56 protein-coding genes and 2 pseudogenes (2 of these 58 running past the window's edge) are annotated in these 57671 nt (G+C 26.2%); 19 read left to right on the top strand and 39 right to left on the bottom strand.

Features of this window, described 5'->3' with window-relative positions:
* A protein-coding gene (locus BINT_RS06585; protein ID WP_014487776.1) for a TraB/GumN family protein crosses the window boundary here: on the top strand, nt 1-1607 show its 3' portion. Its footprint begins 292 nt before the window's first position; only the last 1607 of its 1899 coding nucleotides appear in the window; the start codon falls outside the window, past its left edge; its stop codon occupies nt 1605-1607.
* Nucleotides 1608-1828: 221 nt separating this feature from the next.
* Here the strand turns inward: BINT_RS06585 and BINT_RS06580 are convergent, their stop codons facing one another.
* From BINT_RS06580 to BINT_RS06555, 6 genes are all read right to left on the bottom strand, one after another.
* Nucleotides 1829-2557, bottom strand: a complete 729-nt coding sequence (locus tag BINT_RS06580) for an outer membrane beta-barrel protein (RefSeq protein WP_041177311.1) — start codon at nt 2555-2557, stop codon at nt 1829-1831.
* Between the two features lie 146 nt (nt 2558-2703).
* Nucleotides 2704-4098, bottom strand: coding sequence for a tRNA uridine-5-carboxymethylaminomethyl(34) synthesis GTPase MnmE (gene mnmE / locus BINT_RS06575; RefSeq protein ID WP_014487774.1), 1395 nt, complete (start codon nt 4096-4098; stop codon nt 2704-2706).
* Between the two features lie 9 nt (nt 4099-4107).
* Entirely contained in the window at nt 4108-5112 is a 1005-nt protein-coding gene (locus BINT_RS06570; protein WP_014487773.1) for a hypothetical protein, read from the bottom strand.
* A 22-nt stretch (nt 5113-5134) separates the two neighbouring features.
* On the bottom strand, nt 5135-5584 hold the full coding sequence (tsaE, locus tag BINT_RS06565) for a tRNA (adenosine(37)-N6)-threonylcarbamoyltransferase complex ATPase subunit type 1 TsaE (RefSeq protein ID WP_014487772.1): 450 nt from the start codon (nt 5582-5584) through the stop codon (nt 5135-5137).
* Nucleotides 5585-5637: 53 nt separating this feature from the next.
* Nucleotides 5638-6618 carry a WESB_1763 family membrane protein gene (locus BINT_RS06560; RefSeq protein ID WP_041177310.1) on the bottom strand — a complete coding sequence of 327 codons (981 nt, stop codon included), beginning with the start codon at nt 6616-6618 and terminating at the stop codon, nt 5638-5640.
* A gap of 64 nt (nt 6619-6682) precedes the next feature.
* Nucleotides 6683-7387, bottom strand: coding sequence for a L,D-transpeptidase family protein (locus BINT_RS06555; RefSeq protein WP_014487770.1), 705 nt, complete (start codon nt 7385-7387; stop codon nt 6683-6685).
* Nucleotides 7388-7532: 145 nt separating this feature from the next.
* Here BINT_RS06555 and BINT_RS06550 point away from each other — a divergent pair, with 145 nt between their 5' ends.
* The 3 genes from BINT_RS06550 (at nt 7533) to BINT_RS06540 (ending at nt 9410) form a co-directional block, all read left to right on the top strand.
* Nucleotides 7533-7892 carry a hypothetical protein gene (locus BINT_RS06550; protein WP_014487769.1) on the top strand — a complete coding sequence of 120 codons (360 nt, stop codon included), beginning with the start codon at nt 7533-7535 and terminating at the stop codon, nt 7890-7892.
* An 8-nt stretch (nt 7893-7900) separates the two neighbouring features.
* Nucleotides 7901-8350, top strand: coding sequence for a GNAT family N-acetyltransferase (locus tag BINT_RS06545; protein WP_014487768.1), 450 nt, complete (start codon nt 7901-7903; stop codon nt 8348-8350).
* Between the two features lie 100 nt (nt 8351-8450).
* The gene (locus BINT_RS06540) at nt 8451-9410 is read left to right on the top strand and encodes an ABC transporter ATP-binding protein (RefSeq protein WP_014487767.1); all 960 of its coding nucleotides are present in this window, start codon (nt 8451-8453) and stop codon (nt 9408-9410) included.
* On the opposite strand, the gene BINT_RS06535 is transcribed toward BINT_RS06540, so the two are convergent.
* A complete protein-coding gene (locus BINT_RS06535; RefSeq protein WP_148258783.1) occupies nt 9403-10923 on the bottom strand; it encodes a hypothetical protein in 1521 nt (506 codons plus the stop codon). The genes BINT_RS06540 and BINT_RS06535 overlap by 8 nt on opposite strands.
* Nucleotides 10913-11182, bottom strand: coding sequence for a hypothetical protein (locus BINT_RS06530; RefSeq protein WP_041177308.1), 270 nt, complete (start codon nt 11180-11182; stop codon nt 10913-10915). The genes BINT_RS06535 and BINT_RS06530 overlap by 11 nt, the downstream gene beginning before the upstream one ends.
* 169 nt (nt 11183-11351) lie before the next feature.
* On the opposite strand from BINT_RS06530, the gene BINT_RS06525 reads away from it, so the two are divergent.
* The 3 genes and pseudogenes from BINT_RS06525 to hflX all read left to right on the top strand — a co-directional run bounded on the left by BINT_RS06525 (nt 11352) and on the right by hflX (nt 14121).
* Nucleotides 11352-12347: an ABC transporter ATP-binding protein gene (locus BINT_RS06525; protein ID WP_014487765.1), complete on the top strand. Its 996-nt coding sequence runs from the start codon at nt 11352-11354 to the stop codon at nt 12345-12347.
* 110 nt (nt 12348-12457) lie between these two features.
* Nucleotides 12458-12985, top strand: coding sequence for a bis(5'-nucleosyl)-tetraphosphatase (symmetrical) YqeK (gene yqeK, locus BINT_RS06520; RefSeq protein WP_083818243.1), 528 nt, complete (start codon nt 12458-12460; stop codon nt 12983-12985).
* 18 nt (nt 12986-13003) lie between these two features.
* Nucleotides 13004-14121: pseudogene (hflX, locus tag BINT_RS06515) on the top strand (GTPase HflX).
* Here the strand turns inward: hflX and BINT_RS06510 are convergent.
* From BINT_RS06510 to BINT_RS06500, 3 genes are all read right to left on the bottom strand, one after another.
* Nucleotides 14108-14575 carry a CAP domain-containing protein gene (locus BINT_RS06510; RefSeq protein ID WP_041177307.1) on the bottom strand — a complete coding sequence of 156 codons (468 nt, stop codon included), beginning with the start codon at nt 14573-14575 and terminating at the stop codon, nt 14108-14110. The pseudogene hflX and the gene BINT_RS06510 sit on opposite strands and share 14 nt — an antisense overlap.
* A gap of 78 nt (nt 14576-14653) precedes the next feature.
* Entirely contained in the window at nt 14654-16366 is a 1713-nt protein-coding gene (locus BINT_RS06505; RefSeq protein WP_014487761.1) for a DNA adenine methylase, read from the bottom strand.
* A gap of 501 nt (nt 16367-16867) precedes the next feature.
* Nucleotides 16868-17890 carry an ABC transporter substrate-binding protein gene (locus BINT_RS06500; protein ID WP_014487760.1) on the bottom strand — a complete coding sequence of 341 codons (1023 nt, stop codon included), beginning with the start codon at nt 17888-17890 and terminating at the stop codon, nt 16868-16870.
* Between the two features lie 558 nt (nt 17891-18448).
* On the opposite strand from BINT_RS06500, the gene BINT_RS06495 reads away from it, so the two are divergent.
* Nucleotides 18449-19378, top strand: a complete 930-nt coding sequence (locus BINT_RS06495; protein ID WP_014487759.1) for a tyrosine-type recombinase/integrase — start codon at nt 18449-18451, stop codon at nt 19376-19378.
* Between the two features lie 88 nt (nt 19379-19466).
* On the opposite strand, the gene BINT_RS06490 is transcribed toward BINT_RS06495, so the two are convergent.
* Nucleotides 19467-20135 (bottom strand): helix-turn-helix domain-containing protein, encoded by a 669-nt coding sequence (locus BINT_RS06490; protein ID WP_041177596.1) that lies wholly within the window; start codon nt 20133-20135, stop codon nt 19467-19469.
* Nucleotides 20136-20272: 137 nt separating this feature from the next.
* Between BINT_RS06490 and BINT_RS06485 the strand changes: the two genes are divergently transcribed.
* Nucleotides 20273-21691: an HD-GYP domain-containing protein gene (locus tag BINT_RS06485; protein WP_014487757.1), complete on the top strand. Its 1419-nt coding sequence runs from the start codon at nt 20273-20275 to the stop codon at nt 21689-21691.
* 35 nt (nt 21692-21726) lie between these two features.
* Nucleotides 21727-22227 carry a hypothetical protein gene (locus BINT_RS06480; protein WP_014487756.1) on the top strand — a complete coding sequence of 167 codons (501 nt, stop codon included), beginning with the start codon at nt 21727-21729 and terminating at the stop codon, nt 22225-22227.
* Between the two features lie 57 nt (nt 22228-22284).
* Here the strand turns inward: BINT_RS06480 and BINT_RS06475 are convergent, their stop codons facing one another.
* The 5 genes from BINT_RS06475 to BINT_RS06455 form a co-directional block, all read right to left on the bottom strand.
* Complete coding sequence (locus BINT_RS06475; protein ID WP_041177306.1) at nt 22285-23211, bottom strand: UDP-N-acetylmuramate dehydrogenase; 927 nt, start codon at nt 23209-23211, stop codon at nt 22285-22287.
* The gene (gene murC / locus BINT_RS06470) at nt 23180-24568 is read right to left on the bottom strand and encodes a UDP-N-acetylmuramate--L-alanine ligase (RefSeq protein ID WP_014487754.1); all 1389 of its coding nucleotides are present in this window, start codon (nt 24566-24568) and stop codon (nt 23180-23182) included. The genes BINT_RS06475 and murC overlap by 32 nt, the downstream gene beginning before the upstream one ends.
* A gap of 114 nt (nt 24569-24682) precedes the next feature.
* The gene (locus BINT_RS06465) at nt 24683-25672 is read right to left on the bottom strand and encodes a UDP-N-acetylglucosamine--N-acetylmuramyl-(pentapeptide) pyrophosphoryl-undecaprenol N-acetylglucosamine transferase (protein WP_014487753.1); all 990 of its coding nucleotides are present in this window, start codon (nt 25670-25672) and stop codon (nt 24683-24685) included.
* A complete protein-coding gene (locus BINT_RS06460; protein ID WP_014487752.1) occupies nt 25669-26763 on the bottom strand; it encodes an FtsW/RodA/SpoVE family cell cycle protein in 1095 nt (364 codons plus the stop codon). Before BINT_RS06460 ends, BINT_RS06465 begins: the two co-directional genes overlap by 4 nt.
* A 15-nt stretch (nt 26764-26778) precedes the next feature.
* The gene (locus tag BINT_RS06455) at nt 26779-27663 is read right to left on the bottom strand and encodes a hypothetical protein (RefSeq protein WP_014487751.1); all 885 of its coding nucleotides are present in this window, start codon (nt 27661-27663) and stop codon (nt 26779-26781) included.
* Nucleotides 27664-27843: 180 nt separating this feature from the next.
* Here BINT_RS06455 and BINT_RS06450 point away from each other — a divergent pair, with 180 nt between their 5' ends.
* A complete protein-coding gene (locus BINT_RS06450; RefSeq protein ID WP_041177305.1) occupies nt 27844-28866 on the top strand; it encodes a diguanylate cyclase in 1023 nt (340 codons plus the stop codon).
* A 235-nt stretch (nt 28867-29101) separates the two neighbouring features.
* On the opposite strand, the gene pta is transcribed toward BINT_RS06450, so the two are convergent.
* The 7 genes from pta to BINT_RS06415 form a co-directional block, all read right to left on the bottom strand.
* Nucleotides 29102-30109: a phosphate acetyltransferase gene (gene pta / locus BINT_RS06445; protein ID WP_014487749.1), complete on the bottom strand. Its 1008-nt coding sequence runs from the start codon at nt 30107-30109 to the stop codon at nt 29102-29104.
* 365 nt (nt 30110-30474) lie between these two features.
* On the bottom strand, nt 30475-31350 hold the full coding sequence (locus BINT_RS06440) for a DMT family transporter (protein WP_014487748.1): 876 nt from the start codon (nt 31348-31350) through the stop codon (nt 30475-30477).
* Between the two features lie 81 nt (nt 31351-31431).
* Nucleotides 31432-33069, bottom strand: a complete 1638-nt coding sequence (locus BINT_RS06435) for an ankyrin repeat domain-containing protein (RefSeq protein ID WP_014487747.1) — start codon at nt 33067-33069, stop codon at nt 31432-31434.
* 115 nt (nt 33070-33184) lie between these two features.
* On the bottom strand, nt 33185-34543 hold the full coding sequence (mgtE, locus tag BINT_RS06430; RefSeq protein ID WP_014487746.1) for a magnesium transporter: 1359 nt from the start codon (nt 34541-34543) through the stop codon (nt 33185-33187).
* A gap of 51 nt (nt 34544-34594) precedes the next feature.
* Nucleotides 34595-35263, bottom strand: a complete 669-nt coding sequence (locus tag BINT_RS06425) for a hypothetical protein (RefSeq protein WP_014487745.1) — start codon at nt 35261-35263, stop codon at nt 34595-34597.
* A 62-nt stretch (nt 35264-35325) separates the two neighbouring features.
* Nucleotides 35326-36084 (bottom strand): MBL fold metallo-hydrolase, encoded by a 759-nt coding sequence (locus tag BINT_RS06420; protein ID WP_014487744.1) that lies wholly within the window; start codon nt 36082-36084, stop codon nt 35326-35328.
* Nucleotides 36085-36131: 47 nt separating this feature from the next.
* Nucleotides 36132-37175, bottom strand: a complete 1044-nt coding sequence (locus BINT_RS06415) for a glycosyltransferase family 9 protein (RefSeq protein ID WP_014487743.1) — start codon at nt 37173-37175, stop codon at nt 36132-36134.
* Nucleotides 37176-37357: 182 nt separating this feature from the next.
* Between BINT_RS06415 and BINT_RS06410 the strand changes: the two genes are divergently transcribed.
* The gene (locus BINT_RS06410; RefSeq protein WP_014487742.1) at nt 37358-38341 is read left to right on the top strand and encodes an ABC transporter substrate-binding protein; all 984 of its coding nucleotides are present in this window, start codon (nt 37358-37360) and stop codon (nt 38339-38341) included.
* Between the two features lie 107 nt (nt 38342-38448).
* Here BINT_RS06410 and BINT_RS06405 read toward each other — a convergent pair whose 3' ends face one another.
* From BINT_RS06405 to BINT_RS06345, 13 genes are all read right to left on the bottom strand, one after another.
* Nucleotides 38449-39075, bottom strand: a complete 627-nt coding sequence (locus tag BINT_RS06405; protein ID WP_014487741.1) for a D-sedoheptulose-7-phosphate isomerase — start codon at nt 39073-39075, stop codon at nt 38449-38451.
* 61 nt (nt 39076-39136) lie between these two features.
* Nucleotides 39137-39805, bottom strand: coding sequence for an ankyrin repeat domain-containing protein (locus tag BINT_RS06400; RefSeq protein ID WP_014487740.1), 669 nt, complete (start codon nt 39803-39805; stop codon nt 39137-39139).
* Nucleotides 39806-39894: 89 nt separating this feature from the next.
* Nucleotides 39895-40623 carry a 3-oxoacyl-ACP reductase FabG gene (gene fabG / locus BINT_RS06395; RefSeq protein WP_014487739.1) on the bottom strand — a complete coding sequence of 243 codons (729 nt, stop codon included), beginning with the start codon at nt 40621-40623 and terminating at the stop codon, nt 39895-39897.
* A 25-nt stretch (nt 40624-40648) separates the two neighbouring features.
* Nucleotides 40649-41137, bottom strand: a complete 489-nt coding sequence (locus BINT_RS06390; protein ID WP_014487738.1) for a hotdog family protein — start codon at nt 41135-41137, stop codon at nt 40649-40651.
* A gap of 18 nt (nt 41138-41155) precedes the next feature.
* A complete protein-coding gene (locus BINT_RS06385; RefSeq protein ID WP_041177304.1) occupies nt 41156-42328 on the bottom strand; it encodes a beta-ketoacyl synthase N-terminal-like domain-containing protein in 1173 nt (390 codons plus the stop codon).
* 51 nt (nt 42329-42379) lie between these two features.
* On the bottom strand, nt 42380-44686 hold the full coding sequence (locus tag BINT_RS06380) for an MMPL family transporter (RefSeq protein WP_049783495.1): 2307 nt from the start codon (nt 44684-44686) through the stop codon (nt 42380-42382).
* Nucleotides 44679-45248, bottom strand: coding sequence for a LolA family protein (locus BINT_RS06375; RefSeq protein WP_014487735.1), 570 nt, complete (start codon nt 45246-45248; stop codon nt 44679-44681). Before BINT_RS06375 ends, BINT_RS06380 begins: the two co-directional genes overlap by 8 nt.
* Before the next feature lie 195 nt (nt 45249-45443).
* On the bottom strand, nt 45444-45869 hold the full coding sequence (locus BINT_RS06370; protein WP_014487734.1) for an acyl-CoA thioesterase: 426 nt from the start codon (nt 45867-45869) through the stop codon (nt 45444-45446).
* Nucleotides 45870-45872: 3 nt separating this feature from the next.
* Complete coding sequence (locus tag BINT_RS06365; protein WP_014487733.1) at nt 45873-46835, bottom strand: LpxL/LpxP family acyltransferase; 963 nt, start codon at nt 46833-46835, stop codon at nt 45873-45875.
* A gap of 12 nt (nt 46836-46847) precedes the next feature.
* Nucleotides 46848-47180, bottom strand: a complete 333-nt coding sequence (locus BINT_RS06360) for a hypothetical protein (RefSeq protein ID WP_014487732.1) — start codon at nt 47178-47180, stop codon at nt 46848-46850.
* Nucleotide 47181: 1 nt separating this feature from the next.
* Nucleotides 47182-48528 carry an AMP-binding protein gene (locus tag BINT_RS06355; RefSeq protein ID WP_014487731.1) on the bottom strand — a complete coding sequence of 449 codons (1347 nt, stop codon included), beginning with the start codon at nt 48526-48528 and terminating at the stop codon, nt 47182-47184.
* Between the two features lie 100 nt (nt 48529-48628).
* The gene (locus tag BINT_RS15095) at nt 48629-48796 is read right to left on the bottom strand and encodes a phosphopantetheine-binding protein (RefSeq protein ID WP_014487730.1); all 168 of its coding nucleotides are present in this window, start codon (nt 48794-48796) and stop codon (nt 48629-48631) included.
* Between the two features lie 36 nt (nt 48797-48832).
* Entirely contained in the window at nt 48833-49549 is a 717-nt protein-coding gene (locus tag BINT_RS06345) for a beta-ketoacyl synthase chain length factor (RefSeq protein ID WP_014487729.1), read from the bottom strand.
* Between the two features lie 261 nt (nt 49550-49810).
* Here BINT_RS06345 and BINT_RS06340 point away from each other — a divergent pair, with 261 nt between their 5' ends.
* From BINT_RS06340 to BINT_RS06310, 7 genes and pseudogenes are all read left to right on the top strand, one after another.
* Nucleotides 49811-50191 (top strand): MerR family transcriptional regulator, encoded by a 381-nt coding sequence (locus BINT_RS06340; RefSeq protein ID WP_014487728.1) that lies wholly within the window; start codon nt 49811-49813, stop codon nt 50189-50191.
* A 53-nt stretch (nt 50192-50244) separates the two neighbouring features.
* Nucleotides 50245-50652, top strand: coding sequence for a cyclophilin-like fold protein (locus tag BINT_RS06335; protein ID WP_014487727.1), 408 nt, complete (start codon nt 50245-50247; stop codon nt 50650-50652).
* A 260-nt stretch (nt 50653-50912) separates the two neighbouring features.
* Nucleotides 50913-51758 (top strand): aldo/keto reductase, encoded by an 846-nt coding sequence (locus BINT_RS06330; RefSeq protein WP_014487726.1) that lies wholly within the window; start codon nt 50913-50915, stop codon nt 51756-51758.
* Between the two features lie 538 nt (nt 51759-52296).
* Nucleotides 52297-53196: an aldo/keto reductase gene (locus tag BINT_RS06325; protein ID WP_014487725.1), complete on the top strand. Its 900-nt coding sequence runs from the start codon at nt 52297-52299 to the stop codon at nt 53194-53196.
* Nucleotides 53197-53258: 62 nt separating this feature from the next.
* The gene (locus BINT_RS06320; RefSeq protein WP_014487724.1) at nt 53259-54236 is read left to right on the top strand and encodes an aldo/keto reductase; all 978 of its coding nucleotides are present in this window, start codon (nt 53259-53261) and stop codon (nt 54234-54236) included.
* A gap of 642 nt (nt 54237-54878) precedes the next feature.
* Entirely contained in the window at nt 54879-55382 is a 504-nt protein-coding gene (locus BINT_RS06315) for a flavodoxin (RefSeq protein ID WP_014487723.1), read from the top strand.
* Between the two features lie 27 nt (nt 55383-55409).
* Nucleotides 55410-55855 (top strand): annotated as a pseudogene (locus BINT_RS06310) ((R)-mandelonitrile lyase).
* A 101-nt stretch (nt 55856-55956) separates the two neighbouring features.
* On the opposite strand, the gene BINT_RS06305 reads toward BINT_RS06310, so the two are convergent.
* A complete protein-coding gene (locus BINT_RS06305; RefSeq protein ID WP_014487721.1) occupies nt 55957-57456 on the bottom strand; it encodes a hypothetical protein in 1500 nt (499 codons plus the stop codon).
* A 160-nt stretch (nt 57457-57616) separates the two neighbouring features.
* On the bottom strand, nt 57617-57671 hold the 3' end of the coding sequence (locus BINT_RS06300) for a hypothetical protein (RefSeq protein WP_014487720.1). Its footprint extends 944 nt past the window's final position; 55 of the gene's 999 nt are visible here — the last part of the coding sequence; the start codon falls outside the window, past its right edge; it ends in the stop codon at nt 57617-57619.

Below are 57671 nucleotides of genomic sequence, written 5' to 3'. Positions count from 1 at the left end.
CTATTGATGAGGAAATACCGTTTTTTCCTATAGATAAAGATATAACTTCAATAAACACTAACTCTCATTATCTTATGCCTGATGATTATGTGATGAAAAATATAGGCCTTGAGAAATTTTATAATGAAGTTAAAAATAATTATATATTTCATAAAGATGAATCAGATGAAGAGAGAGAAATATTCATGGCTAAGAATCTTCATGAACTCTCTAAAAAATACAATAAAATACTTCTTGTTATAGGAATGTCGCATTGGGAAAATATTGTATCCATATTACAAAAGCTTGATGATGAAAAATTAGATAATAAAGCAAAAGAAGAAATAATAAATAAAAAATTTTCAGAAGATGATGAAGAATATATATATTCAGAACCTAAAATATATAATGTACATAAAGAATCATTAAATAAAATGCTTGGTGAGTTTCCATTCACAACTTATATGTACGAATTATATAGAAACGGAGAATTAGAAACTTTTGACAAGATACATATAATAGAAACAATTTTTAAAGAAGCAAAGATGAGATATAAACTTCCAATATCATTGCTTCAGCAAAAAAATATGATGAAGTATTTAAGGAATTTATGTCTTCTTGATAATTATATCATACCGGATTATATAGATATGCTAACGGCAGCAAAATGCATGATAAACAATGATTATGCATTAGAAGTAATGGAAGGTATGGAATATTATCCGCATTACACTGAAGAAGATGAGAACTACCCTACCATAAAATTAAATAGAGATCCAAGCACAAACGGTATGGAAGGAATGCTCAAAGATAAAAAAATAAAACTTCATAAATATGATAATGTATGGAAAACATCTTTCAAAAAAGTTAATGTTACAACTCGTCCTAGTGAAAAATACGAAGGAGAATGGGAAGATGTTTGGAATAAAAGAACTAATCTTCTTTCCCATGTACCAGAAGATATACTTATGGAAAAGCATATGAATATACTTAGGGATAAAATAAGAAATATGCTTACTGAGGACAAGGCAAGAATAGAACCTTTCACTGTAAGTATTAAAGATGGTATTGATATGCGTGAAACTATAAGAAATTATTATAAAAATGAAATATATGTCAGAGAGATTCCAAAAATCAAAGGTAATATAGGACATATGGTTGTAATATTCGATGATGAACATGATGAAGATTATGATTGGAATATAGTCTGGTATAGCGAAGCCCATGACGACAGCGATTTAATATTATACTCTACAGAACCGGGAAATACTCTTGTAGGCCCCGGAATATCTAAATGCTATTTTGGAGGTTATGCTTCTTTAATGCCACCTCAGGCTCCGCATGATGTTTGGAGAATGTATAAGCATTTAAAAAAAGAGGGAATAGTTAGAAATTATGCTGACTTACTTTTATACACTGCCATAATATATTCTGTTGATAAGTATTTGGGTTATGTTGCTCCTAATCCTCCTTCAAATATATTAAAAGAATTTGCTAAAAAGAATTCTGTTGAAATAGTTTATGTTCCGCTCACCACTTTTTCAAGCGAGACTCTAAGAAAGTTAAGACATTTCCATGTACTTGGTAATAAAAGACTTAGAAAAATTGCTGATGATTATATAATATAATTTATAAATCAATTATCAAAAATAATAAATAAAGTATATCCTAAACAACTATATTTTGTAAATTTTGATATTTTTCAGATGTATTATCAACTTTTTTGCCGCACACGCTTTGCGGACTTCGTCAAAGTTGCAAAAAAAAATAGATAATTCTATATAAAGTACATCAGTTGAGAAAGCTAAAAATTTTCAGTATATACTATATACTAGATTAACTAATTAGATTATTCCTTTTTCTCTTGCTCTTTCTTATCTAAATCATTTTGATGGCTATTAAAAGGACTGAATCTTAAACCCACCTGCAAACCAACACCAAATGCATCTGTAGATACATATTTTGTTTCATCAATTTTTTTTCTCACACCAAATTCATAATCAAAATATAATCCAAAATTGGCACCTACATTATAATTATTAAATACAGAATAATCCAATGTTAATTTAATATAAGGTATAACATTCATTTTATCATATTTATTGACTATATCCAGCATATTAACTGTACTGCCTGCTGCCGTATAATTAGTGCCGTAAGTAACTGTCTTTTCTTCTTCAATTCCTGCTACAGGTATTTTTAATCCGCCTCCAATACCTATAGAAAAATCATAAATATTTACCTTAGGCAAAATACCTATTTGAAAGCTATGAAAAGCAGAAGTAGAAACAACAGATTTTGTACTGTCAGAAGATATAGAAGATGAATAAGTATCATAACTATATCCTGTTTCAGCCAATATACTAAGTCCTATATTATTTTTAAAATCTATCACATATCCAAACTGTGCTGTAACACCTATATCAAAACCCAAACCGATTTCTAGTTCTGAGTTTCCCATAGGTATTCCCACAGACAGCCCAGAAGGTATATTTATTATCCCTTCAAATCCGCTTGCTGCCAAAAGTGATAAGTTAATCGATATAAATATACTAATTATTAATAATAATTTTTTCATATTGGCAACTAAACTCCTTGTATACGCTTCATTACAATATTATCATCAATTTAAATATACATTTTTTTCAAAATTTATCAAATATGGTTATATATATTATCGTAAATAATTACTTATTTTATATAATATGAAGCCATTTAAATATATTATTTACCTATACAGAAATTAGCAAATATTTCATTGATTACTTCTTCAGCATCAACTTTTCCGCTAACATTTCCAAGTATATTATTTAATATATTCATCTCTTCAGCAACTTCATCTAAAGAATAAGACTCTAATGATTTTTTTATACATATATCAATCTGTTTAAGTCCGCTTTCTAAATATCCTCTCTCTCTATTATTGACATAAGTTTCTTTATTAAAAATATCCATATCAGAATCTGAAACATAATTTTTCAAAGCAGATATTAATTCACCTTTTCCTGATTTTGTTTTTGTACTTATATTAATTATATTAGCATTATCTATTTCTTTATTAAATTTTTTATCTTCATCGCTTTTATTAAGTATATATATAATATTTTTATTATCTAATGTATTTAAGAACTCTATTAAATTGATATCATCTTCATTTGCTATATCGCTTCCATCAAACACTGCAAGTATAATATCAGATTCACAGGCACATTTTTTAGCTCTTTCAATACCTTCAAGCTCAATATCATTATCAGCTTTTTTATGAAATCCGGCAGTATCCATCAAATAAAAAGGTATATTATCAATATAAATATTTTCACTCAAAAAATCTCTTGTAGTTCCGGCAATATTTGAAACTATAGCCCTTTCTCTGTCTAATATCATATTAAATATACTGCTTTTACCGGCATTAACTCTGCCTAATATAGCAACCTTTATTCCATTAATAAGATTTTCAACTCTTTTGGAATTAGATAAAATATTTTCTATATCTTTTTTTATAATCTCAAAATTTTCTATAAGCTTATCATAAGAAAAACTTTCTGTTTCATCTTCAGGGAAATCCAATTCTCCATAAACAAGCATAAGAGAATTTTTTATATTTTCTCTTAGTTTATCTATCTCTCTTGTAAGCCTTCCCCTCATCTTATATATGCTTGCTTCAGCCATAAGCTTATTATTAGAATCTATTAAATCATGTATAGCTTCAGCCTCACTAATTCCTATTCTTCCATTAATATAGGCTCTGTATGTGAATTCTCCCCTATTAGCTGCCCTTGCTCCGTTTCTTATTAAAAGATTCATAAGCGCATCTATTACTACAATGCTTCCATGAGATATGAATTCTATTGTATCTTCAGATGTGAAAGTATTAGGAGATAAAGAAGATAATACTATAACCTCATCAACAGGTATATTATTTTCATCTTTTATTAAAGCATAATAACTTTTTCTATGCTCAAAATTATTTATATTCTTATTTTCATTATTAGCGTAGAAACATATTTTTGAAGCTATTTCTAATGCCTTGCTTCCTGACATTCTTATTATAGCTAATGCACTCTTTGAATATGGTGTTGATAATGCCGCTATAGTATCTTTTATATCATACTCGTTCATATTTTACTCTTAACTATTTTCCTGAAGATGTTCCATTTTCTTTTGAAGTTTTTTCTGCTCTTTTAATTCTTTTCTTAGCCTTTTCTTTTCTTCTTTTCTTATCTTTTTGTTTTCTTTTTCTTCTAATTTTAATGCAGTATATAAATTACCGTTTTTTACTATATAATCAACACAAAAATCATAATCTTTCTGCATTATTTTGAGTTCAGGAATTTGTCTTGCAAATTTTACGTAATCAGATTCTTCAAACATTTTTATTATGTATTCGCTTTCATTAAATACATTTTCTTTGAATAATTGATTTATTTCGCTAGTAGTCATATCTTCTATATTGAATCTGAATCTCTTTGTAAGATACCTTTTAAATATAAATGTTAATTCAAAATAATACTCCGCATATTTATTTTCATTATAATAAGTATTGCAATCTATTAGTTTTAATGCATTCAATGCCTCTGTGTCTTCTTTTATATTTATCTTTTCATTGAATTTTCTTTCTATATATTTTACTACAGCAAAAATCAATATTATTATTCCAATAATAGCAAAAACTATAAGCACAGCGAATAACCATACATATTTAGGCATAGGTATACCAATAGTACCTTTCATAGGAGGTAAAGTCTCTCCGTCAGAGAAAGGATATACTAATATAGTCATATCCTCACCATGAAGTTCTCTGTATTCATTATTATAATTATATGAAATCTTAAATGGATATACAACGAATTGTCCTACATCATAAAAACCTAATTTATATTTTATGATTCTCTCTTTATATTCTCCAACATTTCTAGTTTTATTTTCAACAGATATGATTCTGCATTTATTATCTCTATCATCAAATGATAAATCTTCAAAATTATAATCTATATTATTTTTAGAAAGTATACGCACTTCATAATCTATAGTATTTCCAATAACAACATTAACAGATGAAATACTAGTCAATGCATTTACTATAGTATTTTTATCTATTTGTTTAGAACATGATATTAATAAAGCAAATATCATTATAAATAATACTAATATTTTTTCATGAAATAAAACTAATCCTATATAATCTATTATTTTCTTCGTGCATTTCTATTTCAAATAAATAGTATGGAGCTTCAAAATAATCTTTGAATTTATTTCCCCACTCTATCATAGTAATTCCATTCTCTCTTATTTTATCTTTGAAGCCTATATCATCAAGCTCTTCTTCTTTTTCAAGTCTGTATAAATCTACATGCCTCAAAATACTTTCTTCGCCATTTAAAATTATATCATACTCGTTTATCAAAGTAAATGAAGGACTGCTCACAATATCTTCGCTTTCCATTAATCTTGATAGTATTCTAACAAATGTAGTTTTACCAAATCCAAGATTTCCTTCCATTATAACTACATCACCGTCTTTCAATATATCTTTAAAAAATTCAGCAACTTTTTCTATACCTTCAAGGCTTATATTTTTTTCTTCTTTAATAATTTCTTTTTTCATATTTATTAGTGTCAATATTATAAAATTATAATTTAAATTATAGAAATAATATATTATAGAGTATTATTTGTCAAATGTTCATCATAGTCTTTTTTGTCATTACATATACTAAGCATTTCCATAATGGCAAATACAGAAATTAATCTTAATCCAAAATTACTCATATCAAGTCCGGCAAGCATAAATAAAGTGAATACTATCAATTTAGGACAATAATATTTTGATACTAAACAGCTCATAAAAGATGTAAATAAAGTCATTAAGAACATTATAATAACTACAAGATAAACAGTAAATGGTAAATACATCACAATACCTAAAGCACCAAAAAATGATATTACAATCAAAAAGAAAGAATTACCAAATACTAATATGGCTATTATTGATAATATTACCATCATAATAATAAAAAAGAATGATTTATTAATATTTTTCATAACAACTTTTTTCATAAAAATTAATATATAAGCTATCATTAATATTAAAAATGAAAAAGATGACAATTTACTCATATAAGTTGATATAAAAGTAGATATATAATGAAAAATATCCGTATCTATTATTTTATTAGCTGATATTAAAATATAATTTATATTAGATGAGGCTAAAGAAAGAAGCATAAAAACATATACTCCTCTATCCAATTCCATTATATTATTCGATTTTATTATAGAAACAAAAATTTTTATTGTAAGAACGAATATGGATATAAAATATAGTAACTCTATATAATTATAAATATTAATTTCTATAGCATAAAGCCTTAAAGTACCCGATATAAGAAATAATATTCCAAAAACAGCTAAAAAAGTCTCTGAATTAAATATACAATTATAAAATTTATAAAATACCAAAAGAAAAAAAGATATTAATACAATATAATTCAAAATAAATGTAATTACATATATAAAAGAATTATTATCAATTACTAAAGCTCTGAAAAACAAATAGTTAAAAAATACAATGGCAATCAGCAAATATGACCAGAAATTGTATGCACTTACAAAGGAAGTATTTTTATTCATTTGAATCATTAACTATTACCCAATTATTATATATGCTAATATAGTAATATTTTTATAGAAAAATTGCAAGAATTTAAAATACATAGTTTCCTTTAGAATCCACTTTAATATTTAATTCTTTTTTGGTTGTTTGGAATTTATCATATCCATTTTTTATATTTAACCAAAAATCTATTAAAGATTCATCATAATATTTTTTATAATAATCAAAATTGCTATCTGTCATTTGAAAAGGAAATATATAAACAGGTATTTTATCTTGTCCATTATCTTTAGCATATACAGCATATAAATATATTTCTTTTATTTTATCATCAGTCATAGGCATGCATCCTATAGTAACATTAGCACCATGAATAAATATATCGCCTCCTAGTCTTGAAGCATTACTTTTCTTTTTGTCCGATTCATTTGGATAATTAATGCCTAATGAAAGATAATAACTGCTTGCGGGATTGAATCTGTCTATATAATAAAAACCTTCAGGAACCTGTAAATCTCCCTCCATTCTTTTAGGGCCTAATATTCCGGATTTTGCTGCTATATTATATGAAGCTATTTTTTTATATGTACTGTCAGATTTATTTTTGGCATATATTTCAAGTATATCTTCTTGTTTGTATACTGTTATTAATATATTTAATTCTTCTAATTCGATATTATTATTTTTTAATGTATTTTTTACAATATTGTCTTTTTCTTTTATGGCCGTTCTTACCCTATTGTATCTTTTCTGATCATCAAGAAAATCTCCGGCAAATAAAAAAGAATTAATCATATTAAAAATAATAATTGCAATGATAATTTTTTCATAAAATACTCCATATTTAATCAAATATCGTAATTTGAAATATTTCCTTGATTAAAAATATATTTTACTGTATTATTATTGCATTAATATATAGAATTTAAAGGAGGAAGTAATGTTAACTTTCAAAACCATTGATGATAAAGAAATGCAGCATATAATGGATACTAAAGAAGTAAGCGATGATATAAAAAAATCTTCAGAAAATGTTTTAGCTATATTCACTCAGGATTGGTGCGGTGATTGGAAAGGTTTGCAAAGAGAATTAAATGCAAATAAGGATAATGCTGATATTGATATAACTATATTTATCTGCCTATACAATGAAAGTCCTTTATATGAACCTTTTATGAATTTCAAAGAAAATGTATGGAATAATGATTTAATACCTTATTTAAGATATTATAAAAACGGTTCATTTGTTAAAGATACTAATCATTTACCTTTCCAAAGATTAATAAAAGCATTTCAATAAAAAATACAATGTTTAAAATTGAGAAGGCGGGAATTGAAAATATTGAAGATATTTCTATTCTCGCCAAAAATATATATTTAAAATACAATTCCAGTTTAGACACAGATGAAGGAATAAATAATGTATTAACTTTTATATCGGCTAACAATATGAGGCTTAGATTTTTTATGCAAGGCTCTTTAATGCTCATTGCCAAAAATGAAAATGATATAATAGTTGGAATGCTTGAAATAACTGATTTTGATCATATTTCTCTTTTTTTCGTAGACGACAAATATTTTAAATTGGGTATAGCAAGTAGTTTATTTGAAGAAGCAAAAAACATTTTAAATTCAGATAAATATACCGTAAAATCTAGTCATTATGCATGCGAATTTTATAAAAAATTAGGATTCGTAGAATTATATAATGATATTCAGGAAGAAAACGGAGTACATTTTCATTATATGATTTATTAATAATTCTATTTACTGTCATTCGTTTTAGATAAAAGTCAATTGTAAAAATATTAATATTATATTATAATTAACATAATATGTTATTGTAATAGGACTATCAATGGAAAATATACTAGAAGTAGAAAATTTAAAAATGTACTATCATACCTCAAAAGGTTTAGTAAAAGCCATTAATGATATAAGCTTTAAAATAAAGAAAGGCGAAACTTTAGGTATTGTAGGTGAATCAGGATGCGGAAAAACTAGTCTTGGAACATCTCTTTTAAGAATGCCTTCTATACCCGGTAAATATGAGGGAGGAAGAATAATACTTGATAATGAAGATATTATTCCTCTTAAAGAAGAATATATAAGAAAAAATATAAGATGGGCTAAAATATCTATGGTTTTTCAAGGTGCAATGAATTCTCTTACTCCTGTATATACTATAGAAAAGCAGATGATAGAAACTATAAACAGACATATTGATATGAGTAAATCGGATGCAATAAAACTTATAGAAGAATATTTAGGATATGTAGGGCTTCATGCAGATGTTGCAAAAAGATATCCCCATGAGCTTTCAGGAGGTATGAAGCAGAGAGTTGTTATAGCCACTGCCCTATTTTTGAAACCTAAACTTATTATACTTGATGAGCCTACTACGGCATTAGATGTTATAGTACAGGCACAGATTATAAACTTATTAAAAAAATTAAAGAAAGATTTCGATTTGTCATTTATTTTTATAACTCATGATTTAGCATTGGAGGCTGAAATTTCGGACAGAGTATGCGTTATGTATGGCGGTAAAATCTTAGAGCTTGCAAACAATGAAGATATATATACAAATGCCAAACATCCATATACAAAAAGACTTTTAGCAGCTACTCCTAGATTAAATAAAGCTGTAAATAAATTAGAGTTTATAGAAGGTACTCCTCCTGATCTGCTTAATCCTCCCACAGGCTGTATGTTCTATGACAGATGCAAAGAAAGAATAGATAAATGCAAAAATGAAGAACCTATATTAAAAGATATAGGAAACTCTCATTTATGTGCTTGTCATTTGATTAATTAGTTATTTCTTCTTTGTATGTTATATATTGCTCATTACTATAAATTATAAGCATACTATTATTAAAATTAGTATCTCCGGGTTTTATTATATTGTATTTTATATTTGAATTAGTATCTAATTTGAAATTTGGATTTTCAATTTTCATTAGTACATAAGAATATTGATCTGAATCATACAAATTAAAAGAATTAGTATTTGAATCTTCAATTATATTTTTTATATGAGGAAGCATAAAATTCCAACCTATATCTTTTCTATCCTTATAATCATTATATGCTTGAAAATTCACTGCAAATAAATTCAATATTGCAAATATAACTACAAAATTAAAAAGTTTTTTATGCTCAATTTTTTTTATAAAATATATTATAGGTATAAATGTAAAAGGATATATATTATAAAAATATCTAGGTCTTCCAGCACCTAAATTTAATATCATAAATATAGCTATAGTTGCTACAATATATACAAAATATATTATAGCTGATTCTTTAAATATTGGATCATCATTAATTTTTTTTCTGAATAAATCCGTAATCAAAATAATAAAAGAAGCTGCTCCCATAATTACAGATGCAAGATAAAATATAAAACTAAATACCAATTTAATGTCCCCATTAAACCAGCGAGTAAATATAATAGCTATTCCATTTCCATAATTATAATTAGGTTCATTTGTAGGGAAAAATAAAATAGACCATATCTGAGGAGGCTGTATTATAGGTTTTACAGAATTTTTCAAATTAACAACATTCATCAAATTAGGAAAACCATTTGATATCTCATATGCAATATATGGTACATACAATAAAAACGATATAAACACACTTATAGATAGAGGTATAATATATTTCTTTGTTTTATTTCTTCTAATTATTAAATATATAAGGAATGTAGGAACCATACTAAAGAATACTGCAATATGACACATAGATTCTAATGCCAAAATTGGAAATATAAAAATACTTGCAATATATGCCCACCTATTATCTGAAGATATATATATTAATATTAAAGTTATTGAAAGAAATGACAAAATAAAAACTGTATCTGGATTATATATTTCATTTTGAAAATTTAAAAAATTTATATTCATAAATAATATTGAAGTTATTATTGACGTTATTTTTAATCCAAATTTTTTAAATATAAAAATGAGAAATATTAAAGGCGATATAGTAATTAATATATAATTTAATAATCTTGCTGTCTCAATATTTTCACCTGACAAAAAATATAAAAATGTATATTGTAAATAAAATAAGCCCCCAGGAACTCTAGGAATCTTTGTATCGTATACTTCTTCACTTCCTATTAGCTTATTGGGTGATACAAGATGAACTCCCATAACAGGTACTACTTTATTATCATAATATTTTCTCATATTATAATAATGCTCTAATGAATCGCTGCTTGTAATATTATATTTTTCATATAATTGAATTCTTGTAAAAATACCTATTGATATTGATAAAACTATTATTAATATATAAATTAAAGAATTATTTTTCATATACTGCTCCATACAATGCAAAAGCAGCATTCATATTTATTATAATATTTTTTGCAACAAAGATAAATTTGTCTAAGAGAGTAAAACTTGAAGTTTGTTTGTTTGTTTGTTTGTTTGTTTGTTTGTTTGTTTGTTTGTTTGTTTGTTTGTTTGTTTGTTTGTTTGTTTGTTTGTTTGTTTGTTTGTTTGTTTGTTTGTTTGTTTGTTTGTTTGTTTGTTTGTTTGTTTGTTTGTTTGTTTGTTTGTTTGTTTGTTTCATAAGTATACTCACAATTTCAGTAAAATAATTATACTATTATAAATATAAATAGTCAAATTAATTTCATTACCATATAAAATTTATTATAAAAAATAAATGCTTGATTTCTATATTATAATATATTACTATTATAACAAATAAAAAATATATGGTAAGGGATTTGAGTCTGATGGAAAATAATATAATATTGAAGCTTGAAAATGTAAAAAAATATTTTTATCCAAGCACCAATATAATAGAAAGTTTAATAAAAAAATCTAAAGAAATAAAAGCGGTTGATGATATAAGCATAGAAGTAAAAAGAGGCGAAATACTTGCCATAATAGGAGAATCAGGAAGCGGAAAAACCACTATAGGCAAACTTGTGATGAAATTAATAGAGCCTACTTCAGGAAATATTATATTTGAAAATGAAAATATTAATAATTTTACTAAAGAAGAAACAGCAAAATACAGAAGAAAAGTTCAGATGATATTTCAAGACCCTTATGCTTCTATGAATCCAAGATTTAAAATAAAAGATGTATTAAAAGAGCCTTTATATATTCATAACATTGAAGGAGATGAAAAAGTTTATGATGAAATGGTTATAAAGGCTTTGAAAGACGTAAAAATCAATCCTCCAGAAGAGTTTATGGAAAGATATCCGCATATGCTTTCAGGCGGACAACGTCAGAGAATAGCAACTGCAAGGGCTTTAATACTTAATCCAAAATTGGTTGTTGCTGATGAGCCTGTTTCTATGATAGATTTATCCACAAGAGCAGAAATTCTATATATGATGAAAGAACTTCAAATAGAAAAGAATTTAAGTTATATATACATTACTCATGATTTATCAACAGCAAGATATTTTGCAGATAGAATAGCAGTTATGTATTTAGGTAATATAGTAGAAATTGGTAATGCTGATGAAATAATAGATAATCCTCAACATCCATATACAAAGGCTTTGATTGCTGCAGTACCAGATGCTTCTTCAGGAAGAGTTAACATAATAAAAGAACTTCCTATCAAAGGAGAAATACCTAATGCATCAGATATTCCTTCAGGATGCCGATTCCATACAAGATGCATATATGCAAAAGAAGAATGTAAAAATAATATTCCAAATGCTAAAAAGATTTCAGAAAATCATTCAGTTTCATGCCTATTTGCAGACTAATAATATTGAAATTACAAAACAATTTTATTATAATAAAAAATAATTAATCATAAACAGGAATAAATTATTATGAAAGAATATAATGATCAGGAAAAAAATTAGCTGAATATATAGAAAAATATTTACCATTCAGAGCAAAACATATATTTTCTACAAGAGAGCTTTCTGTTCAAATAGCAGAAACATATAATGTTGATACAAATAAAGCCTCTATTGCGGCATTATGTCATGATTTGGGAAAGAGATACAAAGATGATGAAATGCGTAAAATAATACTTGAAAATGATAATAAAGAATATCCTAATTATATAACAGGTGCTTTGCTTCATGCTAGAGTAAGTTCTATAATAACAGAAAAAGAATTCTCAATCACTGATAAAGAAATTTTAAATGCAATAGAAAGTCATACAGTTGGACATAGAAATATGACTATGCTTGAAAAGATAATATATGCAGCTGATTATCTTGAGCCTACAAGAAATATACCTGCTGCTGATAAAATAAGAGAGAAAATTTTTACAGATTTTGACAATGCATTTTTGGAAGTGGTATTAGAATCTATAAATTTTGTTTTGAGTAAAAAACAGTATTTATCAGATAAAACAATAGAACTTTATAATTCCTTAGTTATTAAATAATAATATTGGATAATGTTTATGAATAATGATAATTTAAAAAAAGCATATATAATATTTGTAACCGACAGCAGACAATACAGAAATACCAAAATAAATATAGATAATATACTTAATGAACTTGCAATGCTATGCGATACCGCAGGTTATGAGGTTGTAAATAAATATTCATTCATACAGCCTAAAATAACTGCAGGAACTTATATAGGCACTGGTAAATTAGAAAGTTTAAAAGAAAGTGCTGCAATTGATAATGTAGAGTATTTTATATTCGATAATGAGCTTAGCGGTTCTCAGGTAAATGCTATAGAAGAAGGTTCTAATATAACAGCGCTCACAAGGACAGAAATAATATTAGAAATATTTGCTTTAAGAGCTAAAACCATGACTGCCAAAATGCAAGTGGAATTAGCTTTTTTAGAATTTGAATATCCAAGATTAAAAGGTAAAAGAACTAATCTAAGCCAAATAAAAGGAGGCATAGGATTAAGAGGCGGAGCCGGAGAAAAACAGCTTGAATATGATAGAAGAAGAGCAAGAGAACGTATACATAAATTAAAATCTCAATTAAGCAAGGTAGAAAAATCAGCAAGTACAGGAAGAAAAGGAAGAGAAAATACTTTTAGAATAGCAATAGTAGGATATACCAATGCAGGAAAAAGCACATTATTTAATCTGCTTTGCAAAGAGTCTGTTTATGTTGAAGATAAATTATTCGCTACGCTAGACACTCATACTAGAAAACTATATTTAACAGATGATACTCCAGTAGAAGTTATAATAAGCGATACTGTAGGATTTATAGACAGACTTCCGCATACTTTAGTAGCTTCATTTAAATCCACATTATCTGAAGTTGTTGAGGCTGATTTACTTTTGCATTTATCAGATGCAAGCGATGAAAATATAGAAGAAAAACTTCTGCATGTAGAAAGCATAATAAAAGAAATAGATGCCTCTCATATAAAAAGAATAGTTATATTTAATAAATCTGACTGCATAGATGAAATACAAAAAATAAAATATTAACTTCTTATGATGATGCTGTATTTATAAGTGCCAAAAACAATACTAATATAGATATTTTGAGAAAGAAAATATTAGATATTATATTGGAATTAAATATCAATAATAATTAAAAGACTTAGTTAATTGAGCAAATATAACTACCCAAAAGTCCTCACCATTAATAGCATAATGTGCTACGCCTATATGAGTAAATTTATCGCTTAGAATATTAACTTTATATTTACTAGAATTCATCCAATAACTAGCAACCGTTTCTGCATTTTTAAATCTATAAGCTATATTCTCATCAGATGAATAGGCAATTATCCTGTTTTGATAAAGCAACTCATCATACTTAGTATTATTAGGCCTAATATGTGAAAAACTGATAGCAAGTTCTTTTGCTCTTATATCAGCTATATTATTTAATTTATCATCAATTTCAAATGAATATAAATTCTCATTTTCTCTTATTTCGTTGAATATTTTCAACATAGAATTAATATCATCATTATAATTCTGTGCTGACAAAACACTAAAGCTGAATACAATGATAATAATCATTTTTATTAAAATATTAATCATATATTTTCACTTACTATTAAAAAAAATTTTATTTACATAAAATGCAATTTTTATATGAATAAATATAATATTTTTTCATTATTTTTCAAGTCTAATAAGTAAATTATTTTTATTAATTTCGGAAATATTTGAATGTTTTATATTATAAATTATTCTCTGTTTTATCCTAGAAATAATGCTTATTTCATCATTATAATATGATAAAATATCTAAAATACTATTTGTAATATCTATAAGATATTCATTAGATTTTCTTGAACATAATCTGCTGTAAATTTGAAGAATATATTCTCCAAAATATTTTATAAGTCTTATATCATTAGCAAGTATGGCAGCATTAATATGATAAGAATAAATTTTCAATGCATTAATATTATCTTCTTTAATGTATCTATCTAAAAATATAGAAAACATTTTTATATACTCTAAACTTTTATCTTTAAGTTTATCGCATATCTCATCTTTATTTATTATATGAACCGAATATTTTAAATTTAATACTATAACATCATCTTTATCATAATCAAATACAATACTATCTTTAGAACAATCTAAAGGATTATCCATTTTTAGTCTGATATTATCTATGTATCTTAATTTTTTATTAGTACTGCTGCAGCTAGTTTTTGAAGTATCAACCACAAACAAATACTCTATATTTTTTGTTTTATTAACTATAGATCTTTTAGCCCCTCTATACTTAGTATATTCAGAAGTAACAATATCTAATTTACCTCTACTTTCAAGTATTGATATTAAATCATCATATTCAATTATTCCATCAGTAGAATAACTCATTACTATATGCTTAGAATCTATATTGTCTAATAAATTTATTAAAGTATCCTTAGCTGTTTTTTTATAACAGTACATTGATTTAGTTTTAATCCAATCTTTTCTAATGCCGCCTTTATCTGTTTTTTTACCGTCTATATATATATTCTTATTAATTGCAGGCTTATCCCATAAAGCTATAGTATTAAGCAAATGATAATTGCTTCCATATTGATGCTGATTATATGGAGGATCTAAATACACCAAATCAAAATGCTTATTTTTATTTTTTACAACGAACTCATTAGCATCAAGCATACTTACATGACATTGCTTACCATTATATAAAGGTATAGGCTTTAATGATATAGGGGCCATAATTCTATGCAATGCATCCTTATTTCTTCCGCCAAAACCTGCATGAAAAGCTTTGAAAACTCCGGAAGTATTTGTATGAGTGGCAGATTCATATATAATTGAAGCTATAAGATAATAATATTCTTTTTCATTTATTGCATTATTTTTATAAAGCATTTCTATGTTATGCCTTATAATATCAATTCTCTTTGCATTGTAATGAGTATAAAAAAGTCTTTCATTCATTAGATCAGGATTTTCATCATTTGAAGGAGCATAATATTTTGATATATATCTATCATCATCATCTATATATTCAATATTATTAATCATGTTTATTGTATTCTCTGCCCCACCGGTATGAATAAACATATTAGATAAATCTTCTTCATTAATACATAAATGAGCATAGTTTAAAATATAAGAATAATATTCCCAATCATTAGAATAAACTTCTAAATCCATAGTTTTTAAAAGTCTTGAAACACTTCCGCTTCCTGCAAATAGATCAAGAGCAGTATTTACATTGCCATCTTCTTCTAAGATTCTAGAAATAGTGTTTTCTATAAATGAAAGAAGTCTTCTTTTATTACCAATATATGCTATTAAATTTTCTTTTAAATATTTATCTCTTATATTCGCTTCAGTATTAGTTATCATAATCTTATTATCATAATATAGTTTACATAATAATATTAACATAATACAAAGAAAATATCAATATTATATAAATAAACATATATTAAGATAAATATTTATAAAAATCATATATACCATTGGAAACATTTTAATGTTATTTTTTATTTCATACTATTAGAAACTTAATAAGCAGATTTTTTTATATAAATCAATTACAATATTATCATTAATATAATTTTTAATAATTTCATTATAACCTATCTTACATTTTTATTATTAAATAAATTATATACTAACATATATATTATACTATATATATACTTACTTTACTTAATACAAATCATACATTGAATAGTTTTATATATTCAATAATTTTACTGTATGATATAGCCTTAGTATTTCAATTTTTTTCTTTTAATTTTTTAATTTACAATCATTATAAAATTATATTTTCAACAACATTAAAAAAGCGATGCATATTTATATTATACATCGCTTATAAACTCAACTAAGAAAAATTATTTATTCATTAAAAACATTATTAATCATATATTTTATTTGTACATAATTATTAATATCTACCTTGTTTGTAATAGTCTTAGTATAAATAAATATATCTTGCTGTGTTTTATACCATTTAGAAGCATCTCCATCAATATATGCCTTTTTTACTTCATCTCCAGAAAGCCATAGTCCTGTTTCTCTTTCTAAATCTACTTCCTCAACTGTTTTACCATTCATATCAGCAACCATTTTTACAGCTTCACTCATATTAAGCTGTCTATAATCCATAGCTTTAAGAATAGCTCTTGAAAACCTATTAACTATATCAGAATTATTATTTTGAAAAGAAGGCGTAACTACCCAACTGCTAGGAAAAGATCCTACATCAGAATAATCAACAGTTGTAGCAATAGATTTTACTTTATCCCCAAGACTATTTAATATCTCAAAACTGTATGGAGCCTGTACAGAAGCTGCATCAATAGTATCATTCATCATAGATGATACTATTGTATTTCCATTCATATTTATAATCTCTACATCATTTGTTTTAATGCCTAATGATTTAAGAGCTAAATAGAGTAAAATTTCAGAAGAAGTTCCTAATTGCGTACCAACCTTTTTACCTCTTAAATCTTTTACAGACTCTATATTAGCAGCATTTCTTACTATAATTTGTTCGGATCTGCTTAAACCATTAGGAAATAATACATTAACTTTACCTTCAATAGCAAGAGAATGTGCTCCATGTCCTATATAAGCAAATTCCAAATTTTTTAATAGCATCTCCTCTATTTCAGAAGGACCATCTAAAAACTCTATTAATGTAACATCTAAATGTTCTTCATCAAAGTAACCATTCTCTTTTGCTATAGCAACAGCAGATGTTCCAGAAAAATCAGGCATATATCCAACTCTTATTGGATATTTCCTTGCTGGAAAAACATTTACTGTTTTTTCTATTTTTTCTGTTTTTTCTTCACATGATACAAACAGTATCATAATAATAAATGATAATAATAAAATATTTTTTTTATACATATTGACCCCTAACTATAATTAATAAATATTACTTAATTATATTCTTTATTAATTATAAAAAATTTCAATATGAAAATATGAAAAACTTCTTTTTTACCATATTATAAATTGAATAATTTATTTCTATCTTATAAATACAACATTTATAGGTGATTTTTATTTTTGTTCAAATACCACATTGTATAAATATTTAAATACTACTTATTAATATTAACTATATACTAAATACAAATTAGTTATTAAATATCAAAAATATTTGTATATTCAAAAAATAGTAAATTATATCTATATCATTTATAATATTTACGTAGTCAAATCAATATACTATTTCTGATATCATATATATAATTTTAGCTTTTTTATCTATAAATTTAAAAGAGTATCTCTTAACTATTTATAAATTTATTATAATTAATTAGTATATTAAAAATACAATAATTGTAAGATAAATATAATAATTATTAATAATTTTTTTATACAAGTTAACATACTTCATAAATTTATAATACAAACTTTCGATAATAATTGAAAAGATATATTTTTATGGGGTTTTTTATTATGAATATGCAAAATGATTATGTCTTTAATGATGAGAAAATATATGTGTTATTAGAAGAATTCAGTGATTATTTACAAACTTTAAATTTTGCTGCTCATACTATCAATAGTTATAATAAAGATTTAAAAGAATATTTTCAATTTTTACATAGTAAAAATATACCATTAGATGAAGCTAATCATTATACAGTAAGAGATTATTTAACTTTTTTAAAAGAAAAGTCATTAACCAACTCTACTATGTCAAGACATTTATCATCAATAAAAAAATTCTATAAATATTTGATAAGAAATGGCTATTCAGATAAAAATAGAATAGTAGATATGAAAAGTCCGAAAAGGGAGGAACATATAGCCAAATTTTTATCTATAGAAGATATAGATAGTATATTAGCTATAGATGATGAAGGAGATTTTACACTCATCAGAGATAAAATGATGGCACTGTTTATGTATGCGATAGGACTTAGAGTATCTGAACTTGCTTCATTAAGACTTAGTATGATAAAAAAAGGATCAGAAACATTAAGGATATGCGGTAAAGGTTCTAAAGTGAGAGATATACCAATACTTCCTATAATATATGAAAATTGGGATATATACATGGAAAAAAGAAGAATCATTCAAAAAGAATATTCTGAAAATAATGACTATTTATTTATAAATAGATTTGGAAAGCCGATAAGTGACAGAAGCATAAGAACATCTATGAAACGCTTAATAAGAAATGCAAATATATCTATAGATTTTTCTCCTCATACATTAAGACATACATTCGCTACACATTTACTTAATAATGATGCTGAAATTAGAGGTGTTCAGGAATTATTAGGACATGAAACTATAGCTACAACTCAAAGATATACTCATGTTACAAATTCAAGACTATTTGAAGTATACAATAAATTTCACCCTCATTCTAATAATTAAAAAATTTTTTATCGCAAATAAAATTTTAGGCATATTAATTAATTTAATATGCCTAAAATATTTAACAATTTTTTATTATTAATAAAAATTATTTGTTATTTTTTTTACTTCTTTTTATACTTCTAAGATGTAAGTATACTGTATGATGTGAAATATTCAAATAATTCGCTACTAATTGAACAGATTCTTTAAACTCAAATATACCCTGAGCATATAATTTTTTTATTATTGTTTTATTATAAACAGAAGGCCCTACTTCATCTTTATCAACAGTTCCTATAACTTTTTTAAGAGCCTCTATAATAATATCTTCTGATTTACTATTTTTACTTTCTTTTACATCAGAACTAATATTATCAGGTATAAATACTTTTAATGTATTAACAAGAGAAATATCAAATTTCCAACTTATAACCATCATAGCTATAGGAATACCGTTAGAATTCTCTATAACTGTATAATTTATTTTATGACATTCTCCTGTAACAGTTTCAATAAAATTATTTTTAAAAAATTTATTATTATTTTTATCTAGTATCTCATTTAATATGCTTCTGTCTTTATCGGAAATAGCATCACCAATACTTTTATTATGCATATATTCATTAACCATAAAAACTATAGGACAATCCTCATTTTCAAAAGAATATATCACTATTTCTACATTATCCCCAAGATACTTTCCTAAGGATATAGAAATATTTTTATAACTATTTAATATACTAAAATCTTCTTGGGTGTATATATAATTATACATTGCTTCTCCAACTTTTATTATTAATACTGTTATAATATAATAATTTTTTATATTTTCCAAATTTTTTAACTAAAATATTTGTTTTATTATTTTATAAATGTATAATTATAACAATAATAACTAGCGTAGGTAATTAAATGGAAATTAATTTAGATAACTATGTAACAATACCATTAGAAAAAATAAAAGATTATAAGGAAGTAATACTAAAAGATAAAATAGAAATTATTTCTAAAAATGAAAATGGTGTGGTTAATGTTATACCATATAATAAAATAGATTATTTATTCAATAATAATTTAAAAGAAAATCCATTATTTGCTGGGGCTCAATATTATATATATAAATCTTATTTGGATATGATAGAATTTTTTGTAAGTCCAAATGAATTAAATAGTAAGGATTATTTCTATTCTATTTTCACAAACTGTAAAGATCCTATAGAAAATACTCAAAAATATCAGGAAGCTATACTTGAAAATATATTATCTATAAACGAATATAAAAGAGTTGAAAATATAAAAAATTTAATCATAGAACTAGAAATAGAAGAAAACAGAGATAAATTTACTTGTAAAGCTGCAAGTTTACTTGGAGAAATATTAGTGAGACTTGGGCTTATGATAAGAATAAATGTAATAGGCAATATATCTGAAAATAATGAAAATTATAAAAACATATATGAAAGTACAAAATATAATACAAATTATGAAGAATTAATGAAAAGTATTTCTGAAAGTACTTTCGTATTACTCAATAAAAATTATGAAAAGACAGATATGTTTAACGATGTAATAGGATTTACAGGATGCAACATAATAGATCATAGTAATAGACTATTCATTAACACTATAGAATTTATGATATTCTATAATAAAAATATTAGTATGGGTATGCTTTCAAAAATAAGAGCTAAATGGAAAAATGATTATATGCCTTATTATATAAAAGTATCAAAGAAAAATAAATTTATAAAAGACATATCCAAATTAGACAATATATTTAAATTAGGAATAAGACAATTTGATTATAGTGAGATTGTAAATATGTCTATAGCAGCACTTTTGCATGACATCACATTAACAGAAATAATTAATTATTTGCCAACAGAAAATATTAATATAAATAATGAATTATATGCACATGCTATTAAGTCATATAACTATATAAAATATTCAATATCTAATAATCAGGATATAAATTTGGCTGTTGGAGTTCATCATGAATACTATGGCTACGGACATGGACTTGCTATGACAATATGCGAAGCTATGAAAGCTAAAAGACCAAATTTTGAATATCCATATTTGATAAGTTTTGATTCTAAAGATATATTTAATTTCACATCTTTTATATTTTATCCTGTAAAAATTATAGAAATATTAGATTTATATGATTTTCTAAAATATAAACATGATATTTGTATAAGTGAAATCAATACAGATTCAGAAATAATAGATTATATGTATGATAATTTTTTGAAAGATGAAGTAAAAATAGATTATATAATATTTTCAATTTTCAAAAATTATTTATCAGAGATGAAAAACTTTTAATTAATAAATACTAAATTATATAAAAAGGGATAACTATGCGTTTTTTAACAATTTTATTTATTATTTTATTCAGTATTTCCTGCTCAAATAATGCTGATAAAACACAAACTACTACATCTGAAAGTGTATTAGATTATGTTCAAGTTGATTCACCAAATTCATTTGCACCTTTAGGAATAAGTATAACAGTTGCACCTCCTGAACATGGACAAAATGGAAAATATTTTATAGTTAATAAAAATATTGCAGAATCTACATTTGACTATATGAATAATGCTTATATATACAGAGCATCAAAAGATAAAGAGGCATTATTATCTCTTTATGGAGATTATCAAAATGATATAAATAAAAATTTCACAGAAAATGAATACAAAATAGATGTGGAATATAATATAACTTCTTTTAATGAAAAATTTACATTATGGAAAGTAGACGATATTTATTATACTTTATCCACAAAAACAGAAGATGATAAAGATTTAACTAATTTATCTGTACTTTATGTGAATTCAATACATTGGAATAAAAAATAATTAACTAACATAAAAAATAAAAGGGCTTATATTAAGCCCTTTTTTATTAAAATAATTTCAGCTAAGTAATACAATATTAATCCTTGGATTAAAAGCATAATGCTGTTCTATTTTTTTTCTAGTATCCTCTATCAAATTAATAACATCTTCAGCTGTACTTTCAGTTTTAGCATCATATAATGATTCATTGATAATATAGTTTGGAAATCTTTTATGCCATTTCATAGCTCCAAATTGCATATCAAGTCCGCCTACTCTCTCCACCATCTCATAGGCTTTTACATCATAAAAATCTTCAAATACAGGTCCTATACTAGCATCTGTAGGAGCAACAGAGCCTCTTATATATCTAAACCAATCTATTCTATTATCAATACTTTCAGGACTATCTTTTTCTAATACCAATACTGCTGATAATATAATAATAAATCTTTTTTCTTTATCAGTTAAAGCTAAATATTCATCTTTACTTAATTCTGTTACAGTGCAATCTTGTTTATTAAATAATGTTACAGACTTCACTAAATTAAGAAGAGATATTCCAAAAGATTCTAATTTATCATATATAGCTGCCCCTATTCTAGTATTAACTAAAGCTACAAACTCTAATCCGGATAAATTTCTAATTCTAGCCTCATGCGAAAGTCTTTCTAAAATAGCAGAACTATTAGATTTTAAGACCCCATCATCTAAAAATTCAAAAGATTCAAATTCTCCTTCTAATGATACTATTATGCCATTATAACCATTATCAGAAACTATAACCTTACTAGTATCACCCATCACAAAATAATCAATAACATTCTTATACAAGAAATTAGCAAGTTCTAAAAAATCAGATATTTTTTTCACAACAATATATAAGTCAATATTTCCGCCTACATTAAATCTGCTAAATTTACTAAAGGCTTGGTTTATGTAATATTCTATATTTTTTTCTTTGAGAAAGCTCTCAACCATTTTGTAATTTTCTTGCATATTCATTGCTAATCCTTACTATATTGCCCGCTCCCAAAGTCAATATTATATCTCCATCTTTTTTCATATCATCAAGTACCGGCAATACATCTTCTATATTTGGAACATATCTTATATGCTCATTTTGTTTTCTTACCACATCGCATATAATCTCCCCACTTATTCCTGCTATAGGAGCTTCACCTGCTGCATAAATATCGCTAATAATAACTTCATCAGCATCATTAAATGCAGATTCAAAATCATTAAGAAGAAGTTCTGTTCTGCTGTATCTATGCGGTTGGAATACTGCTATTATTCTTCTGTTTTTATAAGCATTTTTAACAGATGCAAGTGTAGCTTTTATCTCTGTTGGGTGATGAGCATAATCATCGAATAAAGTTATCTCTTTATCATAAAGTTTATTTAATCTTCTTCCTACACCCTCAAAAGTTTTCAATCCTTCTTTTATATCAGCAATATCAATACCTAAATGAATACCTACACCTATTGAAGCTAAAGAATTCAATACATTATGAATTCCTATAAGAGGAACAGAAAATTCTCCCAAACATTCATTATTATGATAAGCTGTAAAATAAGTGATAGGTGCTTCTACCCTAATGGAATCTTTATCAACATAAAAATCATAATCCTTTGAAAAACCATAGGAATAGAATTTTTTATTTGCACTTTTTGATAAATCTTTTACAACACTATCTTCAAAGCATAAAAATGAACATCCGTAAAAAGGAACTTTATTAATAAACTCTAAAAAAGCAACTCTTAAAGCCTCAACATTTCCATAATAATCCAAATGATCATTATCAATATTAGTAACTATATTAATTACAGGAGAAAGCCTTAAAAAACTTCCATCACTCTCATCTGCCTCACATACCATATATTCACTGCTTAAATCATTACAAGCTGCATTGCTCTTCAAATTAAAATGATTTCCGCCTATTATACAAACAGGATTAAGTCCAGCATGCATCATTATCTGACTTATAAGCGATGTAGTTGTAGTTTTACCATGAGAACCTGATATTGCTATACCATATCTTAAACGCATAAGCTCGGCTAACATTTCACCTCTAGGTATAACTGTTATCTTTTTTGCTTTTGCTTCAATAATCTCTTCATTAGTTGGACTTATAGCGGATGAAGATACAACCGCAGTAACATCATCTTCTATATTTTGAGCCTTATGCCCATAATATACTTTTATACCTGCAGCTTCTAAAGATTCTGTTTTTGCTGTTTTAGCTAAATCGCTTCCTGTTATAGTAAAACCTATAGCATTTAATACACTTGCTATAGCACTCATTCCAATTCCGCCTATTCCTATAAAATGTATCTTTTCTTTTCTTTTTGTAAACATATGTTCCCCAATATTTAATATTTTAGTATAATCATTTTTTTTCTAGAATTCCAGTTATATCATCAACTATTGAAGATACAGCTCTTACACTCCAATCATTTTTAATATTTTCCCTCATTTTTTTAATCTCTCTTCATTATTTAAATTATTCACAATAACATTTTCTAACTTTTCTTTATCCAAATCAGATTCCTCTATCAAATATGCCATATCCTTATTAAGCAAGTCTAAAGCATTAAAATACTGATGATTATCTGTCGCATAAGGAAAAGGTACTAACAATGAAGGAACATTAACAGCTAATATCTCACTGATAGAACTGCTTCCAGCTCTAGATATAACAAAATCCGCAGCATGAAGTAAATTTGCCATATCTTTATAATAACTATGCACAAAAACATTTTCAAATTTAGCACTATTTACTTTAGCAATTATATCATTAGCCCATTTAGGACCAGCAAGCCATACTATATATAAATTATTAACCTTAGCTTTTATATCTTTTATGCATTCAAAAAATAATTCATTAAGTTTTAAAGCACCCTGAGAACCTCCCATAACAACTAAAAGCTTATCATCTTCTTTTAATTTCATAACACTTCTAGCACTTTCTCTATGAACCACAAAGAAATCGTTTCTTACAGGATTACCAAACACTTTTCCATTAGGCATAAACTCTAAAGTTTTTGAAAAAGTTAAATATGCTCTTTTGGCATTTTTATAAAATATTCTATTAACCTTACCAGGAATAGAATTCTGCTCGCATAAAAATATAGGTATGTTTTTAGTTTTTGCAGCATAAAGCATAGGAAATGATACAAATCCTCCCATACCTATTACACAATCAGGCTTATGTCTACTAATTATATTATATGATTTCATCAAAGCCGGTATAAATTTTAACATAAATATTATTTTCTTGAAAAAATTACCTGGAGAATTAATATTTATAGTATTAAAATCATAATTGCTCGGTATCAAAGGATAATCCTTTTGAGCAACAACAAGTCTAGGTTTATGTCCTTCTTTTTTCATATAATCATATATAGAAATAGCAGGAGTTATATGTCCGGCAGTTCCGCCGCCGCATAAAATTACATTCATTGTTCTCTCCTTTGAGTTATTTTTAATAAGATACCTACCATTATCATATTAACAACTAAAGCATTTCTACCATAACTAATGATAGGAAGTGTCATACCAGTAGTAGGCAGCATAAGTGTAGCCACCATTATATTTAAATATGCCTGCACACTAATAAACATTGTAATAGCAAATGAAAGATTTTTTAAAAACAGATCTTTAGTACGCGACGATATTATAAATCCCCTAATAGTAAATGATAAAAATAAAAGCAATATAATAACATTCCCTACTAATCCATATCTTTGAGATACAGAAGCATATATAAAGTCTGTTAAAGCAGCAGGCAAATGAGTACTAACATCGGCTATATATTCATCAGGAATTCCTGTAACTCCTCCATAATTAAATGCCAACTTAGCCCTTCTAATTTGATAAACCTCTTCTTCAGGCTGACTTTGAGGATCTAAAAATGATACAACTCTGCTCCTCATATAAGGTGTATTGAAAATAAAAATAAGAAAAAGAATTAATAATAAAAGACCTGAAAGTAATATTGATCTTAAAGGTATGCCTCCATAAAAGAATATAGCAAAACCAACTATAGAAAATAAAAGTGCAGTACCAGAATCCGGCTCTATTAAAATAAGTCCTGAAACAATTATCAAAATAGATAGAGGCGGAAATAATCCTCTTTTAATATCTATTAACTTCTCACCTTTTTTACTCAAAACACTAGCAAAATATATACTGCATGTTATTTTAGCGATTTCTGAAGGCTGTATAGTAATTCCAAAAGGAAGAAGAAGCCATCTTTTTGCATAACTCCCAGCAACCGTTATACCAAAAAAATATACTAAAACAAGAAGTATTAAAGTAAAAAGCAGAATAAGAGGCACCATTTTATCCAAAACCGTAAAGAAATCCGGGACTATCATAATAATAATAGTGAAAACAAGCATAAATGATAATAATTTCAAATGATTAGAAAAATATGCCGTATTAGGCTCATGTATAGTTTGCGCCCCATATATAGAAACTAGCCCTGCTACAAGCAAAGCTATATATATTATCAATAAATATTTATCAGGAAACAATTTTCTGCTTATCATAAACACTCTTTAGTTTTATAGTATCTTATAACCTAATGACATTTTCAATTCTATAAATGTCGTATTATTATAATGAGGAAGTCCGACATGAAGTCCAGCTGACGCTCCTACATTAAAAATCAAAGTTTCTTTTAAAAAATTAAAGTTTATAATACCAGTTATGCCAAATTTATGGGATAAATGTTTTGAATTAATCAAATATGTAAGACCATAATATCCGCCTATATAAAATACGCTAATCTTTCCTAAAAGATAAAAATCATTGATTAATTCAAACTCACTTTTCGCATGCAATATTGAAGTTCTGGGATCATAATAATATTTTTTATCACCAACATTCACATAAGACATATTCAGATTATTTATTAAAATAAAATTATTAAATTTAAATATAAAATATGGAGAAATATTTATTATATACCCAAATGCATTACCCTTTTCCATAGCATATAATTCATCAAAAGAATAACTGACATCTTTACTATCAAATCCGGCATAACCGAAATTCATAGCATTAAACATAAAATCAGCATACCCACTTACTCTAATACCTAAAAATGATAATGGCTTCACATCTACATATAACCCTACCATATCTGAAGATAATGAAAAATTATTCTCTATACCGAAATCAACTTTTGTATCTTTAAATAGAAAATTGGTAGCATTCTTATAAAAATATAATCTATAATACAATCTAGTTTCTAAATTAAATTTTATATGATTAAATCCTCCCAAAGCAGTTTGTTCTATAAAAAGTTCATTACTATAAATACCGGTATTAGTATTTACCGCTAACTTCCTTTCATATATGTCCATATTAAAAATAGTATTTATATCTGCAAAAACAATCTTTGAATATATAAAAACTAACACTATAAGAATATTTACTTTTTTCATCCAAATCTCAAAAATTATGAAAACTTTTTTAATATGATACTTTATAAAATAAAAAATCAAGATAAAAAACACCATTTTACTATTTTAACATATAACTAATATATACAAAAAATAGATTGAAAAAAAGGATATATATGATATTATAATATATATTTTATATCTTACTCAAGGCATTTGCTGATGTATAGAAGTATTATCAAATCGATAATGGAAAACAGAATCGAAGTCATCAAAAAAGACTCTACTTTGTTAGAGGTGGCTTCTCTTGTCTCTAAATCTTCTAATAAAATATTAGCTGTTATTAATGATTCAGATAAAATAATAGGAATAGTTAATTATAATGAATTATTAGTAAATATATTGAAAAATGCTAATAAAAAAGATTCAAAAAACATATTTAATAAAGAAATATCATCTTTTATGAATAAAAATCTTATAGTAGCACATCCTGAAGATGATATATCAGTAGCATTTGATATAATGAAAGAAAATAAAATAGATTATCTAATAATAATTAATAATGATAATTATCCTATTGGAATAGTCAATATATATGATATATATGAAACTATAATAAAAATAAGAATGCGTAGTATGAGCATTGCAATTAATGAAGTAGAAAAAAAATCTTCTATGGAAAAAGATAAAGTAATAAAAAAATTAATGAAAGAAATTGATACATTGCATGCTCAATCAACCATAGATCCTTTAACAGGATTATTTAATGTAAGATATTTCAATAAAATTATAGAAGAAGAAGTAGAAAGAGCTAAGAGATATAAATACAGCATATCTATCATATTTATGGATCTTGACCATTTCAAAGATATTAATGATATATACGGTCATGATTGTGGAAATGTAGTTCTTCATGAAATAGGAAGATTACTTAGCAATAGTTCTGATAATATTAATATGCTTAGAAAAAGTGATATAGCTATACGTTATGGCGGTGAAGAATTTATTGTTATATGCCCTAATACTAAAAAAGAACAAGCTTATATAGTGGCAGAAAGAATAAGAAAAACAGTAGAAAAGAAAAGATTTGCTTATGAATCCACTATTATAAATGTTACTGTAAGTGTAGGAATTGCTGAACATAAGGGAACGTCTAAAAAGCCTATAGCTGAAACTATAAAAAATGCCGACACTGCAATGTATGAAGCTAAACATCTTGGAAGAAACAAAGTAATACTACATTAATATTCTTTTAATTCATTTTATTAAATCATATATACAAAAAACAATATAAATAATACAATGACAATTTAAACAATGAGATATTATTATATAAAAATAAAGGCTGTCAATAAAATTAATTGACAGCCATAAATATTTTTTATTGTTATAACGATAAACTTTTTATTTGTAACTTATTTTAAGATTAGCTAATAAATAAAATTATCAGCTAATCATTTATTGCTTAAAAAATTATATATTATTTAACTTGTAAAGAAGTAATAACTGCTAAATCAGCTATATCCTGAGCAGAACATCCTCTTGAAAGGTCATTAGCAGGTTTAGCAATACCTTGAAGCATAGGACCTATAGCAGTACATTTTCCTACTCTTTGAGCTATTTTGTGTCCAATATTTCCAGAGTTTAACTCAGGGAATATAAACACATTAGCATCGCCTTTAATAGGAGAACCAGGAGCTTTTTGAGCTGCAACTTTTTCAATCATAGCTGCATCAAGCTGCATTTCGCCATCATAAACAAAATCAACCTCTTGTGAATCTAATATTTTTTTAGCTTCTCTAACTCTAGTAATTGATTCATGTTCAGCAGAACCTTTAGTAGAGAATGAAAGTAAGGCAACTTTAGGCTCATTACCTGTCATACTTCTATAAGACTCAGCTGTAGCTTTAGCTATATCAGCAAGCTGTTCAGGAGTAGGCTCTGGTATAACTGCACAGTCAGCAAAACAAGATATACCATTTGTAAATAAAGATTTATCAGGGCTTTCAAGGAAGAATGTAGATGATAAAGTTTTAATTCCTTTTTTAAGTCCTATTAAGAATAAAGCTGCTCTAAGCATTTCACCTGTAGAATAAACAGCACCGCCTACCATACCGTCAGCATCATTGTCAGCAATCATTGCAGCAGCTGCATATATAGAATGATTTGTAATTAAATCCTTAGCATGATCTTTAGTCATACCTTTCTTTTCTCTAGCTGTGAAAAGCATTTCAATATATTTTTCTGTTATAGCTTCTTTGGTTGGATCAAAAATTTTGACAAAACCATCATCTAAGTTTAAATCGTTTTCTTTAGCTAAACCTTGTATTTTAGCAGTATCTCCTACCAATACAAGTCCTTTAACTAACTGTTCTTTTTTTAGTATAACAGCAGCCTTAACATGTCTTTCATCATATCCTTCTGCTAATACTATAGTTTTTGGATTAGATTTTGCTTTTTCTTTTAAATTATCCATAAATGATGCCATAATAAAAACCTCTTAAAAAATAAAATTCTATCTATATATTTTAATACATAAATTAGAATTTTGCAAACCCATACTATGTCTAAGTATAATTTTTATTAAAAATAATTGATTTTAATATATATGCCAACACAATTTTATCGTTATTTAAATATACCATACATTTTTTATACTTATATAAAATCTGAAATTAAAACAAATTTGAAATATATAATTAAAAACAGACCATAAAATAATTCCATATACAATACTTCTTATTAATATAGTTTAAATACTGATATAGCAACTAATATTTATTTGCTTTTTATAATTACTAAATTGACTTTGTAAAAAATATAAAAATTCTTTAACCAATAATTAAAATTAATTTATGATTCTTTTTTTACACTACTTCCTATCTCACATATAAATATGGCAGATATCATACATATACCGCCTATAACAAAATTTATAGTAACAGGGTCTTTCATAAAAATGACTCCCCCCAAAGCACCCAAAAAAGACTCTAAACTAAGTATAATTCCTGCCTTACTAGGATTTACATACTTTTGTGATACGGTCTGAAGTAAATAAGCTATTCCTGTGGCTCCTATAGCCAAATAAATAAGTGAATAAATAGCTTCACTAGAAACATTAACATTAAAAGGAGTGGAAGTTATCGCCCCTACAAAAAGAGATACTATACCTGCTATAATAAGCTGTAATGCCGCCATTATAATACCATCCACATACTCAAGCATTTTGTCTATAAGCATTAAATGAACAGCAAATACAATAGCACAAAGCAATGCAAGCAAATCTCCAAGCTCTATACTAGAAAAGCCTTCAAAAGAACTTAATAAATATAAACCTAAAACTGTAATTACTGCCGCTATAAATGCCGAAATATGAGGTCTTTTTTTGTATATTAGCCAAGAAAAAAATGGTATGAATATAACATAAGAACCTGTAAAAAACGCCACTTTAGATGCTGTTATAAACTTAGAACTCATAGTCTGTAAAAAGAATCCTAGAAATAATGCTATACCAACAGGTGCTGAGAATATTATATCTTTTTTAGAAATATTTTTTATTCTTTTGAAAAATACAAGAGATAAAAAAATCCCTCCGGCTAAATTTCTTATTCCTACAAGATAAAAAGGTTCTATTTCTTTAACAACAACTTTAACCGCAACAAAACTATATCCCCATATTAATGCTGTTAAAAATATACCTATAGTGCCTAATCTTTCTTTATTAGCCATATACTACTAACCTAATAATTAATTTTATTAGTATTAGATAATATAATATTTAGATTAAAATGTCAAAGTATATTATTAGAATTATGATTTAAGTTTATTATTAAATAAATTGATAATGCTACTGTAACCCTTTTCTTTAGCAACATCATATTCTTTTTCAAATATATTCTTACTAGAATCACTTATTTCATAATATTTAACTAACTGTTCACATATTTCAAAATAACCTTTTGAAGATGCTATATATAAGGCAGTATCTCCATTTGCATTCTGCTCTTTTATAGAAGCATTATTTTTAAGAAGATAATCTACAACTTCTGTTTTCCCATTATCAGAGGCTATCATCAAAGCTGTTTCACCTAATTTATTTTTATTATCAATGATATCAGGATAAAGCTCCAAAATATATTTAACAATATCATCGTATCCTTTAGCGCATGCAAACATAAAACAGTTCCAGCCATTAATATCTGTTTGGTAAATATCTATGCCTTTTTGTATTAAATATTTAACAGACTTTAAATTATCATATATAACAGCCCACATTAAAGGAGTAATAGATTCTCCGTCACCTTTTAAACTCATTCCATGCATCAAAAGAAGCTCAACAATATCTATGTTTCCAGCTATAACAGCATGAATAATAGCATTTCTTTCCAAGCTATCTACTGCAGAAATATCAGCATTATTATCAAGCAAAGTTTTTACTATCTCAATATTACCAATATAGCATGCATACATAAGAGGTGTAACATAATCATCATCAGCTTGATTAACATTAACATTATGCTTTATTAATAAATCTATAATTTCTTTATTTTCTATCTCTATTGATAATATTAAAGCAGATTTGCCATTGTCTGTAACTCCGTCAGGCTGTACTTTATTCATAAGTAAATACTTAACTATATCTTTATGCCCAGCAGATGCGGCTATAGCTAATGCTTTAGGGGCTTTCTTTTTTGAATTATCGAAGAAATATCTCACAACATCTAAATGTCCATTATAAGCTGCAGATATAAAAGCACTTGAAAATACATTATGCTTATTTAATCCTAATTTTGAATGTATATAATGAACTAATGATAAATTACCGCTAATAGCAGCTATTGTCAAAGAATATTTAGGTATTTCTATATCACCTTTATTAAGTATATATTCCACTATATCTATATTGCCACTAGATATTGCATATGACAATACTGTTTCTTCGTATATATCAACATCATCTAAATTTGCATGATTATCTATTAAAAATTTAACAGCTTCAAAATTTGATTTCTGACAGGAATACATCAAAGGTGTTATATTAATATCTGTTTTGGCATTAACATCAGCACCATTTTCTACTAGAAGTTTTATAATATCAAAATGATTCTCTGAACATGAATAATGCAAAGGAGTTTCATTATTACAATTGCTTAAATTTACTAAAGCACCATTTTTTATTAGTATTTCTGCTATATCTTTATGACCATTAGCACATGCATTCATTAAAGGAGTTATATATAGCTGATCTGCCTTATTAGGATCTGCTCCTGCATTTAAAAGCAATTCAACTATCTCTTTATATCCACCCTTACAGGCATGCATTAATGGTGTTAATCCCAATATATTGCTTAAATTAATATCTATATCTTTATTTTTTAATAATATTTCAACTGCTAATACATTATTTTTAGCCGAAGCCTCATGTAATTCAATCTCAATTTCTCTCATAAGTAATAAACCTCATATTATATATTAAATGTAATATAAAAGCATAAATAGTCAAACATATTTTATTTTTATAATATAACACATTATTGATAATTTAACAATTATTTAAAAAAAATCAAAAAAATATTACAAAAGCTATTGTAGCTATAGAACAATATAAAGCAGTACCAACTATATCGCATATAGAAGTAAGCATTGGTGCTCCGCTTATAGCAGGATCTATATTAAATTTAGTAAGTATAAAAGGCAGACAAAGCCCTATAACACTTCCAATAAAAACAATACTAAACATAGATATAGATACAATAGCAGCTATTTCAAATCCTCCCCTTATGACACCTAATATATAAGCTCCAAGCGCCATACTCAAACCTAACATAGATGCCACTAATACCTCTTTTGAAAGCATATAAAACCAGTCTTTTAATACAACATCACCAATAGCTAAAGACCTTATAACAAGTGTAGCAGACTGACTTCCGGCATTTCCCCCGCTTCCTATCAGCAAAGGCAAAAAAACAACTAAAACTATATGCTTTTGAAGTGTATTTTGGAATATACCTATAACACCTCCTGAAAATATATTAATAAATACTAATATTAAAAGCCATAATATCCTCTGTTTGTAAAGAGTAGATATAGGCGTAATTTTTAAATTATCATCAAATTGATCTTCACTTGAAGTTATTCCCGCCATTTTGTGAAAATCATCTGTATATTCTTCTTCTGCTATGTCCATTATATCGTCTACTGTAACAATTCCTATCATAGAATGCCTATCATCAACAACGGCAAGAGAATGAAGATTATATTTCTTTATTACATCAATAGCATTTTCCTGATCATCATAAACTGATATATAAGGGCAATTATTAGTAATTTCTGATATTAATGTATTTTTGTCTGTAAAAAATAATTTTCTTAAAGCAATAGAGCCAATTAATGTTCTTCTAGCATCTGTAACATATAAAGTAGTATAGGTTTCTGATTCTGCTATATTGCTTCTAACATATTCAAATGCTTCGCTTACAGTCCAATCCGGCTTTATGCTTATATATTCAGGCGTCATTAAACGTCCTATACTTCCTTCAGGATATGCTAAAAGCCATGAAGCTATTTCACGCTCCTCACTTCCTAAAAGTTTTAATATATTTTCAGACATACTTTCAGGAATAGATGCTAAAAAATATGTTCTGTCATCAGGATTAATATTTTCCAAAAGGTCTTTAATATCAGCTTCCTGCATATTTTCTATGATTCTCTGCTGATCTATAGGAGCAAGTTCAGGAAATACTTTATAATAATACTCATGCGGAAGAATACTAAAAACTTTGTATTTATCATCATTTTTTAGGGAAGTGATGAGATTAGCTGTTTCTACCTCCTGCCATAAAGGAAGTATATCTGTTAATGCATCCCACTCTTTTTCTTCTATTAAATCCTCTATTTCAGGCTGTAAAAGTTCTTTAAGCATACTTATATCCTATGTATTATCTATATAATATAAACTTATTGTTACAATAAATTAATAACTAGTTCCAACCAAATAAGTACCTATTTGCACACCAAAATCAAAAGAATGTATATTATATCTTGAATAATTAGGATGTTTATAATTCATAGCAAAATCATAATTGAAATATAAACCTGCTGCAATAGCGGCAAAACTGCTTAAATTATATTTAAAATCTACAGTAAATTTAAGATATGGTATAACGGCAGATGTAAATGATTTTTTTATTTCATCAGTATTTAATTTTGCATTATAATCACCATCTTGTAAATTAGCAGCTAATGGTATTTTTGCCCCTGCTCCTATACCTAAAGAAAGCACTAAAAAAGTAACTCTAAACATAGCACCAGTATTTAAAGTATCAAATGTATAAGAAACTATTCTAGCATCTTGAGAATTTATGTATTTATAAGAACTTCTATAATATCCTATATCAGCTAAAACATCAAAACCTAATAATCCTCCGAAATCATAAAAATATCCTGGTTGAAGTAATACTCCAAAATCGAATGAACTACTGCTTTTTAATATATCAATTTTACTATTATCTAATCCTCTCAAATCAGCAAAAGCAAAACTTCCTGTTAATGGTACAAATAAAGCAACACCGCCTCCATGCTGAGCAAATGCATTTATACTAACGAATACCATAAAAAATAATGATGCTACTAATTTTTTCATAATCTTCTCTCTTGAATTATGTTATATTATTATAATATAAAAAAACAATATAATGTCAAATATTAAACTTCTATACTAAGTCCGTCATAAGCAGGATACATATTAGGAGGAAGTTCTTTTTCTAAATTTTTATGTAAAACATCATGAGTCATATGAGTAAAATAAGCTTTTTTAACACCTAATTTATCAGCTATATTAACAGATTCCTGTAAAGATAAATGAGTATGATGCTGTCTGTATCTTAAACCATTTAAAACTAAAACTTCAGTTCCTTCAATCAATTTCAAGCTCTCATCACTTATATGGCTTGCATCTGTGATATATGTAAAATTATTGAATCTATAACCTAATATATTAAGTACTCCATGCTTTACAGCTATAGGAGTAACTTTTATATCATCAAACATCATTTCACTTTCTATATGATGAAAAACAACCTGAGGAAGTCCTCCTCCTAATTGAACAGGATTAAAAAAGAAATCATATTTCTCTCTTAAAGTATCCATAGTATCTTTATTTCCATAACAATCTATTGCCGTATGCATTATAAAATTTAATGATCTTAAATCCACAATACCTGAAGTATGATCTGCATGTGAATGTGTATAAAATACAGCCTCAAGACTATCAACTTTTTCTCTTAACATTTGAGCTCTAAAATCAGCAGAAGTATCCACTATATAATTTTTGTCATTATGTCTTATCAGTATTGATGAACGTGTTCTCTTATCTCTTTTGTCTTTACTTCTGCATACTCTGCATTTGCATCCAATCATAGGAACACCATCGGAAGTACCTGTACCTAAAAAAGTTATTTTCATAATAGCCCCCTTTATGTATACATATTATATAATTTATATTTTTTATATCAATACTGAAGTTTTTCTATAAATCTTTTTGCTAAAACTTCTGCATCTATATTTTCTATACATATATGATTATTAGGGCAGTTCTTTCTTTTATAGCATCTTGCACATTCTAAATTTTCTACTCTTATAGTTTCAGAATTTCTTGCTATTGGCCCTACCCTAACTTCACTTGTAGGTCCGAATATTGCTATAAGCGGTTTTTGAAATGCACATCCAGTATGCATAGGAAAAGAATCAACCGTTATCATTCCTTTTGAATTTCTTATAAGATATGCTAATTCAGGCAAATTAAAAAGTCCTGAACTATTTAATACATTATCAAAACCTTTCACTATTTCATCACATTTTTCATTATAATCAGATGTGGCAGAAACTATTATTTGTATATCTTTTAACTTTTGTATTTCTTTTATTATCTCTCTTGATTTATTAACTGATAAATCTTTGGTATCCCATCTTGAAAATGGAGAAAAAACTATATACTCATTATTTATAGCAAAATTGCTGTTTATTGAATACTTTATATCTTTTATTCTTTCAGCAAAATCTATATCTATATTCTTAGGTAAAAAATAGTCTAAATCTGTACCGTCATCTGGACAGTCTATAAACTTCAAAAAAGATAATAAACCCACTATAGCATTTATATCTTTATAATAGTTGCTTTTAAGTCCTAGCCATTTACCCTTAGCATATTTCTTTTTTGAATGACATAAATACAAAAATATCACACTCCTTTCAAGTCCCTGCAAATCCATAGCTATATCATAATGCTCTTTTCTTACTTCTTTTATATGCGAAAAGAATTCTTTTATAGTTGAAAAAAACAATAAAGGAGATTTAAATATCTCTGTTTCATATTTGTATATATCCAAAACATACAATTTATTTATATAAGGATTATTCTCTAATATTCCTAAAGCTCTTTTATCTGTAACAACATCTATAGTACAGTCAGGCTTCCATTTTTTTAATGCCCTTATAACAGGCGTCATATGCAAAACATCGCCTAAAGAAGTTTGTTTTATTAAAAGTATCTTCATTATTAAATACACCTTATTAAATAATAATATAATCATATATATTTTTTATAATAATCAATAAAAAATAATAAAAATATAGAAAAATTACTATAAACAGTATTGACAAAATTACTTTATGTAGTAATATTACTGCGTAAAGTAATTAAATAAAAATCAAAAAATAAATATAAAAGGATTAAAAAATGAAAAATAATAAAACTATAATTTTTGTATTAATAATAATATTTATATTAATATCATCATTCACTATAAGCAAAAAATATATGTATCCAAAAAATGAAACTGATGAAGTTATAACAATAGGAATAAGTCAGATGATAGAACATGATGCATTAGATTTAATTTATAAAGGCATAGCAGATGAATTGAATAAATATTATAAAGACAGTAATAAAAAGATAAATATTGATTATCAAAATGCTCAAGGCGAACAGGCAAACTGCAATACAATAGCACAAAAGTTCGTTAATGATAAAAAGGATATTATAATAGCAATAGGCACACCTTCGGCACAGTCAGCCGTCAATTTAACGAAGGATATACCAATAATAGTTTCAGGCATAGGTGATCCAATAGGTGCAAAGCTAGTGACGAATTTAAATAAACCGAATGTAAATGTAACTGGAATTATAAATCTTCCTCCTATAGCAAAGCAAATAGAACTTATGCATACACTTCTTCCAAATGCTAAGAAAATAGGACTTTTATATTGTTCGAGTGAAATTAATTCTGCATATCAAATAAAGCTAGCAAAAGAAAAATTAGATTCCATTGGACTTGAATATGTAGATTTAACTGTTGCAAATGCTAATGAAATTCAGCAAATCATGTTAAGTGCAGTAAATAAAGTTGATGCTATATTCTCACCTACTGATAATATAATAGCAAACAGCATGGCTAATGTTGCTATGATAGAAGAAAGCACAAAAATACCTGTTGTATGTGCCGATGCCAGCATGACAAAAATAGGAGGCACTGTTACTTATTCCGTTGATTATTATGATATGGGAGTTTCTACTGCTAAAAAAACAATAGAAGTATTAGAAGGTATAAAAGATATAAAAAACATACCTTTAGAGCCTTCAGAAAATTATAACTTTGTTGTTAATACCAATATGATTAATAAATTAGGAATTAGCATACCAAACGATATTTATAATAATTAATACAATAATAAAAAGCTAATAGTTCCGTATTTAGACTACTACATAAATAGGGCTTGCAATTATTTATAATTACAAGCCCAATATTTTTAACAATTATCTATTTTTATTTATCTATTTTCTTTAAAAAAATTCTCTTCTACTCTTATACAAATTTCATGATATATTGCTTCATGAAATTCCTGAGTTATATGAGTTTCTTTAGCAGGTGCCTTAATAGCAATATCAGCCATCTCGGCAAGTTTTCCTCCATTCTCATTAGTAAATGATACAACTTTTATTCCCATAGCCTTAGCAAGTTTTGCAGCATATATAATATTCTTTGCATTTCCTGATGTGCTTATAGCAAAGAAAATATCTCCTTTATCTCCGAATCCTAATAATTGCTGAGCAAATACCAAATAAGGTTCTTTATCATTAAGATAAGCGCTTGAAAGTCCTAAATGCGAAGTTAAAGCAACGGCTCTCAAAGGAGATTCTAAATTATCGGCAATATACTGTCCATCATCAAATTGTAAAAGCTCCTTTCTTATCTCTTCATTGATAGGACGCTTCTTCAAAAAACTTTTTAATAACTCTCCTGCTATATGCTCACTATCGCAGGCACTTCCTCCATTTCCTGCTATTAAAACTTTATTTCCTCTTTCATAGCATTTTATAGTTTCATTTATAGCAGATTCGATATTATCTTTTATATTTTCCAATTTTGGAATTCTTTTTATCAATTCTTCTATCATTTAATATCCTTAAAAATAAATTATGATTAATTATATATAGATTTTAAAAATTTATAAAATATTATTCAGTAGCACCGTATTCTGTTAAAAATGCTATCAAAGTATCAGGTTTTTTATAATTATTTTTCACATATGTAAGTGCAGTTCTTCCGTTCTTATCTCTAGCATTAACATCTATTCCATTATCGCAAAGAAGCTTAGCAACTGGAAGCATATTTTCACTTTTATCAGCAGACATAAAAACCATTATTAAGGCATTATCTCCATCATTATTAATGGCATTTATATTCACTTTATAATCAATCAAAGTCTTCACTATATCAGCATACAATTTATATGAAGCTATATGCAAAGCAGTTTCTCCGTAACTATTTGCCGCATTAACATCTGCTTTTGCCTTTAATAAAATCTTCACAATGTCATGATATCCGCCTGCTGCCGCCATCAATAAAGCAGTATAACCTACTTTATCAGAAACATTTACATCTGCATTGGAATTTACTAAAAGCCTTGCAATAGCAGTATGTCCATGATGAGATGCAAGCATTAATCCTGTAACTCCGTCCTCAGATACAACATTAACATTAACCTTTTTGTTTATAAAGGCAACAACTGCATCATATTTACCTTCTTCACAGGATTTTAAGAATTTGCTTTCATTATCAGTCAAGGCATAAGATACATTAAAAAATAGTGCAAAAATAAAAATAATATTTATTAATTTTTTCATAAACAACCCAATATATATATAACTATTATATATAATATCATTAAAACCATATTTGTAAAATACTTTTTGTTTAGTTATGTAAAAAATGTTTAATACATTCCGCCGTCAACACTTATAACCTGCTTAGTAATATAATTAGCCTCATCAGACAATAAGAAATTTACAGCATTTGCAACATCTTCAGGCTTTCCTATTCTTTTTAAAGCTATCATATTTTTTGCATGTTCTATTATTTCATCATTTATCATTTCGCTTTCAATAATACCCGGAGCAATACAATTTACAGTAATATTTCTTTTACCCAATTCTATAGCTAAAGATTTAACAGCCCCTATTAATCCCGCCTTAGAAGCCGCATAATTAACCTGTCCCCTATTACCAATAATACCAGTTATTGAACTTATAGCTATAATTCTTCCGCCTTTTTTATTTCTTATCATAGGCATTATGATAGGATTAACTATATTATAAAAACTTTTAAGATTAACATCTATAACATTATCCCATTCATCTCCGCTCATAGCAGGAAAAGCATTATCCATAGTGATTCCAGATGAAAGCACTATACCATAATAAGCTCCGTTTTCTTCTATATCTTTAGTTAATATATTTTTAACTTCTTCTCTGTCTGTAATATTCATTTTTAAAAATCTTATGTTAACATCATAATCTTTTGCAAACTCTTTTATTTTCTCTATAAAAGAATCATTTTTATTATAGCACATTACAGCATCGTAACCATTTTCTATAATCTTTTTTGATATAGCAAATCCTATACTGCCTGAAGCACCTGTTATTAAAATAGATTTATTTTTCATCTTTTATCCGTTTATATCATTATTATTAATTAAAAACATCTGCAGAACTTTCCATAACCATTATAGAACAGTCCATGATTTTATTATCATCATTAACTATTTTTTTGTACTCATCTAAAGTATTTATATCATCATTATAAAAAATAGCTTCTCCGTCATAGTAGGCTATTTTTTTATCATTAAAAGTTTCTTTCACAAATATATAAACTCTATTATCAGATTTTATTTTATTTATATAGCAATTAACTTTTTTTATATTTAAAATAAAACCTATTCTTTTATTATCCTCATTATTTGATAAAGCTCCATTATAAGCTGCCGCAGTCTGTGCTGCATATTCTGTAAATATATAAGATTCTATACCTTCAGGTTCTGAAATATCATAAAAAATATTATCTTTATTGATATTGGCAAAAGAAAGTATTTCCTTATTATCAAAATTTATATCAGATATACCTTCTATCAATAACATTTTTCCTTTATGAGGTATATTCAATTTATACTTATTTTCCATAAAATTATTAATCCGAAATTATTTTCCAACTATCAAACAAGTATTGCTTCCGCCGAAACCAAATGATACGCTCATACAATTTTCAAGTCTTTCAGATTTAACTTTGCCTGTAACCAAATTTATTTTAGCTAATGTATCATCATATTCACCGTCATATAAATGCGGAGGAAGTATTTTTTCTTTATTGATATCAGAAAGTGTAATATAGCAAACTCCAAGCTCCATAGCTGCAGCTGCCCCTATGGTATGCCCAAATGATGTTTTACTAGAACTGCAGTATATATTAGAGGCATTAACTATATTAAGTGTTGTGCTTTCCATTTTATCATTTATTGAAGTTCCTGTACCATGAAGATTGATATAATCTATATCATTTATATTCATATCAGCATGTTTCAAAGCATCATTTATACATTTGCTTGTAGTAGTACCGTCTATATCCGGACTAGTCATATGATGAGAATCTGAATTGCTGTTATAGCCTTTAAGATATAATACATTTTTTGAATCAATTAAATTATCTTTAGCAAGCACTGTAAATGCAGCACCTTCTCCTAAATTAATACCCTTTCTATTTTTTGAAAAAGAATTAGTTTTATTATAATCAACTACTTCAAGCGAATCAAATCCATAAACAACAGTATCAGTTACAACATCGGCACCGCCTACTATAGCTGCATCTATTACTCCGCTTCTTATAAGTTCATCGGCTGCTATTATGGCATTAGCACTTGAAGTACATGCAGTAGATATAGTAAATGAAATACCTGAAACATCAAAATACTTCTGCAAAAAATCACAGCATATATTAAGGCTTTGCATAATCAATATTTTTTTCTCATCAATTACGCTTCCTTTCAATATATAGTCCTTAGTTTCATCACTTCCATTTTCACAAGTACCCACTATAACGGATATTCTATTTTTTCCGTATCTTTTTTTAGCTTCATCAATTATAGGCTTTAATTGATTAACAGCATGCAAAGCCATTTTATTTATTTTATTATTATAAGGGTTATCAAGTTCAAAATTAAAAAAATCATTATCTATTTTACCTAAGAAAAATTTTTTCACATAATCATTATTTTCTTTTAAACCATATTCACCATTTAAAAAATATTTATTATACAATTCTTCCTTATTCCTAGCTAAACAATTAATAATTCCAAAATCTAATAATACGTTACTCATAAAACACCTCAGAATCGAGTATATAATTCTATAACAAAAATGTCAAATTATTTAATCATTATTATTTTTTATCAATTTATTAAAATTAAACAATACAGGAGAAATTATAAATGATGATAAAATTCCAATAAATAAGAACAATCCGAAAGATTTTACAGGTATAAAACTGCTAAATGCCAATGTACCAAATGATAATACGGTTGTCATCATGGATAAAAATACAGCTAAAAACGTAATCTCTTTATCTGCCGCACTATTTGAGAAAAATATTGAATAATCTATTGATATTCCTATAGAAAGTATCAAAGCAAATATAGAAAATATATTTATATTAATACCCAATATTGAATGTACTGACAAATTTATTAATATAGACATTAACTGTACAATTATTATAGCTATAGCTTTGCTTGTATCAAAGAATATTATCATAGCTATAAATATTATAATATAGGCTATTAAAGCCATTTTTACAGCAGTTTTAGCAGTACCATCTAAAGCATCATTAATTTCTTCATTTATATTAAATATTTTCACATCATTATTATCCGATTTTATTATATTGTTTGTATTATAATCGCTAGTAGCTATAATAAAATATCTATTATTATTAGTAACTATAATTTTATTTAAATCATTGAAATTAGTATTCTCAAGTATTTTATTTATATCAAGAACTTCATTTTTAGTATTTTCAAATTCTGATTTTATTCTTTGATAAGAAATTTCATCTAAATTCAAAGCTTCAGTCTGTTTTCTTAATATAGGCATTAATTTATCATTTACCAGCTTCACATTATCTTTCTGTCTTTCTTCTGAATATAATATTTTTGATATAGCAGTATAATTATTATTGCTGAAATTATTCGCTATGCTCTCCTCTGCTGATAACGCCTTCGAAAGAGTATCTCCTCTTGAAATTATAATATTTTTTGCAAGAGATGTATTTAATCTGTTATAAACTTCTTTTTCACTATTAAATAGAAAATCCGGTGTATTATAAAGCTGATTAGCAGAGAAATTCACTTTTATTTTTGGTATGAATATTATAGAAATTATTATAATAGCTACAAATATAATTAATACATTTCTTATGCTTATTATTTTAACATAATCATTTAATATATTCTTGCTTTTATCAAGTATTGATTTCTTTATCACGCTTTTATCATTTTTAAACAATAAAGGATATATTATGTTTACTGTAAGAAATGAGCTTAAAAGTCCGAATATAGAAAATAATGCTATTTGCTTTAATAATATAAGAGATGTTAAAGACAATGATAAATAACTCACTATTGTAGTTACAAAACCTAAAAGCATGCTAGGAAATATTTTTTTCAATACTTCTTTTTTATCTTCTTCATTGTACCATTCAGTTATAAAATGTATTGAATGGTCTATTGATATACCTATGAGGCTTGTACCAAATACAAATGTAAATATATGAATCGAATCAAAAAATACAGATGAATATAAAAATGCAGATAAACCTGATATCAGTATAGTACACATTGAAATTATATAAGGCTTCAAAGACTTGAATATAAAAACGAATATCAAACAAATAACAATAAATGATACTATAGATATAATAGTAATTTCAAACTTGGCACTTTTCTGACTATAATAAGTATGTACAGGAACACCTGAAATATATGTTTTTATATTTCCTTCATTTTCTAATACTTTTAAATATTCTGTAATATCATCAAAAAACTTTTCATTATCAAGATTTTTAGGCATATCAATATTTACAAGAATATTATATTTATCATCATAATTTATAAATTGTATTGAATCTCTTGACTGCAAATTATTTTCTGAAGTTAGAATCTCATTTATTTTTGAATTAACAGTCAAAAAAGGATCATCTTCAATATTATCAACTATAGGTATAAAAAAAGGAGAGTAAAAATTTGCAAGTGCATTTTCTGACACAATATCTGCCTCATCATTCAATAAATAATTTCTTATCTCTTTTGAAAGAAGCTGATATTTATACTTCACCATAGTATTTAAAATATCATCATAATTTTTCGAATATAGATTAACTGACACATTAGTATAGGACTCTTTTATATGTTCATCTAATTTTAATGCATTACTTTTAGCATTATCAAAATATTTACTCTCTATAAATATTTTTACACTGCTTGAATTCTTAAAAAAGAAATCTTCCAAAGGCTTTTGAAAATCTTTATCTTCCAAAAACTTAGGAGTTATAGACAAAAAATTAGTATCTATTTTGGCCGTTTTTCCAAATCTTGATAAAAATAATATAACCGCAAATAAATGAAAAATTATCCAAATATATATAAAAATTTTTCTTCTATTATTCAGAATACTTTTATTCAAAATATTTTGTCTCCTCAGAAGTTATTCTGTTAGATTTAGATAAAACTTTCATTATATATTCAGTAGTGCTGTTATTAGAAGAATACATTTTTATTTTTTCTATATATCCTGCATTAGCAAAAGTTACTTCTATCTTTTCTATTATTTTTTTAAGCTCATTAGTTTTAGGAGTATAAACTATAATATTTCCATTAACACTTTTATTAAATGATTCATTTATAGTTTTTTCATCATAGGTAAAAATTGACTTTATTATATTAGCTATTTGAGCAAACATAGCATTATTAGAATCAGCCATAACTTTCTTTTTTCCGTCCGGCATTATCTGAACAACATTTTTTTCACCCATTACAGTTATAGACTCTTTAGGACTTTTAGTAAACCAGCATATACCATAACCGCTAACTACAATAAAATCCCCTGAAGATTCAAAACTTCTTCCTTTCTGACTTACTATTTGAGTATAGCTTCCTTTCAATAGTTTTGCATTTTTATATTCATCTTTAACTTGGCATAATAAAATAGAAGCCATTGCCATAAATATTATAAAAATTTTTCTCATTTTACATTTCCTAATATTATTTATATAGTATAGTATATACGCAAACAACTATAGTTTGTCAATTTTCATATTGTTCTTTTTCCCGCCGCAAAAAGAACCAAAAAGTGCAAATGTAAAATTAGTAATAAATAATAGTAATTTCCTTTTATCAGTATATAATACAATAAAAATACAAATTGTAAAAAAACTTTATACTTAATTATTAATTCTTTCTATTCTCTCTATAAAATCTTTAGGACTATTCAAAAAACCTTTTCTAGTTTCACTGTCAATAGGCATTTGCAATGTGCTTGATTTTGATATGATTTTATTATTCTCATCATAAAAAGTATATTCTACTCTCATGCCATTTAAATATTCAGTGATTGCTGTATGTATTCTAACCTTCTGATTTAATTTTATAGAGTTTATATATTTAATTTCTAATTTTACTATAGGCCACATAACGCCCTTAGCAGTCATAATATCATAGTTATAATCTATAATTTCAAGCATAGCCTCTCTGGCCTGCTCCATAAATTTGATATAATTACCATGCCAAACAACTCCCATAGGATCCAAATCATAAAAAGAAGGCTTTATATAATAATCATTTTCTAAATAACACTTTTTAGCTGCCATAAATTAATCTCCTTTATACCAAAAATCATGGAAATTATACCATTGATAAGGATATTCTATAGCTTTTTCTTCTATAATGGAAGCAAATTCTTTGGTTAATTCTAATATAACTTCATTTTTCTTTTTTCTGTTTTTCAATTCTTCATCATTTAATTTTATTTTTGAAGGATATATATAAAAGTTATATTTCTTTGCAAGTATTTTATCGTTTTCTCTCAATGCAAAGAAATAATAAACAGGGTATCTAAGCAAAATAGGTATCAAAAAAGCCCCGCATGGAAAAGGTGCTTCTTCGCCTAAAAAATTTATATAATTTACTTTATCAGTTTTATTTGTAGTTCTATCTCCTGCTATTGCTACTATCTCACCATTATTCAATTTATCTTCAATACTTATTATGGTATGAGGTCCTATATTAGAAGCATCTATAAAATCTATATAAGAATTATTTTTACCCTCTTCAAGCACTATATTAACATTTTTATTTACTTTAGGGTCTATTATTATATTTATCTTATAATCTTTAATGGGATTGCCTTCATTAATAGCAGCTAATCCTTTTAGAAGCTCAATATTTCCTATATGAGAAAATAATATTATCATACCATTTTTTTTATTAAGTAAATCAATAACTTCATTATAACTATCTTTAGTTTTTACAACTAAATCTGTCATAGGTATATCACCATTCCAAGCTGAAAATTTTTCTGAAATAGAAACAACAAATGAAAGTAAATGCTTATAAGAACAAATAAAATTAGATTTAATTTTTTTATTATATTTAGACATCTTTTTTAAATATTCTCTGGAAGCCTGCATTCTAGTTTTAGAATAAAAGAAATAAACTATGCTTATAGGAATAAGATAAAGTATTATAAAAGTTCTTCCCAAAATTTTATAAACAAAAACAGAGAATAATGCTTTCCATCTCTTTCCTATTTCTTTTTCTTCCGTCCAATGAGCCATAACAAAAAACCTTTAAGAAAAATATACTTTACCGTCTGAATATTTTTTATTATCATCATATATCTTAAATGAAATAATATTATCAGATAAATGACATTCTATAAAAATATTTGTATTTGGAAGAATCATATCAATAAATTTTAATTTTAATAATTTATTTACTACTAACTCTTTATGAAAAACATTTTTAGATATATCAGTAATAATTTTTATCTGAGCTATAGCAGGAAGAAGCTTAAATTTTTCAAAATGTCCGTCAAAATAAAATAAATTATCACTTATAAATATTTTGGCTTTAAACATATCAGGAGTATGTTCTTCTATAGTATAATCTATACTAGACAATTTAATTTCCTTCCATTATGGCATCAAGTGCTTTTCTGTCTATTTTACCGATTTCGCTTCTAGGTATAGAGTCAACAAAATATATTTTTTTAGGCAACACAACTGTTTCAAAATAGCCTTTTAAATAATCAATAACATATTTTTTCATATCTTCAGAATTTCTATCTTTATTATTCATTACTATAAAAGAAGCAATATATTCTCTCTTATCAGATTTACAATATATAGTATAGCTATCTTTAAAACGCTTATCCATCAATATTTGTCTGTCTATCTGCTGTACGCTTATTCTTTTACCTTCAATTTTTACTATAGAATCTTCTCTGCCTAAAAGTTCAAACTCATCTCCATTCTTCATGTTAACAACATCGCCGACATGTATCCAAACATTCTCACCTGTATAACCTGAACAGCACTCTATACTTCCATTTTCATCAACTTTAAGTTTTACGACACTTAGTCTAGTCCATAATTGATTTTCGCTTCTTCTTCTATAAGCCATAGCACCAGCTTCAGTACTTCCGTAAATTTCTGTAACGTCAGTACCAAATATCTCTTTACAAAGGTCATTAACTTTTTCTTCAAGCATTCCTGTAGATGAGAATAAATACCATTTAGATTTTATTTTTAAAGAAGATTTATCTATTCTCTTTAAAAATGCAGGTGTAGTAACTATAGTAATTTTTTCATAATCTGCAAAATTATTAACAGTTTCTAAATAATTAATTCTATTATTTATACATTTAGACTCAAGCATAAAAGGAACTAATACAGCAAAAACAAATCCATAACTATGATAATGAGGTACTGTATACAAAAATAAAGAATCTTTAATATTATCAGTAAATTGGTTAACTATTTTAGTAGCCTCAGCTTCAAACTGCTTTAAAGTTTTTTCTATAAGTTTAGGATATCCTGTTGATCCTGAAGTATAAAAATTCACATATACATTTTCATCTATTATAGTTTCTTTAAGTAAATCAAACCATTTATCATTACATTTACTTTCAAACACTTCATCTAAATTCAAAGCAGAATTTTCTGTGTCAGATATATAAACCATAGTATTATCTATTATGCTTTCAACATATTTAGGGCTATTATTATTCAACACATTCACATTTTTTTTAAGAATGAAACCTGCAGTAATAACAGCAATAAATCTATATGCATCTTCAATGAATACTGTAATAGTATCTTCTTTATATTTAGAAATATATTCTAAACTTTTAACTATATCAGAAATGAACTCTTTATATTTTATAAAATTCTTATTCTCTTTATGAATAAGAAAAATATCTTCTGAATCTTTTAATGAATAAAAATTTGTATTGCTTAATTTTCTCATAATATTTTTTATTTATTATCTGAATTTTCTCTTATATATTTTGCTAATGTTGCAACAGAATAAAAATACTGTTTATTGTTTTCTTCTACATCAGAAAAAGTTATATTAAATTTTTCCTTATTGCAACACCTATCTCTAATGCATCTATAGAATCAAGTCCTAATTCATCTCCAAATAAAGGAGCATCTGTGTCTATATCTTCTATAGATACACCTTCTAAATTTGCTGACTCTATTACAATTTGCTTTATTTGATCTTCAATACTCATATACAATTCTCCTTATTATAATTTTACATAAATCTATCAATAAAATATATTATTTTTTATTAATTTAATTTTTCCTAATTCTAAATCGGCAGTATCTGTTGATATAAATTTTATAAAATCTATAATAGAATTTTCATCTTTATCAAACTCTCTGTTAATAACATCAATATCAATATTTGGGTCTTTTTTAGAAATAAGACAAGAAAATGCAAATGAATAATTACCGTCTTTTGATATTTCCTCATAACTTTCAGGTAACTTTTCATCAGCTATTAATATAAGTGCTTTATCACTTTCAGAAGTTTTTAAAAAAGCCATAGCCTGAATAAGTGCTGTATCTATAAAATTATTGTAGCATGTAATAGCAATAGCTCTTTCATGATTTTGATAAAATATAGTAAGCTGTGCCACTGCTGTATTAAAAACAGAAAAACTAAAAAGAGCAGGAGAAACTTCATGTTCTGTAACTATCTTTTTAGACATGTTATACTGCTGTTTTATTTCACCATATTTAGATACGAAAAAAATTGGTATTTGTTCATTTTCTTTTAGAATATTTTTAATGGATTCAAAAGAAAATTTAGTTATTTGGCTTAATCTTCTTTTTTGTGCTCTAGGTATAAAGTCTAAATCCGGATTAGAATCGCCGTAAGTAATTTTTATATCATTATTTATATTCTCTAATATAAAACTCTTATCCATATTTGGTGCAAAGAAATCCCAATCCAATACTCTAAAACTTAAATCTGACATAAACTTCCTAAAACAAAAATCATAATTTCATTATTTTTCATTATACAAAATTATATTATAAAGTCAACTATAATATACTCGTTTAATAAATCAATAGAACAAATAATAAAATCTAATATATCATACCTTTTAAGCATACATAATTATAATATATAAGTATTTGATATAATTATATAATAAATTAAACTAAATAATATAAAATAATATTGACATTGGAGTGCACTCCAATGCTATAATCATACAAAAAAGGAGGTAATAATAATGACTATAGCAGAAGTCAGCAAAAAAATGGAATTATCTACTGATACATTGAGATATTATGAAAGGATAGGCATAATACCTGAAGTAGAAAGAAGCGAAAGCGGAATAAGAAATTATACTGATCATGATTTAGTATGGATAGAGTTTGATAAATATATGAGAAGTGCCGGAATGGGTATAGAATCATTGATAGAATATATAAAGCTATACAATAAAGGAGATGCCACTTTAGAAGCAAGAAAGCAATTACTAATAGATCAAAGAGAAACAATAGTAAATAGAATAAATGAACTTAAAGAAACATTAGAAAAATTAGATTTTAAAATACAGAACTATGATACGAAGATGAGAGAATGTGAAAAAAGACTATCTAAAAAATAATTAATTAATAAAGGATAAAAAATGAAAATATTATTAACTTTTTTCTTTTTATAATGACAGCATGCAACTCAGTATATGGAGATAATACAACTACTATGAACACTTTAAATACTTCAATCAATTTAAAAATCAATAATAAAGAATACAAATTAATATTATATGATAATCAAACAGCAAAAGATTTTTTAGCTATGATGCCTCTAACAATCACTATGAATGATTTGAATGCTAATGAAAAATATCATAATTTGAGTAAAAACCTTACAACACAATCATCAAGAGTAGGAAGCATAAAAACAGGTGACTTTATGCTATACGGCAGTAATTGTTTAGTTCTTTTTTATGAAAACTTTTCTACATCATATAGCTATACAAAAATAGGATATATAGAGAATGCATCAGGACTTAAAGATACACTTGGCAGAGGAAGCGTACAAATAACTTTTAGTGTTAATAATTAAAAAATTATAAAAAGACTATTGACATTGGAGTAAACTCTAATGCTATAATTTAAAAATAATTGATAATAAACTTGATAAATTGAATAAGCGAGTTTATTGATAGCAACAACAGAAATAAACGAGCAGCTAATAACTTTAGTTATTAGCTAGTCTTAAGCGAGTTTATTGATAGCAACAACAGAAATAAACGAGCAGCTAATAACTTTAGTTATTAGCTAGTCTTAAGCGAGTTTATTGATAGCAACAATAGGAGTTATCACATGAAAAAAGTAAAATTAAATAACGAACTTGAAATGCCAATATTAGGCTTCGGAGTGTTTCAAATACCAGATTATGAAGAATGTAAAAAATCAGTACTAAATGCCATTGAAACAGGATACAGATTAATAGATACAGCTTCTGCATACAATAATGAAAAAGCTGTAGGCGATGCTATAAAAGAAAGCGGAGTTGACAGAAAAGAATTATTCATCACTACTAAATTATGGATAAGCTATGCTGGATATGATAATGCTAAAAAGGCTTTTGAAGTTTCTATGAATAAGTTAGGTTTAGATTATTTGGATCTATATTTAATACATCAGCCTTTTGGTGATTATTATGGTTCTTGGAGAGCTATGGAAGATTTATATAATGAAGGAAAAATTAAAGCTATAGGCGTATGCAATTTTTATCCTGACAGATTATTAGATTTTGTTATGCATAATAAAATAACTCCTATGGTAAATCAAATCGAAACACATCCATTTTTCCAAAGAGAAGAAGATAATAAACTTATGAAAGAATACAATATTCAAATAGAATCTTGGGGCCCATTTGCTGAAGGCAGAAATAATATGTTTACTAATGAAGTACTTAAGTCTATAGCAAAAAAGTATAATAAAACAGTTGCACAAGTTATATTAAATTGGCTTATAAAAAGAAATGTTGTTGTTATACCAAAGAGCGTACATAAAGAAAGAATAATAGAAAATTTCAATGTATTTGATTTTGAATTAGATGATAATGATATGAAAGAAATTTCTAAACTTGATACTAAACAAAGTTTATTCTTATCTCATACTGATATTGAAACGGTAAAATATTTATGTAATTATAAAATATAATAAGTTAAAAATGCAATTTTAAATTTAGATTATTTGCGGGGACTAGTCCCACCGCTCTGCGTGCTTACGCAAGCCCCTACTTCTTTTGCGACCGAAGGAAGTGCCTGTGGTATTGCCACATACTAAGTACGCCTCACGAAGTGTGCCTACGGCAGGCGAGAACCTATATCCTCGACAAGCTCGGATACGCTTTGCGAAAGACTGCATTTGACGAAGTCCACTTTTAAGGTGTAACCTAAAATTATGGTATTACACCATATTTAATACGTATTCTTAAAATATTAAACTGTAGTTTGTGCGTTTTTTGCAACTTTTTTGTGCGGCAAAAAAGTTGATAACATATATTGAGAAATTATATTTGTTTAGGTCTATATTGAACATTTTTAAGTTTGTCAATTTTTTTTATTGTTCTTTTTCCTACCGTAAAAAGAACAGCAAAAATTGGAAAATATAATTTTTTTAGTATTATTTTATCTTTGAAAACTACTGCATTGTTTTAATAATACAAAAATAGGTTTTGATTTATAAAAGGAAAATTATGAAAAATATTTTTATAAGCTTTTTATTGATTTTTATAACAGTACTAATTTTTAATAATAAAGCAGAGGCAAATAATATGAAAGGCAATTTCAATTTCAATACAAAAACTGTCAAACTTAATAGCGGATATGAAATACCTTTAAATGGAATCGGTACTTATAGTTTATTAAATGATGTTTGCTATAATTCTATTCTTTATGCTTTACAAAACGGAGTAAGATTGATAGACACAGCATACATATACAATAATGAAGAAGAAGTTGGAAAGGCTGTAAGAGATTCTAAAATTAACAGAAAAGATATTTTTATCATTACAAAATTATATCCTAATCAGTATAATGATGCAGAGAAGGCTATCAATGATGCATTAAAGAAGTTAAATGTAGAATATATTGATATGATGCTTCTTCATCACCCGGGAAATAATGATGTTGAAGCATATAAGGCTATAGAGAAAGCTATAAAAGAAGGAAAAATTCGTTCTGTAGGTCTTTCTAATTGGTACATAAAGGAATTAAAAGATTTTCTTCCAAAGATAAATATAATTCCTGCTTTAGTACAAAATGAAATACACCCCTACTATCAAGATACTGAAGTAATAGAATATATTCAAAGTTTGGGAATAGCTGTGCAAGGCTGGTATCCATTGGGAGGAAGAGGACATCAAAAAGAACTTCTAAATGATAAAGTATTAAAAGATATAGCAAAAAAACATAATAAATCAGTTGCTCAAATCATATTAAGATGGAATTTACAAAGAGGAGTAATTGTAATACCGGGATCAAGCAACAGATCACATATAATAGAAAATACAGAAATATACGATTTTGAATTGAGCGATGATGATATGCAAAGAATATCAGAATTGAACCGCAATGAAAAACATGATTGGTATTAAAGATTATTTAATTATTATGCAATTTAAACGAATTTATTAATAAAACTTTAGGAGAATATAAAATGAAAAAAAGAATGCTTGGAGATTTAGAAGTTTCTGCAATAGGCTTAGGCTGTATGGGATATGGTGTAGTATATGATGAAAATTATGATAAAACAGAATTAATATCACTTATACATGAAGCTGTAGAATTAGGTATTAATTTTTTTGACACTGCAGAAGCTTACGGACCATACAAAAATGAGGAAATTGTAGGCGAAGCATTAGAGAAATACAGAGATAAAGTTGTAATAGCTACAAAATGCGGTATAAAAACAGTAAATGGAAAACCTGTATTAGATGCCAAAAAAGAAACTATAAGAACATCAGTGGAAGGTTCATTAAAAAGATTAAGAACTGATTATATTGATTTATACTATCTTCATAGAGTTGATGCTAATACACCTATTGAAGAAGTAGCAGACACAATGAAAGAATTAATAAAAGAAGGAAAAATTAAACATTGGGGCATTTCAGAACCCGGAGCAAACACTATAAAAAAAGCTGATAAAGTATGCAAATTAACTGCTATACAAAGCGAATACTCTATGATTTGGAGAGAACCTGAAAAAGAAATTATACCATTATTAGAAGAATTAAATATTGGTTTTGTTCCCTTCTCTCCATTAGGCAAAGGATTTTTGACAGGAAGATTCAACGCTGATTCAGAGTTTGCAAAAAATGATTTTAGAAGTTCTGTACCAAGATTCCAAAAAGAAAATTTAAAGCAAAATCAAGTATTGATTGATATTTTAGAAGATATTGCAAAAACAAAAAATGTATCAAAATCACAAATAGCATTAGCTTGGGTATTGTATCAAAAACCATTTATAGTACCAATACCGGGAACAAGAAAAATAGAAAGATTAAAAGAAAATATATACTCTATTAATGTAGAGTTTACTAATGAAGAATTAAATAAAATAAATGAAGCAATATCAAAAATAACTATACAAGGAGAAAGATATCCAAAAGAACATTTAGAAATAGTAGGCAGATAATATTTTTTGTATTTATAATATTATACTTGTTTCAAAACTACTTTATAAGATTATTTAATTTTTTAATTACAAAAATGATCTTTAAACAGTTGTATAATGAATTATTTTAGTATATACTAAAAATTTTTAAGTTTGTCATTTTTTTAGTCAACTTTTTCCCGCCGCACGCCACAGGCGGACTTCGTCAAAGTTGCAAAAAGTGCAAGATATAAAATTAGTACTAAATCATACTAAAATTATCTTACATGTAAAATAATTTATTACATTTAAGTTATAAATATAGCCTTTCGCCGAAGGCGGGCTGTGCCTGCTTCTTTGTGGCAACAAAAGAAGTTGGGTTGCCGTAGGCACGCACAGCGGGGGCAAAGCCCCAGATATAAAAACAAAAATATAAATTTATTTTTGACAAAATATATTTGTTTCAGTATATATAAACAACTATATTTTATAAAAAATTTGTTCCTTATTTTAATTATTTGTAATGACTAGTATAAATTATAAAATATAGTAAATACTTATTAATTTGTTAAAAATAATTATATTAAATAAAATAAGCAATAATAAAAATAAACGAGCAGCTAATAACTTTAGTTATTAGCTAATTTAAAGCGAGTTTATTGATAACAATAATAGGAGCTTAAAATGAAAGCATTAATAGCATATTATTCACATTCATCAAACACTAAAAAACTTGCTGAGTTCATAGGAAAAGTTATAAAATCAGAATTTGCAAATGCTGAAATAGACTTTTTTTATACAGAACCAGAAAAGCCATATTCATCAAGTTATAACACAGTTTTAAACGAAGCTAAAAGAGATATAAACAGTAATATAAAACCGAAATTAAAAAACAATATAAAAAGCATAGATGATTATGATGTTATATTTATAGGAAGCCCAAACTGGTGGAATACAATTGCACTTCCTGTAAATACATTTTTAAATAGTTTTGATTTTTCTAATAAAATAATAATGCCTTTCTGTACTCATGGAGGCGGAGGTTCTGGAAGCATTAAAAGAGATATAGAAAAAGAATCAAAATCTAAACAAGTATCTAAAATATTAAGTGTATACGGAAGTTCTGCCTCAAGTGCTGAAAATGAAATAAAGAAATGGATCAAAGATATATTTGTAAAAATAAAATAATTAATGATATCAAAAAGGAGAAATAAAATGTCAGATTATGAATATCCAAAATCACCAGAAAAAACTATATTTATAAAAAACGGAGAAGGAAAAAATTTAAAGGAGCAAAAGAATATTTTACAGGAGATGTTGAAGTAGAAATTCTTACAGAGCCTAATGAAGATTCACATTTCTCTGTAGCTTATGTAACATTTGAAGCAGGGGCAAGAACTGCATGGCATACTCACCCTTGCGGACAGCATTTAGTTGTAGTTGAAGGTATAGGGCTCACTCAGGAAGAAGGCGGAGAAGTTTTAGAGTTTCATGCTGGAGAGGCTCTTTACTGTCCAAAAGATAAAAAACATTGGCATGGTGCTTCACCTGACTGCAGAATGAAGCATATCGCTATCACTGGAGATAAAGACGGCAACAATGTTACTTGGTTAGAACATGTTACTGATGAAGAGTATAATGCTTATAAAAAAAATAAGTAATTAATAAAAGTGTTAAAAAATTATGAGTGCCTTTATAAATAAGACACTCATAATAAAATTTACCATATATTTATAATAAATAACTTTCTATAAAATATTTATTATTCAATTAACCATTCATCACCATATTTTTTAACCTCTAAAATAACAGACTCTCCTGCTTCATTACTTATGCATAAAGCATCTCCTTCATCGCCATATGGTACTATATCTTTAAGCTTCATTTCATTAGTTATAATATTAAGATAATAATCAATCTCTTGTGTAGCCAAAAACCAATCAGCTTCCATACCCTCAACAGACCCGTCATTTTGTTTATTTTCTTCCAAATTCTTTTTTATTTCTTCAAAACTATTTTCTAAATTTTTAATATAATTGTCAGAAAAATATCCAGAATTTTTAAATTTAGCTATATAGAGATACACATTCTCCATATTAATCTCATAATATCCGCCTCCCTCAAAATCGAAATCTACTATTTTATTAAAAATATCACTTAATTCACTGTAATTTTCAGCATACCATCTGCAAGCATTATAATATGCTTTTTCTTTAGTGCTTTTATCATTAGAATCTATAGCAGCTGCCATTTCAGGAGATTTTTTGTATATACCAGTAAATCCATAACTTCCATTAGGCTCTGTTACCATAATAGTATCAGCATTTATAGGCTGAATAGATATAATATAACCTCCATCCATTCCTACAGTCTCTTCATAATCTAAAGTATGAGAACCTATACCGCAATGAGGCTCAACATACTGATTTTCTTGTAATATCATTTTATCTGTATCTGTGCTTTGAATATTAGTTACTATTTGTCCGTTTTCATCTGTAGTTATGTTAACAGCATATAAATAGAAAGTTTCATCATTATTTTTCTTTAATTCTATAGAAGCATTATTATTTGAATATATACCATTAAAATTATAAGTATTAATATTGCCTACTTCTTCCGGTCTATAGTCTGATTCTGATATTAATATACCTTGCTGTCTTTCATTATACGATTCAAAAATTACATCTGCTTTATTCTCATAAGGGAAATTATCGAAGTTAGGATTTTCTTTCACTTCTCTGTAATAGTAATTAGAATAATAATTTTCTTTTTCCCATTTAGTAATTATAGTTTCATTAGGATCACTTTCATATCCTTCATAATTATCCTCATAAAGAATTCCATTTTTTACAGAAAAGCCCTTATAATTTGTAGCAATATTACTTGGTCCTTTTTCGTACTTATCCTGTATATTATAAAGTTCATAATAATAAGCATTAGTTCCGTCTTTTGAAGATTCAAATATATAATTTTTATCCTCTCTATAACTTCCAGAATCATATACATATTCTATATCGCCGTTATCTTTGAAAGTGTATTTAGCCATACCGCTTATAATTATTTTATTTTTTACCTTATCCAAAAATGCTGCATCTTCCTGTGATAATATTTTTGTTGCTGGTATAGTTTCATTTGATAGTACAGCTTCATTTGTATTAACAGTATTTGTATTAACATCTGTTTGATTATCAGATGAAGTTTTATTACCGCATTGAATTATCATTAAAGACATTATTGTAATGAGTAAAAATATTTTCTTCATAGTTTTTCCTTTTATATTATTGAAATAAGTATACTATATAGATGTATTTATTTCAATATAAGTATTATTCATTATATATTAAATAATATTTATAAAATAAAAAGGCTCTACCAATATATTAATTGATAAAGCCTCACAATTTAAAACTAAATATATATAATTAATTAGATTTCTTTTTAAACACTCCGCTGAATCCATAACTTCCATTATTTTCA

Origin of the sequence: Brachyspira intermedia PWS/A (assembly GCF_000223215.1) — a bacterium.
GTDB lineage: Bacteria > Spirochaetota > Brachyspiria > Brachyspirales > Brachyspiraceae > Brachyspira > Brachyspira intermedia.
The sequence above is the reverse complement of the archived record's forward strand: the minus strand, read 5'-3'. Positions and strand labels throughout refer to the sequence as shown.

Bases quoted from the DNA above. Each gene is read 5' to 3' on its own strand.
- BINT_RS06580 (WP_041177311.1), bottom strand. From the start codon at position 2,557: ATGAAAAAATTATTATTAATAATTAGTATATTTATATCGATTAACTTA.
- mnmE (WP_014487774.1), bottom strand. From the start codon at position 4,098: ATGAACGAGTATGATATAAAAGATACTATAGCGGCATTATCAACACCA.
- BINT_RS06570 (WP_014487773.1), bottom strand. From the start codon at position 5,112: ATGATATTTGCTTTATTAATATCATGTTCTAAACAAATAGATAAAAAT.
- tsaE (WP_014487772.1), bottom strand. From the start codon at position 5,584: ATGAAAAAAGAAATTATTAAAGAAGAAAAAAATATAAGCCTTGAAGGT.
- BINT_RS06560 (WP_041177310.1), bottom strand. From the start codon at position 6,618: ATGATTCAAATGAATAAAAATACTTCCTTTGTAAGTGCATACAATTTC.
- BINT_RS06555 (WP_014487770.1), bottom strand. From the start codon at position 7,387: ATGATTAATTCTTTTTTATTTGCCGGAGATTTTCTTGATGATCAGAAA.
- BINT_RS06550 (WP_014487769.1), top strand. From the start codon at position 7,533: ATGTTAACTTTCAAAACCATTGATGATAAAGAAATGCAGCATATAATG.
- BINT_RS06545 (WP_014487768.1), top strand. From the start codon at position 7,901: ATGTTTAAAATTGAGAAGGCGGGAATTGAAAATATTGAAGATATTTCT.
- BINT_RS06540 (WP_014487767.1), top strand. From the start codon at position 8,451: ATGGAAAATATACTAGAAGTAGAAAATTTAAAAATGTACTATCATACC.
- BINT_RS06535 (WP_148258783.1), bottom strand. From the start codon at position 10,923: ATGAAAAATAATTCTTTAATTTATATATTAATAATAGTTTTATCAATA.
- BINT_RS06530 (WP_041177308.1), bottom strand. From the start codon at position 11,182: ATGAAACAAACAAACAAACAAACAAACAAACAAACAAACAAACAAACA.
- BINT_RS06525 (WP_014487765.1), top strand. From the start codon at position 11,352: ATGGAAAATAATATAATATTGAAGCTTGAAAATGTAAAAAAATATTTT.
- BINT_RS06510 (WP_041177307.1), bottom strand. From the start codon at position 14,575: ATGATTAATATTTTAATAAAAATGATTATTATCATTGTATTCAGCTTT.
- BINT_RS06505 (WP_014487761.1), bottom strand. From the start codon at position 16,366: ATGATAACTAATACTGAAGCGAATATAAGAGATAAATATTTAAAAGAA.
- BINT_RS06500 (WP_014487760.1), bottom strand. From the start codon at position 17,890: ATGTATAAAAAAAATATTTTATTATTATCATTTATTATTATGATACTG.
- BINT_RS06495 (WP_014487759.1), top strand. From the start codon at position 18,449: ATGAATATGCAAAATGATTATGTCTTTAATGATGAGAAAATATATGTG.
- BINT_RS06490 (WP_041177596.1), bottom strand. From the start codon at position 20,135: ATGTATAATTATATATACACCCAAGAAGATTTTAGTATATTAAATAGT.
- BINT_RS06485 (WP_014487757.1), top strand. From the start codon at position 20,273: ATGGAAATTAATTTAGATAACTATGTAACAATACCATTAGAAAAAATA.
- BINT_RS06480 (WP_014487756.1), top strand. From the start codon at position 21,727: ATGCGTTTTTTAACAATTTTATTTATTATTTTATTCAGTATTTCCTGC.
- BINT_RS06475 (WP_041177306.1), bottom strand. From the start codon at position 23,211: ATGAATATGCAAGAAAATTACAAAATGGTTGAGAGCTTTCTCAAAGAA.
- murC (WP_014487754.1), bottom strand. From the start codon at position 24,568: ATGTTTACAAAAAGAAAAGAAAAGATACATTTTATAGGAATAGGCGGA.
- BINT_RS06465 (WP_014487753.1), bottom strand. From the start codon at position 25,672: ATGAATGTAATTTTATGCGGCGGCGGAACTGCCGGACATATAACTCCT.
- BINT_RS06460 (WP_014487752.1), bottom strand. From the start codon at position 26,763: ATGATAAGCAGAAAATTGTTTCCTGATAAATATTTATTGATAATATAT.
- BINT_RS06455 (WP_014487751.1), bottom strand. From the start codon at position 27,663: ATGAAAAAAGTAAATATTCTTATAGTGTTAGTTTTTATATATTCAAAG.
- BINT_RS06450 (WP_041177305.1), top strand. From the start codon at position 27,844: ATGTATAGAAGTATTATCAAATCGATAATGGAAAACAGAATCGAAGTC.
- pta (WP_014487749.1), bottom strand. From the start codon at position 30,109: ATGGCATCATTTATGGATAATTTAAAAGAAAAAGCAAAATCTAATCCA.
- BINT_RS06440 (WP_014487748.1), bottom strand. From the start codon at position 31,350: ATGGCTAATAAAGAAAGATTAGGCACTATAGGTATATTTTTAACAGCA.
- BINT_RS06435 (WP_014487747.1), bottom strand. From the start codon at position 33,069: ATGAGAGAAATTGAGATTGAATTACATGAGGCTTCGGCTAAAAATAAT.
- mgtE (WP_014487746.1), bottom strand. From the start codon at position 34,543: ATGCTTAAAGAACTTTTACAGCCTGAAATAGAGGATTTAATAGAAGAA.
- BINT_RS06425 (WP_014487745.1), bottom strand. From the start codon at position 35,263: ATGAAAAAATTAGTAGCATCATTATTTTTTATGGTATTCGTTAGTATA.
- BINT_RS06420 (WP_014487744.1), bottom strand. From the start codon at position 36,084: ATGAAAATAACTTTTTTAGGTACAGGTACTTCCGATGGTGTTCCTATG.
- BINT_RS06415 (WP_014487743.1), bottom strand. From the start codon at position 37,175: ATGAAGATACTTTTAATAAAACAAACTTCTTTAGGCGATGTTTTGCAT.
- BINT_RS06410 (WP_014487742.1), top strand. From the start codon at position 37,358: ATGAAAAATAATAAAACTATAATTTTTGTATTAATAATAATATTTATA.
- BINT_RS06405 (WP_014487741.1), bottom strand. From the start codon at position 39,075: ATGATAGAAGAATTGATAAAAAGAATTCCAAAATTGGAAAATATAAAA.
- BINT_RS06400 (WP_014487740.1), bottom strand. From the start codon at position 39,805: ATGAAAAAATTAATAAATATTATTTTTATTTTTGCACTATTTTTTAAT.
- fabG (WP_014487739.1), bottom strand. From the start codon at position 40,623: ATGAAAAATAAATCTATTTTAATAACAGGTGCTTCAGGCAGTATAGGA.
- BINT_RS06390 (WP_014487738.1), bottom strand. From the start codon at position 41,137: ATGGAAAATAAGTATAAATTGAATATACCTCATAAAGGAAAAATGTTA.
- BINT_RS06385 (WP_041177304.1), bottom strand. From the start codon at position 42,328: ATGAGTAACGTATTATTAGATTTTGGAATTATTAATTGTTTAGCTAGG.
- BINT_RS06375 (WP_014487735.1), bottom strand. From the start codon at position 45,248: ATGAGAAAAATTTTTATAATATTTATGGCAATGGCTTCTATTTTATTA.
- BINT_RS06370 (WP_014487734.1), bottom strand. From the start codon at position 45,869: ATGGCAGCTAAAAAGTGTTATTTAGAAAATGATTATTATATAAAGCCT.
- BINT_RS06365 (WP_014487733.1), bottom strand. From the start codon at position 46,835: ATGGCTCATTGGACGGAAGAAAAAGAAATAGGAAAGAGATGGAAAGCA.
- BINT_RS06355 (WP_014487731.1), bottom strand. From the start codon at position 48,528: ATGAGAAAATTAAGCAATACAAATTTTTATTCATTAAAAGATTCAGAA.
- BINT_RS15095 (WP_014487730.1), bottom strand. From the start codon at position 48,796: ATGAGTATTGAAGATCAAATAAAGCAAATTGTAATAGAGTCAGCAAAT.
- BINT_RS06345 (WP_014487729.1), bottom strand. From the start codon at position 49,549: ATGTCAGATTTAAGTTTTAGAGTATTGGATTGGGATTTCTTTGCACCA.
- BINT_RS06340 (WP_014487728.1), top strand. From the start codon at position 49,811: ATGACTATAGCAGAAGTCAGCAAAAAAATGGAATTATCTACTGATACA.
- BINT_RS06335 (WP_014487727.1), top strand. From the start codon at position 50,245: ATGACAGCATGCAACTCAGTATATGGAGATAATACAACTACTATGAAC.
- BINT_RS06330 (WP_014487726.1), top strand. From the start codon at position 50,913: ATGAAAAAAGTAAAATTAAATAACGAACTTGAAATGCCAATATTAGGC.
- BINT_RS06325 (WP_014487725.1), top strand. From the start codon at position 52,297: ATGAAAAATATTTTTATAAGCTTTTTATTGATTTTTATAACAGTACTA.
- BINT_RS06320 (WP_014487724.1), top strand. From the start codon at position 53,259: ATGAAAAAAAGAATGCTTGGAGATTTAGAAGTTTCTGCAATAGGCTTA.
- BINT_RS06315 (WP_014487723.1), top strand. From the start codon at position 54,879: ATGAAAGCATTAATAGCATATTATTCACATTCATCAAACACTAAAAAA.
- BINT_RS06305 (WP_014487721.1), bottom strand. From the start codon at position 57,456: ATGAAGAAAATATTTTTACTCATTACAATAATGTCTTTAATGATAATT.